The 56,621-nt window shown below is 66.6% G+C and carries 49 protein-coding genes, 4 tRNA genes and 1 pseudogene (1 of these 54 running past the window's edge); 37 read left to right on the top strand and 17 right to left on the bottom strand.

The genetic code is table 11. The features are described 5' to 3' along the window. From ACVK00_RS32230 to ACVK00_RS32190, 9 genes are all read left to right on the top strand, one after another. Positions 1-600: the 3' portion of a 3',5'-nucleoside bisphosphate phosphatase gene (locus tag ACVK00_RS32230; RefSeq protein ID WP_284898560.1), read on the top strand. It extends 231 nt beyond the left edge of the window; the window shows 600 of its 831 coding nt (coding positions 232-831); its start codon lies beyond the left edge, outside the window; it ends in the stop codon at positions 598-600. Positions 601-672: 72 nt separating this feature from the next. Continuing rightward, complete coding sequence (locus ACVK00_RS32225; protein WP_212071590.1) at positions 673-1,305, top strand: L-threonylcarbamoyladenylate synthase; 633 nt, start codon at positions 673-675, stop codon at positions 1,303-1,305. Positions 1,306-1,354: 49 nt separating this feature from the next. Further along, positions 1,355-2,017, top strand: coding sequence for a site-2 protease family protein (locus ACVK00_RS32220; RefSeq protein WP_011657356.1), 663 nt, complete (start codon positions 1,355-1,357; stop codon positions 2,015-2,017). A gap of 8 nt (positions 2,018-2,025) precedes the next feature. After that, on the top strand, positions 2,026-3,228 hold the full coding sequence (locus ACVK00_RS32215; RefSeq protein ID WP_011657355.1) for a tryptophan--tRNA ligase: 1,203 nt from the start codon (positions 2,026-2,028) through the stop codon (positions 3,226-3,228). A gap of 9 nt (positions 3,229-3,237) precedes the next feature. Then, positions 3,238-3,840, top strand: coding sequence for a class I SAM-dependent methyltransferase (locus tag ACVK00_RS32210; RefSeq protein ID WP_228904777.1), 603 nt, complete (start codon positions 3,238-3,240; stop codon positions 3,838-3,840). A 47-nt stretch (positions 3,841-3,887) separates the two neighbouring features. After that, complete coding sequence (gene dapA / locus ACVK00_RS32205; protein WP_006751602.1) at positions 3,888-4,793, top strand: 4-hydroxy-tetrahydrodipicolinate synthase; 906 nt, start codon at positions 3,888-3,890, stop codon at positions 4,791-4,793. A gap of 108 nt (positions 4,794-4,901) precedes the next feature. Next, positions 4,902-6,044 (top strand): outer membrane protein assembly factor BamC, encoded by a 1,143-nt coding sequence (bamC, locus tag ACVK00_RS32200; RefSeq protein ID WP_006751603.1) that lies wholly within the window; start codon positions 4,902-4,904, stop codon positions 6,042-6,044. Between the two features lie 4 nt (positions 6,045-6,048). After that, a complete protein-coding gene (locus tag ACVK00_RS32195) occupies positions 6,049-6,825 on the top strand; it encodes an MBL fold metallo-hydrolase (RefSeq protein ID WP_105787627.1) in 777 nt (258 codons plus the stop codon). A 112-nt stretch (positions 6,826-6,937) separates the two neighbouring features. Then, positions 6,938-7,120 carry a hypothetical protein gene (locus ACVK00_RS32190; protein ID WP_011657351.1) on the top strand — a complete coding sequence of 61 codons (183 nt, stop codon included), beginning with the start codon at positions 6,938-6,940 and terminating at the stop codon, positions 7,118-7,120. A 20-nt stretch (positions 7,121-7,140) separates the two neighbouring features. Here the strand turns inward: ACVK00_RS32190 and ACVK00_RS32185 are convergent, their stop codons facing one another. Then, entirely contained in the window at positions 7,141-7,386 is a 246-nt protein-coding gene (locus tag ACVK00_RS32185) for a hypothetical protein (protein ID WP_011657350.1), read from the bottom strand. Positions 7,387-7,440: 54 nt separating this feature from the next. After that, positions 7,441-8,661 carry a cupin domain-containing protein gene (locus ACVK00_RS32180; RefSeq protein ID WP_284898550.1) on the bottom strand — a complete coding sequence of 407 codons (1,221 nt, stop codon included), beginning with the start codon at positions 8,659-8,661 and terminating at the stop codon, positions 7,441-7,443. A gap of 32 nt (positions 8,662-8,693) precedes the next feature. Here ACVK00_RS32180 and ACVK00_RS32175 point away from each other — a divergent pair, with 32 nt between their 5' ends. Beyond that, complete coding sequence (locus tag ACVK00_RS32175; protein WP_166722624.1) at positions 8,694-9,242, top strand: FKBP-type peptidyl-prolyl cis-trans isomerase; 549 nt, start codon at positions 8,694-8,696, stop codon at positions 9,240-9,242. On the opposite strand, the gene ACVK00_RS32170 is transcribed toward ACVK00_RS32175, so the two are convergent. Together ACVK00_RS32170 and mutS are read right to left on the bottom strand one after the other, a co-directional pair. After that, positions 9,222-10,481, bottom strand: coding sequence for a hypothetical protein (locus tag ACVK00_RS32170; protein WP_284898547.1), 1,260 nt, complete (start codon positions 10,479-10,481; stop codon positions 9,222-9,224). The genes ACVK00_RS32175 and ACVK00_RS32170 overlap by 21 nt on opposite strands. Then, positions 10,462-13,119 (bottom strand): DNA mismatch repair protein MutS, encoded by a 2,658-nt coding sequence (gene mutS, locus ACVK00_RS32165; protein WP_228904769.1) that lies wholly within the window; start codon positions 13,117-13,119, stop codon positions 10,462-10,464. Before mutS ends, ACVK00_RS32170 begins: the two co-directional genes overlap by 20 nt. Before the next feature lie 677 nt (positions 13,120-13,796). On the opposite strand from mutS, the gene ACVK00_RS32160 reads away from it, so the two are divergent. Further along, entirely contained in the window at positions 13,797-14,918 is a 1,122-nt protein-coding gene (locus tag ACVK00_RS32160) for a sensor histidine kinase (RefSeq protein WP_284898545.1), read from the top strand. Between the two features lie 351 nt (positions 14,919-15,269). On the opposite strand, the gene ACVK00_RS32155 is transcribed toward ACVK00_RS32160, so the two are convergent. Beyond that, positions 15,270-16,892, bottom strand: a complete 1,623-nt coding sequence (locus ACVK00_RS32155) for an NAD(P)/FAD-dependent oxidoreductase (RefSeq protein WP_284898544.1) — start codon at positions 16,890-16,892, stop codon at positions 15,270-15,272. A gap of 309 nt (positions 16,893-17,201) precedes the next feature. Beyond that, positions 17,202-18,005, bottom strand: a complete 804-nt coding sequence (locus tag ACVK00_RS32150) for an inositol monophosphatase family protein (RefSeq protein WP_006751612.1) — start codon at positions 18,003-18,005, stop codon at positions 17,202-17,204. A gap of 279 nt (positions 18,006-18,284) precedes the next feature. Between ACVK00_RS32150 and ACVK00_RS32145 the strand changes: the two genes are divergently transcribed. Both ACVK00_RS32145 and cysE read left to right on the top strand, forming a co-directional pair. Then, a complete protein-coding gene (locus ACVK00_RS32145; protein WP_228904763.1) occupies positions 18,285-19,106 on the top strand; it encodes an RNA methyltransferase in 822 nt (273 codons plus the stop codon). A 288-nt stretch (positions 19,107-19,394) separates the two neighbouring features. Then, a complete protein-coding gene (gene cysE, locus ACVK00_RS32140) occupies positions 19,395-20,168 on the top strand; it encodes a serine O-acetyltransferase (protein ID WP_006751614.1) in 774 nt (257 codons plus the stop codon). A gap of 57 nt (positions 20,169-20,225) precedes the next feature. Here cysE and ACVK00_RS32135 read toward each other — a convergent pair whose 3' ends face one another. From ACVK00_RS32135 to ACVK00_RS32120, 4 genes are all read right to left on the bottom strand, one after another. Continuing rightward, positions 20,226-21,026, bottom strand: a complete 801-nt coding sequence (locus tag ACVK00_RS32135) for a UDP-2,3-diacylglucosamine diphosphatase (protein ID WP_284898537.1) — start codon at positions 21,024-21,026, stop codon at positions 20,226-20,228. A gap of 26 nt (positions 21,027-21,052) precedes the next feature. After that, the gene (locus tag ACVK00_RS32130) at positions 21,053-21,544 is read right to left on the bottom strand and encodes a peptidylprolyl isomerase (protein WP_006751616.1); all 492 of its coding nucleotides are present in this window, start codon (positions 21,542-21,544) and stop codon (positions 21,053-21,055) included. An 88-nt stretch (positions 21,545-21,632) separates the two neighbouring features. Further along, positions 21,633-22,208, bottom strand: a complete 576-nt coding sequence (locus ACVK00_RS32125; RefSeq protein ID WP_284898532.1) for a peptidylprolyl isomerase — start codon at positions 22,206-22,208, stop codon at positions 21,633-21,635. A 39-nt stretch (positions 22,209-22,247) separates the two neighbouring features. Next, positions 22,248-22,970, bottom strand: a complete 723-nt coding sequence (locus tag ACVK00_RS32120) for a tetratricopeptide repeat protein (protein WP_284898530.1) — start codon at positions 22,968-22,970, stop codon at positions 22,248-22,250. A 234-nt stretch (positions 22,971-23,204) separates the two neighbouring features. Between ACVK00_RS32120 and cysS the strand changes: the two genes are divergently transcribed. The 4 genes from cysS (at position 23,205) to tilS (ending at position 28,045) form a co-directional block, all read left to right on the top strand. Beyond that, positions 23,205-24,602 (top strand): cysteine--tRNA ligase, encoded by a 1,398-nt coding sequence (gene cysS, locus ACVK00_RS32115; protein WP_284898528.1) that lies wholly within the window; start codon positions 23,205-23,207, stop codon positions 24,600-24,602. Between the two features lie 43 nt (positions 24,603-24,645). Next, positions 24,646-25,509 (top strand): DNA-3-methyladenine glycosylase family protein, encoded by an 864-nt coding sequence (locus tag ACVK00_RS32110; RefSeq protein WP_228904758.1) that lies wholly within the window; start codon positions 24,646-24,648, stop codon positions 25,507-25,509. A gap of 99 nt (positions 25,510-25,608) precedes the next feature. Then, positions 25,609-26,580 (top strand): acetyl-CoA carboxylase carboxyltransferase subunit alpha, encoded by a 972-nt coding sequence (locus ACVK00_RS32105; protein WP_006478433.1) that lies wholly within the window; start codon positions 25,609-25,611, stop codon positions 26,578-26,580. Positions 26,581-26,623: 43 nt separating this feature from the next. Further along, positions 26,624-28,045 carry a tRNA lysidine(34) synthetase TilS gene (gene tilS / locus ACVK00_RS32100; RefSeq protein ID WP_284898372.1) on the top strand — a complete coding sequence of 474 codons (1,422 nt, stop codon included), beginning with the start codon at positions 26,624-26,626 and terminating at the stop codon, positions 28,043-28,045. 122 nt (positions 28,046-28,167) lie between these two features. Here tilS and ACVK00_RS32095 read toward each other — a convergent pair. Continuing rightward, positions 28,168-28,405: pseudogene (locus tag ACVK00_RS32095) on the bottom strand (hypothetical protein); the annotation flags it as partial. Here ACVK00_RS32095 and ACVK00_RS32090 point away from each other — a divergent pair. The 7 genes from ACVK00_RS32090 to cyoD all read left to right on the top strand — a co-directional run bounded on the left by ACVK00_RS32090 (position 28,388) and on the right by cyoD (position 36,083). Further along, positions 28,388-29,641 carry an aspartate kinase gene (locus ACVK00_RS32090; RefSeq protein WP_011657335.1) on the top strand — a complete coding sequence of 418 codons (1,254 nt, stop codon included), beginning with the start codon at positions 28,388-28,390 and terminating at the stop codon, positions 29,639-29,641. The pseudogene ACVK00_RS32095 and the gene ACVK00_RS32090 sit on opposite strands and share 18 nt — an antisense overlap. Positions 29,642-29,752: 111 nt before the next feature. Continuing rightward, positions 29,753-29,846: transfer RNA gene (locus ACVK00_RS32085), tRNA-Ser, on the top strand. Between the two features lie 581 nt (positions 29,847-30,427). After that, entirely contained in the window at positions 30,428-31,957 is a 1,530-nt protein-coding gene (locus ACVK00_RS32080) for a complex I subunit 4 family protein (protein ID WP_212062922.1), read from the top strand. A gap of 287 nt (positions 31,958-32,244) precedes the next feature. Continuing rightward, positions 32,245-33,132, top strand: coding sequence for a ubiquinol oxidase subunit II (gene cyoA / locus ACVK00_RS32075; protein ID WP_041489828.1), 888 nt, complete (start codon positions 32,245-32,247; stop codon positions 33,130-33,132). 3 nt (positions 33,133-33,135) lie between these two features. Next, complete coding sequence (gene cyoB / locus ACVK00_RS32070; RefSeq protein WP_284898363.1) at positions 33,136-35,142, top strand: cytochrome o ubiquinol oxidase subunit I; 2,007 nt, start codon at positions 33,136-33,138, stop codon at positions 35,140-35,142. Continuing rightward, positions 35,142-35,750 carry a cytochrome o ubiquinol oxidase subunit III gene (cyoC, locus tag ACVK00_RS32065; RefSeq protein ID WP_006753712.1) on the top strand — a complete coding sequence of 203 codons (609 nt, stop codon included), beginning with the start codon at positions 35,142-35,144 and terminating at the stop codon, positions 35,748-35,750. The genes cyoB and cyoC overlap by 1 nt, the downstream gene beginning before the upstream one ends. Next, positions 35,751-36,083, top strand: a complete 333-nt coding sequence (gene cyoD / locus ACVK00_RS32060; protein WP_006759069.1) for a cytochrome o ubiquinol oxidase subunit IV — start codon at positions 35,751-35,753, stop codon at positions 36,081-36,083. Positions 36,084-36,182: 99 nt separating this feature from the next. Here cyoD and ACVK00_RS32055 read toward each other — a convergent pair whose 3' ends face one another. After that, on the bottom strand, positions 36,183-36,485 hold the full coding sequence (locus tag ACVK00_RS32055; RefSeq protein WP_228904753.1) for a DUF4148 domain-containing protein: 303 nt from the start codon (positions 36,483-36,485) through the stop codon (positions 36,183-36,185). 216 nt (positions 36,486-36,701) lie between these two features. Here ACVK00_RS32055 and ACVK00_RS32050 point away from each other — a divergent pair, with 216 nt between their 5' ends. Genes ACVK00_RS32050 through ACVK00_RS32040 form a run of 3 tightly spaced genes read left to right on the top strand, consistent with a single transcriptional unit; the run spans position 36,702 to position 39,464 of the window. Next, the gene (locus tag ACVK00_RS32050; protein ID WP_059679325.1) at positions 36,702-37,376 is read left to right on the top strand and encodes a response regulator transcription factor; all 675 of its coding nucleotides are present in this window, start codon (positions 36,702-36,704) and stop codon (positions 37,374-37,376) included. An 11-nt stretch (positions 37,377-37,387) separates the two neighbouring features. Beyond that, positions 37,388-38,779 (top strand): sensor histidine kinase, encoded by a 1,392-nt coding sequence (locus ACVK00_RS32045; protein ID WP_354122989.1) that lies wholly within the window; start codon positions 37,388-37,390, stop codon positions 38,777-38,779. 19 nt (positions 38,780-38,798) lie between these two features. Next, positions 38,799-39,464 carry a response regulator transcription factor gene (locus ACVK00_RS32040; RefSeq protein ID WP_228904749.1) on the top strand — a complete coding sequence of 222 codons (666 nt, stop codon included), beginning with the start codon at positions 38,799-38,801 and terminating at the stop codon, positions 39,462-39,464. 85 nt (positions 39,465-39,549) lie between these two features. Here the strand turns inward: ACVK00_RS32040 and ACVK00_RS32035 are convergent, their stop codons facing one another. The 4 genes from ACVK00_RS32035 to ACVK00_RS32020 form a co-directional block, all read right to left on the bottom strand. Continuing rightward, a complete protein-coding gene (locus tag ACVK00_RS32035; RefSeq protein ID WP_284898348.1) occupies positions 39,550-39,807 on the bottom strand; it encodes a DUF4148 domain-containing protein in 258 nt (85 codons plus the stop codon). A gap of 110 nt (positions 39,808-39,917) precedes the next feature. Beyond that, positions 39,918-41,333, bottom strand: a complete 1,416-nt coding sequence (locus ACVK00_RS32030) for an efflux transporter outer membrane subunit (RefSeq protein ID WP_284898345.1) — start codon at positions 41,331-41,333, stop codon at positions 39,918-39,920. Next, complete coding sequence (locus tag ACVK00_RS32025; RefSeq protein WP_284898342.1) at positions 41,326-42,501, bottom strand: efflux RND transporter periplasmic adaptor subunit; 1,176 nt, start codon at positions 42,499-42,501, stop codon at positions 41,326-41,328. The genes ACVK00_RS32030 and ACVK00_RS32025 overlap by 8 nt, the downstream gene beginning before the upstream one ends. Then, positions 42,491-45,709 (bottom strand): efflux RND transporter permease subunit, encoded by a 3,219-nt coding sequence (locus ACVK00_RS32020; RefSeq protein ID WP_456826978.1) that lies wholly within the window; start codon positions 45,707-45,709, stop codon positions 42,491-42,493. The genes ACVK00_RS32025 and ACVK00_RS32020 overlap by 11 nt, the downstream gene beginning before the upstream one ends. Positions 45,710-46,033: 324 nt before the next feature. Between ACVK00_RS32020 and ACVK00_RS32015 the strand changes: the two genes are divergently transcribed. The 6 genes from ACVK00_RS32015 to ACVK00_RS31990 all read left to right on the top strand — a co-directional run bounded on the left by ACVK00_RS32015 (position 46,034) and on the right by ACVK00_RS31990 (position 53,166). Continuing rightward, positions 46,034-46,396 carry a hypothetical protein gene (locus ACVK00_RS32015; RefSeq protein WP_284898338.1) on the top strand — a complete coding sequence of 121 codons (363 nt, stop codon included), beginning with the start codon at positions 46,034-46,036 and terminating at the stop codon, positions 46,394-46,396. A 222-nt stretch (positions 46,397-46,618) separates the two neighbouring features. Next, on the top strand, positions 46,619-48,502 hold the full coding sequence (locus tag ACVK00_RS32010) for an extracellular solute-binding protein (protein WP_284898335.1): 1,884 nt from the start codon (positions 46,619-46,621) through the stop codon (positions 48,500-48,502). A gap of 52 nt (positions 48,503-48,554) precedes the next feature. Further along, the gene (locus ACVK00_RS32005) at positions 48,555-49,598 is read left to right on the top strand and encodes a microcin C ABC transporter permease YejB (RefSeq protein WP_284898332.1); all 1,044 of its coding nucleotides are present in this window, start codon (positions 48,555-48,557) and stop codon (positions 49,596-49,598) included. 48 nt (positions 49,599-49,646) lie between these two features. Continuing rightward, positions 49,647-50,744: an ABC transporter permease gene (locus ACVK00_RS32000; protein WP_006754533.1), complete on the top strand. Its 1,098-nt coding sequence runs from the start codon at positions 49,647-49,649 to the stop codon at positions 50,742-50,744. Further along, positions 50,741-52,363: an ABC transporter ATP-binding protein gene (locus ACVK00_RS31995; RefSeq protein WP_284898328.1), complete on the top strand. Its 1,623-nt coding sequence runs from the start codon at positions 50,741-50,743 to the stop codon at positions 52,361-52,363. Before ACVK00_RS32000 ends, ACVK00_RS31995 begins: the two co-directional genes overlap by 4 nt. 128 nt (positions 52,364-52,491) lie before the next feature. Then, entirely contained in the window at positions 52,492-53,166 is a 675-nt protein-coding gene (locus tag ACVK00_RS31990) for a C40 family peptidase (protein WP_228904731.1), read from the top strand. A gap of 139 nt (positions 53,167-53,305) precedes the next feature. Here the strand turns inward: ACVK00_RS31990 and ACVK00_RS31985 are convergent, their stop codons facing one another. Continuing rightward, complete coding sequence (locus ACVK00_RS31985; RefSeq protein WP_284898324.1) at positions 53,306-54,232, bottom strand: patatin-like phospholipase family protein; 927 nt, start codon at positions 54,230-54,232, stop codon at positions 53,306-53,308. Between the two features lie 280 nt (positions 54,233-54,512). Here ACVK00_RS31985 and gltX point away from each other — a divergent pair, with 280 nt between their 5' ends. The 4 genes from gltX (at position 54,513) to ACVK00_RS31965 (ending at position 56,497) form a co-directional block, all read left to right on the top strand. Continuing rightward, the gene (gene gltX / locus ACVK00_RS31980) at positions 54,513-55,922 is read left to right on the top strand and encodes a glutamate--tRNA ligase (protein ID WP_284898323.1); all 1,410 of its coding nucleotides are present in this window, start codon (positions 54,513-54,515) and stop codon (positions 55,920-55,922) included. Between the two features lie 128 nt (positions 55,923-56,050). Beyond that, positions 56,051-56,126: transfer RNA gene (locus ACVK00_RS31975), tRNA-Ala, on the top strand. Between the two features lie 139 nt (positions 56,127-56,265). Beyond that, positions 56,266-56,341, top strand: a tRNA-Glu gene (locus ACVK00_RS31970). Between the two features lie 79 nt (positions 56,342-56,420). After that, a tRNA-Asp gene (locus ACVK00_RS31965) sits at positions 56,421-56,497 on the top strand. Positions 56,498-56,621 lie beyond the last annotated feature (124 nt).

Genomic DNA, 56,621 nt, shown 5'->3' with positions numbered 1-56,621 from the left:
CTGCACATCGATCCGTCGAACCCGACGCTCGTCGACGGCCTCTATCGCACGCGCCACGGCCGTGCCGCCCGCGCGCAGGCGATCGCCGCGCAGCTCGAGACGCTCGGCATCCCCGGCGCGTATGAAGGCGCGCTGAAGTACGTATCGAATCCCGACCTGATCTCCCGTACCCACTTTGCGCGCTTTCTCGTCGAGCACGGCCACGCCGAATCCACATCCGACGTGTTCGACCGCCTGCTCGGCGACGGCAAGCCCGGATTCGTCCCGCACCGCTGGGCGACATTGTCCGATGCGGTCGCGTGGATTCGTGCGGCGGGCGGCGAGGCCGTGGTCGCTCACCCGGGCCGCTACCGCTATACGCCGGTCGAATTCGACGCGTTCTTCGGCGAATTCATCGATCTCGGCGGCCGCGCGATCGAGGTCATCACGGGCAGCCACACGCCCGACCAGTACCGCGAATACGCGGACGTCGCCCGCCGCTTCGGCTTCGAAGTGTCGCGCGGTTCGGATTTCCACGCGCCGGGCGAGGGCCGCATCGAGCTCGGCGGCCTGCCGCCGTTGCCGCCCGACCTGAAACCGGTCTGGGAACGCTGGCTCTGACGCGCAGCGGCCGCTTGCCGCACGCGGTGCCCGTCGCGCCCGCATCCGACTTTTCCCCCTTTACGTGCCCCCATGTCCCAGTTCTTCAGGATTCATCCCGATAATCCGCAACCGCGCCTGATCAAGCAGGCCGCGGACATCGTCAGCAAGGGCGGCGTGATCGCGATGCCGACCGATTCGAGCTACGCGCTCGCGTGCCACCTCGACGACAAGGACGCGGTCGAGCGCGTGCGCCGCATCCGCGGCCTCGACGAGAAGCAGCACCTGTCGCTGCTCGTGCGCGACCTGTCGGAGCTGGCCAACTTCGCGATGGTGGACAACCGCCAGTATCGACAGATCAAGTCGGTGACGCCGGGTCCGTACGTGTTCATCCTGCAGGCGACGAAGGAAGTGCCGCGCCGGCTGTCGCACCCGTCGCGCAAGACGATCGGGCTGCGCGTGCCCGATCACGCGATCACGCTCGCGCTGCTCGAATCGCTGGGGCAGCCGCTGCTCGGCACGACGCTGATCCTGCCGCCGGACGACGAGCCGCTCAACGATCCGGAGGATATCCGCGCGCGGCTCGAGAAGCAGGTCGATCTCGTGATCGACGGCGGTGCGTGTCCGCGCGAGCCGTCGACGGTGATCGACCTCACGGGCGACGAGCCGCAGCTCGTGCGTGCGGGGCGCGGCGCGCTCGAACCGTTCGGGCTCGTGGCCGCGTAAGCGCACGCCGTTCATTTTTGCGCGAATGCGCTTGTTACAATAACGCGATATGGATGCTTCCCTGATACAGACCATCGCTGTCTACGCGCTGCCCGTGATCTTCGCGATCACGCTGCACGAGGCCGCGCACGGCTATGCCGCGCGCCTGCTCGGCGACAACACCGCCTACATGATGGGGCGCGTGTCCTTCAATCCGATGCGCCACATCGATCCGCTCGGCACGATCGCGATCCCGCTCGCGATGTATTTCCTGACCGGCGGCGCGTTCCTGTTCGGCTATGCGAAGCCGGTGCCGGTCTCGTTCGGCAACCTGCGCAATCCGCGCTGGGGCAGCCTGTGGGTCGCGCTCGCGGGCCCGGCCTGCAACTTCGTGCAGGCGTTGATCTGGGGCGTGCTGACCATCGTGCTGCCCGCGGCCGGCGTCGACGAGCCGTTCTTCACGCGGATGGCCTATGCGGGCGTCAGCGCGAACCTGGTGCTTGGCGTGCTGAACCTGTTTCCGCTGCCGCCGCTCGACGGCGGCCGTATCCTGGCGGCGCTGCTGCCGCCGAAGCAATCGATCGCGCTGTCGCGCATCGAGCCGTACGGTTTCATCATCGTCCTCGCGCTGGTCGCGACGGGCGTGCTGACGAATTTCTGGCTGCGTCCGCTCGTGAACGCCGCGGCCGGCGTGCTGAGCGCCATCCTGTCTCCCTTCGCCTCGCTTTTCTAACGACAATCATGTTCCCAGATCGTATTTTCTCCGGCATGCGACCCACCGGGTCGCTGCACCTCGGCCACTACCACGGCGTGCTGAAAAACTGGGTGAAGCTGCAGTCCGAGTACCCGTGTTTCTTCTGCGTGGTCGACTGGCATGCGCTGACGACGCACTACGAGACGCCCGAGGTCATCGAGAAGAACGTGTGGGACGTGCTGATCGACTGGCTCGCGTCCGGCATCGATCCGGCGCAGGCGACGCTGTTCATCCAGAGCAAGGTGCCCGAGCATGCGGAACTCGCGCTGCTGCTGGGCATGAGCACGCCGCTCGGCTGGCTTGAGCGCGTGCCGACCTACAAGGAGCAGATGGAGAAGCTGAAGGACAAGGATCTGTCGACCTACGGCTTTCTCGGCTACCCGGTGCTGATGGCCGCCGACATCCTGCTGTATCGCGGCTCGCTCGTGCCGGTCGGTGAAGACCAGGTGCCGCACGTCGAGATGACGCGCGAGATCGCGCGCCGCTTCAACTACCTGTACGGCCGCGAGCCGGGCTTCGAGGAGAAGGCGCTCGAAGCCGCGAAGAAGCTCGGCGGCAAGCGCGCGAAGCTCTATCACGAGCTGCGCAATGCATACCAGCAGGAGGGCGACGACGAGGCGCTCGAACAGGCGCGCGCGATGCTGCAGGAATCGCAGAGCCTGTCGATGAGCGACCGCGAGCGCCTGTTCGGCTATCTCGAAGGCGCGCGCAAGATCATCCTGGTCGAGCCGCAGGCGCTCCTGACCGAAGCGTCCCGGATGCCGGGCCTCGACGGCCAGAAGATGTCGAAGTCGTACGGCAATACGATCGGCCTGCGCGAAGACGCGGAGACGATCACGAAGAAGGTCCGCACGATGCCGACCGATCCGGCGCGCGTGCGCCGCACCGATCCGGGCGATCCCGACAAATGCCCGGTGTGGCAGCTGCACCAGGTCTACACGGACGCCACGACGCACGAGTGGGTGCAGCACGGCTGCCGTTCGGCGGGCATCGGCTGCCTCGACTGCAAGCAGCCGGTCGTCGAAGGGATCCTGCGCGAACAGCAGCCGATGCTCGAGCGCGCGCAGAAGTACATGGACGATCCGTCGCTGCTGCGCGCGATCGTCGCGGACGGCTGCGACAAGGCGCGCAAGCACGCGGTCGAGACGATGCGCGACGTGCGTGAGGCGATGGGCCTGTCGTACACCTGAGGTGACGGCATGCGCGAATCCGTCATTGTCGCCGCGGGCGGCCACGTCGCCCAGACCGAGCCGTCGCGCTGGGTCGCCCGGTGGTCGCGGCTCGTCCCGGCGGGCGGTGCGGTGCTCGACGTCGCCGCGGGCGGCGGCCGCCATGCGCGCTGGTTTGCGTCGCACGGGCATCCGGTCGTCGCGCTCGACCGTGATCCGGCCGCGCTGGCCGCATTGCGGGCGATCGCAGGTGTCGATGTGCGCGACGCCGATCTCGAGGGCGCACCCTGGCCGCTGCAGGCCGGCGCGTCGTTCGCGGCGGTGATCGTCACCCATTATCTGCATCGTCCGCTCTGGCCCCATCTGCTCGATGCGGTGGCGCCGGGCGGTGTGCTCATCTACGAAACCTTCGCGCAAGGAAACGAAACGGTCGGCAAACCGTCCAATCCCGCATTCCTGCTCGCTCCGGGCGAGTTGCTGGACGCGGTGCGCGGCCGCCTGCGGGTGGTCGCTTACGAGGACGGATTCGTCGCCGGGCCGCGCGAGGCGTTCGTGCAGCGCATCTGCGCGGTACGTGAGGGCGCGACCCCGACGGCGGGGGCGGGAATTCCACGTTACGAACTGCCCGGCTAATCCGCTACAATCTCAACGTTTACCGGTACATCAATCAATCGCGTTTCATGGCTAACGGCACCCAAGACGGCATTCAAATCCGCGGCAGCATCCCCGCGATCGTCACTCCGATGCTCGAAGACGGCAGTCTCGATCTGCCGGCGTTTCGCAAACTGATCGACTGGCACATCGCGGAAGGCACCGACGCAATCGTCGTGGTCGGCACGAGTGGCGAGTCGGCAACGCTCAACGTCGAAGAGCACATCCTGATGATCCGCACGGCGGTCGAGCATGCGGCGAAGCGCATCCCGATCATCGCGGGCGCGGGCGGCAATTCGACCGCGGAGGCGATCGAACTGACGAAGCACGCGAAGGCCGTCGGCGCCGACGCGACGCTGCAGGTCGTGCCGTACTACAACAAGCCCACGCAGGAAGGGATGTACCGGCACTTCAAGTCGATCGCCGAAGCGGTCGACCTGCCGGTGATCCTGTACAACGTGCCGGGCCGCACGGTCGCGGACATGGCGCACGAGACGACGCTGCGCCTCGCGCAGGTGCCGGGCATCATCGGCGTGAAGGAAGCGACGGGCAACATCGATCGCGCCGCGCACCTGATCAAGGCCGCGCCGAAGCATTTCGCGATCTACAGCGGCGACGATCCGACCGCGATCGCGCTGATGCTGCTCGGCGGCCACGGCAACATTTCGGTGACGGCGAACGTCGCACCGCGCGCGATGAGCGACCTGTGCCGCGCGGCGCTGGCCGGCGACGTCGCCACGGCGCGCGCGCTGCACATGAAGCTGCTGTCGCTGCACAAGAACCTGTTCATCGAGGCGAACCCGATTCCGGTGAAGTGGGCGCTGCAGGCGATGGGCAAGATGCAGGGCGGCATCCGCCTGCCGCTTACGCCGCTCGACGAGCGCTGTCACGATGTCGTGCGTTCGGCCCTGGTCGAGGCCGGCGTCCTCGCCTGATGCACAGGCGGCCGCGTCCTGCGGCCGCCGGCACCCCTCATCAACCCGCACCGGCCGGCTCCGTCCGGCGCCGCTCCTGACGAGCGCTCTAGCAAGACGAAGGATTTCATGAAACGTTTCGCCTTTTCATCTCGCGCCATCCAGGTTTCGGTGGTGGCGCTGGCGCTGGGCGCGCTCGCCGGCTGCGATACGCTGAACGACTATCTGGCTCCTGACCGGGTCAACTACAAGAACACGGGTTCGGCGCCGCCGCTCGCGGTGCCGAGCGACCTGAAGCCGGTGCCGACGACCCAGCAGTTCGTCGCGCCGCCGAGCAACGCAGGTCTCGGCACGCTGCCGCCGCGGGCGACGACGGCCGCCGGCAACGCGACCGACGGCGTCCCGAGCGCGCAGGATCCGCTCGGCATGCATATCGAGCGCGACGGCGACCGCCGCTGGCTCGTCGTGGACGGGCGCACGCCCGAGCAGCTGTGGCCGATCCTGAAGGAATTCTGGCAGGAGAACGGCTTCTCGCTGAAGACCGACGCACCGTCGACCGGCATCATGGCCACCGACTGGGCCGAGAACCGCGCGAACATTCCCGACGACTGGTTCCGCCGCACGATCGGCAAGGTCATCGACTTCGCATACTCGTCCGGCACGCGCGACCGTTTCCGTACGCTCGTGAACCGCACGTCGAACGGCAACACCGACATCTCGATCACGCACAGCGCGATGGAGGAAATGATGGTCGGTCCGCAGGGCGGTACGTCGTCGCGCTGGGAAGAGCGTCCGCGCAACCCGGTGCTCGAAGCCGTGTTCCTGTCGAAGCTGATGCAGAAGTTCGGCCTGAGCGACGCGCAGGCGAAGCAGCTGCTGACGGACGCGCGTCCGGCGACGGCGCCGGCGCAGGTTGGCGACGCGAGCAGCGGCGCCGCGACGCTGCAACTGGCTGAATCGTTCGACCGCGCATGGCTGCGGGTCGGTCTTGCGCTCGACCGCACCAATTTCGCGGTCGACAATCGCGACCGCGAGAAGGGCCTGTACACGGTCCGCTACGCGAACACGATGGAAGAGCTCAAGCGCGACGGACTGTTCGGCAAGCTGTTCTACGGCGGCCCGGCGGCGGCCAAGCCCGGCAAGGAATACCTGGTCAACGTGCGCGCCCAAGGCAGCGGCACGCAGGTCGCGGTGGTCGACGCCAGCGGCAAGGTCGACAACTCGTCGGACGCGCAGCGGATCATTTCGCTGCTGCACGCCGAACTGAACTGAACGCGTGCGCTTCGCCAGCCTCGGTAGCGGCAGCGAAGGCAACGCACTGGTCGTCGAGGTCGCGAGCGGCACGACGACCACCCGCGTGCTGCTCGACTGCGGTTTTTCAGCGAAGGAGGTCGAGCGCCGCCTCGGCCGCCTGAATCTCGGCATCGACGATCTCGATGCGATCCTCATCACCCACGAACACAGCGACCACGTCGGCAGCGCGTTGACGCTCGCGCGGCGCGGGTCGCTGCCGCTCTACATGAGCTGGGGCACGGCGCGTGCGGTCGGCGCGGACGAGGCCGACGTCGATCTCCACGTGTTGTGGGGCGACGAGACGGCCGCGATACGTGATCTGGCCGTGATGCCCTATACGGTGCCCCACGACGCGCGGGAACCGCTCCAGTTCGTCTTTATGGACGGTTGCCGCCGGCTCGGCGTGCTGACCGACGTCGGGATGGCCACGCCGCACATCACGACTGTCCTGAGCGGCTGTGACGCGCTGGTGCTCGAATCCAACCACGATACCGCGATGCTGGCCGGGAGCCGCTATCCGCAGTCGCTGAAGGCGCGGATCGGCGGCAATCACGGCCACCTGAGCAACGATGCCGCCGCCGACATCCTCGCGTCGCTCGAACGCAGCCGCCTCCAGCATCTGGTCGCGGCGCACCTGAGCCAGCAGAACAATCGGCCCGAGCTGGCGCGCCAGGCGTTGGCCGGCGTGCTGGGAACGGACGGGGAGGAGGTGGTCGTGGCCACGCAGGACGCGGGCTTCGACTGGCTGACGCTCGGCTGAGCGGGCGCAAGAGGGGCGGGGCGGCGTCTTGGCCGTCCTGGCTGCCGGGCGCGAGATGCGGAACCGACAGACATAAAAAAACCGGCCCAGAGGGCCGGTTTTTTTTCAGCTGATGCTGAGGCTTACTGGCTTGCGCCCGAAGCCGGAGCAGCCGTCGCTGCCGAAGCAGCCGACGCCACAGCAGCAGCTGCATCGCTCGCAGCAGCCGAAGCCGACGAAGCAGCAGCCGAAGCGTCGCTCGCAGCACCAGCAACTGCCGAAGCAGCCGACGAAGCAGCAGCCGATGCGTCGCTAGCAGCCGACGAAGCAGCTTGATCAGCGCTCTTGTTGCAAGCAGCCAGTGCAACAGCAGCCAACAGGGAAGCTACGAGGAGGGATTTCTTCATGATCACGTCCTTTTATGGTTAAAGGTAAGCAACAGCGCGAAACAATACCGGTAATGTGCTCCAACACCGACCTGGGCCGCTGGTGGAGACGCACTTCTAGAGCGTGAATCTTCCCTACGGCTTGGGCGGAAATTATATGCACTTTCCTATCGACCGTCGACAAATGCGGGGTCAATACGTTGTCTTTCCCATACAGAATTTGATCTGCATGGGCATACGGGGCAACTCACTAAATCCGGTTTCCGACCCGTATCCAGCCCGCACAATACCACTCGTGCAGCAAGGCTGTCATGGAGGGAGCCCGGGAGAGTGTTACAAACCGTTTCGCCTCCATATGGCGCAGATTGGCCAGTTCGGGCAGCCATTCGCCGGCTTGCTCGAGCGGTTCTTCTTCACCATTAATGAAGTACGATCGCGCGTTATACATCAATGCGGCCCTTCTGTCGAGATACACGCCTCGGCGTGACGCCTGCGTAACGAACGCGGCCTCGGACAGCGGGCGTGCCGGCGGCTCGAATACGACGCTCGGTTTCGGCTCGCTCAGGTAGCAGCCGAGGAATTCGGCGACGTCGCGCTTGCGCCAGCGGATCGCATCGACGATCTCGGCCACGCGCTCGACCATCGCCGGCGGCAGTTGCGCCGGCGTGTCGACCGCCGGCTGCTTCGGGTCGCGGTAGAGTGTGTCGCCGCGCTCGTCACGCAGGCCGCCGCGTTCCGCGAGGTAGTACAGGAATTGCGCGCCCAGCTCGCCGGCGGACGGTGCCCGAAAGCCGATCGAGCAGGTCATGCATTCGCCTTCTGCCACGCCGTCGTGCGCGATGTGCGGCGGCAGGTACAGCATGTCGCCCGGCTCCAGCACCCACTCGTCGCTCGGCTCGAAATGCTCGAGGATCTTCAGCGGCACGTCCGGCTGCAGCGACAGATCCTTCTGCGCGCCGATGCGCCAACGGCGCCGGCCCTCGACCTGCAGCAGGAACACGTCGTACGAGTCGAAGTGCGGGCCGACGCCGCCACCGTCCGTCGCGTACGAAATCATCAGGTCGTCGAGGCGTGCGTCCGGGATGAAGCGGAAGCGGTCGAGCAGCGCGCGTGCCGCGTCGACGTGCAGGTCGAGCCCCTGCACGAGCAGGGACCAGGCCTTGCGCGACACGGCGGGCAGCGCGCCCGGCTCGAATGGGCCGTGCGCGAGTTGCCACTTGTTACGAAAATGGGTGATCAGTCGCGACTCGGCGTCATAGTCGGCCGCCAGTTCGAAAAGCGCGTCGCGCGTGACCGGCGGCTTCACGCCGGGGATCGCCTGGCGGATCAGCAGCGGCTTCTTCTGCCAGTAGCGGCGCATGAATTGCGCGGGCGAGAGACCGCCGAGCAGCGGTGTGGGAAGATCGGAAGGCGGCGCGCCGAACGGGGCGGCAGCGGCATCCCGCGGTTCGGCTTGAGACCGGTTGCGCATCGTATAATGAGACTTGTATTTGGGAGAATTGGATGAAAATCGCAAAAAACACCGTCGTGTCTGTCACTTACAAGCTGTCGGATGCACAAGGCAATCTGATCGAGGAAAGCGACGAGCCGATGGTCTATCTGCACGGCGGCTATGATGGCACGTTCCCCAAGATCGAGGAACAGCTCGACGGCCACGAGCCCGGTTACCAGGCGCAGATTCAGCTCGAGCCGCAGGACGCGTTCGGCGACTACGATCCCGAACTCGTGAAGATCGAGCCGCGCGATCGTTTTCCCGAGCCGCTCGAAGTGGGCATGCAGTTCGAAGGCACGCCGGAAGACGGCGACGAGGAAGTGGATTCGCTGATCTACACGGTCACCGACGTCGCCGAAGACAAGGTCGTGCTCGACGGCAACCACCCGCTCGCGGGCATGGCGCTGCGTTTCGCGCTCACGGTCAAGGACGTTCGCGAAGCGACCGAGGACGAGATCGAGCATGAGCACGCGCACGGCGCGGAAGGCCTCGAAATCGTCGACGAGGACGAAGACGAGGACGGTGACGGCGACACGCCGTCAGGGCGGACTCTGCACTGAACTAGCGGGCAGGCCGGGCGCCGGCCCTGAAGCAGGGGGCGGCGCACCCGGCGTCGTGCCGTCGCCTTGCAGCGGCGGCGCGACCGACGATGAGTCGGGCAGTGCCGGCAACGCCGGAATTTCCGGCATCTGCGGCAGCGGCACATCGTCGCGCGGCACGGCTGGCAGTGCGGGCGGGATCGGCAGGTTCTTCGGCACGTCCTGCAGGCTCACGTTGAAGATCGTCTGTCGTGCCGGCGACACGCTCACCTTCACCCACTGATTCGCCGGATGACGCGGTCCGATCGCGACGCGCGTCACATTTCCCACCAGCACACCGTCGTCCGCATGCAGCGGGCGATCGATCAGGAAGCCGTTCGCAAGCGGCTCGCTGCTCGCGTGCATCACCAGGATCGGGCCGCGGAAAGTCGCCGCCGCCTTCACCAGCGTTCGTTTCAGCTCGCGGAAGCCATCGCGGATGCGCGGCCGGTTGAAGCGCAACCACGCAAAGCGTTCGGCTCGCTCATAGCGATCGAACTGCGGATCGCCTTCAAAAATCACCACCATCGCGCGCGCTTCGCGCCGCTTCGCATATTCGGCCGCATGGTCGATCCAGAAGCCGTTCGCGATGATGCGGTCCTCGAATTCACCGTTGCGGCCGCCCGCCGTCAGGTAATGGTTGTTCGGTGCCGGTGCGTTCAGCGCGACGTAGACGACGTCGTCATGCATCCAGCGCGCGTTTTCGCGATATGGCCGGAACCGGGCGACTTCGCTTTCGCGGGTGATCTGAAGTGCGCCGGCGTCGGGTAGCGCCGCGTCGGCAAGCAGCGTCTGCCGCAGGAAGTCCAGACGTTCGACCGGATCGTAGCCGCCGCCGGCCGCGGTGTTGCACGTCACCCAGTCGTCGTGGCCGGGAATGAACACGAGCGGCACGCGCGACGCGTCCAGGATCGCGCCGCGCTGCGTATACAGCGCGTCGCGGCACGCTTCCTTCGTGCCCTTGATGTCGCCCGCATAGACGACGAAAGCCAGATTGCGCTCGCGCGCGATCGATTCGAACAGTCGCTGCGCGGCCGGTTCGTCGGCCGGCGCGGTGATCACGCCCGACACGATCGCGAACGAGTAGGGTGCGGAGGCACGCTTGGGCGGCGCGGCCAGCGCGCCGGCCTGCGCCAGCGCGAGCACCGCCGCGATTAGCGCGGCGGCGGCGGTGCGGGCCGACCGGCCCTGCGGGAGGCGTTTATGCGTGCCCGTCGGCATCGTGCGAGCGGACGAGCGTGCGCAGTTCGTACAGCAGGTCGAGCGCGTCGCGCGGCTTGAGGTCGTCCGGATCGATGTCGCGCAGCTTTTCGAGCGCCGGATGCGGGATGGCGGACACCGCCGGCGCATCCGCGCATTCGAGTTCGTCGGCCGCGGCGGGCGGCGCGCTGAAGAGGTCGAGCTGCGGCGTGTGCTGCGTGGCCGACTGCTGCTCGAGATACGCGAGATGCTTGCGTGCGGCACGGATCACCGGCGCCGGTACACCCGCGAGCTGCGCAACCTGCAGCCCGTAGCTCTGGTTCGCCGGACCTTCGTTGACTGCGTGCAGGAACACGATGCCGTGGCCGTGCTCGACGGCCGACAGGTGGACGTTCGCCGCTTGCGGGAATTCGGCCGGCAGTTGCGTCAACTCGAAGTAGTGCGTCGCGAACAGCGTGTAGCAGCCGTTTTGCGCCAGCAGGTGACGCGCGATGGCCCACGCAAGCGCGAGGCCGTCGAACGTCGACGTGCCGCGGCCGATTTCGTCCATCAGCACGAGGCTTTGCGGCGTCGCGTCGTTGAGGATCGCGGCGGCTTCGGTCATCTCGACCATGAAGGTCGAGCGGCCGCCGGCGAGGTCGTCGGCCGCGCCGATCCGCGTGAAGATGCGGTCGATCGGGCCGAAGCAGGCCGACTTCGCGGGCACGTAGCTGCCGATATACGCCATCAGCGCGATCAGCGCCGTCTGGCGCATGAACGTCGACTTACCGCCCATGTTCGGGCCGGTGATCAGCAGCAGCTTGCGCTCGACGCCGAACCGGCAGTCGTTCGCGATGAACTGCTCGACCTGCGCTTCGACGACCGGGTGGCGACCCTGTTCGATTTCGATGCCGATTTCGTCGGTGAAGGCCGGTGCGACCCAGTCGAGCGTGCGGGCACGCTCGGCGAACGCGGCGAGCACGTCGAGCTCCGCGAGCGCTGACGCGACGCGCTGGCATTCGGGAATGAACGGCAGCAGCGCCTGCAGCACGCCGTCGTACAGCGCGCGCTCGCGGGCCAGTGCGCGCTCCTGCGCGGACAACGCCTTGTCCTCGAAGGTCTTCAGTTCGGGCGTGATGTAGCGCTCGGCATTCTTCAGCGTCTGGCGGCGGCGATAATCGTCGGGCACCTTGTCGGTCTGGCCGCGCGTGACCTCGATGTAGAAGCCGTGCACCTTGTTGTATTCGACGCGCAGGTTCGCGATGCCCGTGCGGGTGCGCTCGCGCGCTTCGAGATCGATCAGGAACTGGCCGCAGTTCTCGGAGATGTCGCGCAGCTCGTCGAGCTCCGCGTCGTAGCCGCGCGCGATCACGCCGCCGTCGCGCACCATCGCGGCCGGCTCGGGGGCGATCGCGCTCGTCAGCAGGTCGAGGCATTCGGCGGGCGGTGCGAGCGCCGCGTCGACGCGCGTGAGCGCATCCGCGTTCGCGACGATCGCGCTGATGCGCTCACGCAGTGCCGGCAGCGCGGCGAACGTATCGCGCAGGCTCGACAGGTCGCGCGGCCGCGCGGACAGCAGCGCGAGACGCCCGGTGATCCGTTCGACGTCGGCGATCTGACGCAGCGCGCTGCGCAGTGCGTCGAGGCTCGCGTCCGCGGGCGCATCGAGCAGTGCGCCGATCGCTTGCTGGCGCGATTGCGCGGCGACCGACGCGCGCGGCGGGTGATGCAGCCAGTGACGCAGCAGGCGGCTGCCCATCGTCGTGCAGCACGTGTCGAGCAGCGAGTACAGCGTCGGCGATTCGGTGCCGCGCAGCGTTTCGGTCAGCTCGAGGTTGCGGCGTGTCGCCGGATCGAGCCCGATGTATTCCGTTTCGTTCTCGACCTTCAGGCTGCGCACGTGACGCAGTTGCTGGCCCTGCGTGGCCGCCGCGTACAGCAGCAGCGCGCCCGCGGCGCCGCACGCGCTCGTCAGCGAATGCGCGCCGAAACCGTCGAGGCCCGCGACGTCCAGCTGGTCGCACAGGCGCTGTGTGCCCGATGCGATGTCGAAGTGCCATGCCGGCACGCGCTTGATCGCGCCGGCGCCTGCGGGCACCGCGTCGGTTGCGCCGTCCGCCGTCAGGATCTCGGCCGGCCGGATGCGTTCGAGCGCGGCGCCGAGCTGGTCGGGTTCGATTTCGGCGAGCCGCAGTGCGCCGCTCGCGAGGTTCAGCCACGCGAGGCCGATGTTGACCGCGACGCCACGCTTGTTGTGGCCCGTGCACATTGCAAGCAGGTAGACGTCGTTCTTGTCGGACAGCAGGGCGGCATCGGTCAGCGTGCCGGGCGTGACGACGCGCACGACCTTGCGCTCGACCGGCCCCTTCGACGTGGCCGGGTCGCCGATCTGCTCGCAGATCGCGACCGATTCGCCCATCTTCACGAGCTTCGCCAGATACTGTTCGACCGCGTGGTGCGGGACGCCGGCCATCTTGATCGGCGTGCCGGCCGATGCGCCGCGTTGCGTGAGGGTCAGGTCGAGCAGGCGCGCGGCTTTCTCCGCGTCTTCGAAGAACAACTCGTAGAAGTCGCCCATCCGGTAGAAGACGAGCGTGTCGGGGTGATCGGCCTTGATGCGCAGGTACTGCTGCATCATCGGGGTGTGGCCAGCAAAGGCCTCGGGCGACAGCGTGGTCATAGATCCGGCGTAAAGTTGTTGCTTGAGTTGCCCGAGTTTACCAGTGGGCCGGACGGGCACGCGCGAAGTTCGCCGTTTGGCCAGTTGCAGGGGTTGGGGAATCGGCAGCGACAGGGGGCTGTCCTAGCTCGTGGGCGTAGCGCTGCAGGCACAACACGCAACGTAGTGCTAATCCCGACATGCCATTTGCGGTCGACAGTCTAGATTCTGACTGTATGGGTTCATTGATCGAACTTCGGACGTTCTGTCCATTTCCTCCATGTGTCGATCGGAGACCGCTACGTGAACGAATCGACCTACCGCGTCATTTTCGGCTTTTTCGTGATCGCATACTGCACCGCGATATCCGCGATCATGGCGTTTCGTCCAGAGCGGATATTGGCCTTCTATAGCAGATCAACGGTCTGGCGATGGTGGTACAAGCTCTGGTTCAACATGTCTGCAGAAGACATTACGTCTGCCAAAATGGTTCGACGAACCAGATTCCAAGGGGGATGGCCCCGGCGTTCTTTACCGCCATTATTTTTGCCGCCTTGTTCCAGCTCGATTCTCACGGGTAGCGGGCATTCGACGGCCGGATTATGCCTCGCTTTCGATGTAATTGCGCCGGTCCCCGGTATTCACTTAATATCGCGCAAGTACGAGCACCCGTCGGTCATTCTGTTATGAGGGGCGACATGCGGCTAGCTGATTTCATTGTTAGGAACATAGAGCCGATCCTGGTGCAGTGGGAAGCGTTTGCCGCCACGCTGCTACCAGCCGCCAGGAGCATGGATTCGCTCGCGTTGCGCGACCACGCGCGCCAGATCCTGGAGGCCGTAGCCAAGGACATAACGACCCCGCAAACAACGGAAGAGCAACGTGAAAAATCGTTGGGGCGCGCGCCCCAGCCGGTGAAGGCCACGGAGACGGCCGCGCAGACGCATGCCGTTCTGCGGGCCCGACGGGGCTTTAACATCAACCAGTTGGCGGCCGAGTATCGAGCGCTGCGTGCCAGTGTGCTGCGCTTATGGATCGACGAGTGCGAGCCGAGTCCGCCTGATCTGGACGACATGATTCGGTTCAATGAAGCGATAGATCAAGCGCTGGCGGAATCGCTTGCTTTCTTTACCGAACAGGTCGAGCAGTCTCGCAACTTGTTGCTCGGTATGCTGGGTCACGACATGCGTACGCCGCTGCAGACCATTCACGTAACAGCGTCCTATCTTGCCGCGCTCAATGCGGGGGAGGCGGTGTCGGAGGCCGCGGCCCGGCTGATCAGAAGCGGTGGCCGGATGCAGGGCCTCCTTGACGATCTCTGCGACTTCAATCGGACCCAGCTCGGGGTAGGCATCAATGTCGTTCCCCGCAATATTGATCTCGCCCATGTGCTCGCCAATGTGGTTGAGGAATTGCAGGTGGCTCATCCCGATCGCGAAATCAATCTCGATGTAAGCGGCGACCTCCGAGGTGACTGGGATGATCAGCGAATGCAGCGGTTGCTGAGCAATCTCGTGAGCAACGCCGTTAAGTACGGAACACCCGAGACACCGGTATGGGTCGCGGCAGCATCGGCTGATGCGGAAGTGCTCATCGAGATTAGGAATAGTGGGCCGGCCATGGATCGGCGCACGCTGGACCGCATCTTCGACCCGCTTCAGCGCGGAGCGCATCAAGCAGACGTAGCGGGTGACGATGTTGGCTTGGGGCTCGGCTTGTTCATCGCGAGCGAAATCGCAAAGGCACACCATGGCCGTATTGACGCGCGGTCCGATCAGACGGAAACAATATTCGCGGTGCGCCTGCCAAAAGGCGTGTGAGGGCAGAGTGCTGCTAACCGAAGGCAATTGCCGGGCGTAGGTCGTGGCGTAGCTTTCTGATCGAGACTTTGTCAGATAAGGCGCAGGTACTGCTGCACCATCGGAGTGTGGCCAGCAAAGGCCTCGGGCGACAGCGTGGTCACAGATCCGGCGCCAAGTGGTCGCTTGAGCTACCCGAGCTTACGAGTGGCTTCAGCGCACAAGCGCGAAGTTCACCGTTCAGCCAGTAGCAGAAAATCGCGGTGGAAGCCGTCGGCCCGATACGGCGATTCGATCTCATTCCCGGGCAGGGATTGAAAAGCCGGCTTCACCCGGCGCACCGACCTGCGTGCGCCGAGTCTCGCCAACCAATCAGGACGCGTGCGCCGACATCAGATCGAGCGCCACCGCCTGCGCGACTTCGATCCCGTCGATCGCCGCCGAGTAGATGCCACCCGCATATCCGGCGCCTTCGCCGGCCGGATACAGCCCTTCGACGTTCACGCTCTGGTAATCGTCCTTGCGACGGATCCGGATCGGTGACGACGTGCGCGTCTCCACGCCCGTGAGCACCGCATCGTGCATCGCGAAGCCGGCGATCTTCTTGTCGATCTGCGGCAGCGCTTCACGAATGGCTTCGATCACGTAGTCGGGCAGCGCCGTGCTGAGATCGGTCGGGCGCACGCCAGGCTTGTACGACGGCACCACGGAGCCCAGCGACGTCGACGGCCGGCCAGCGATGAAGTCGCCGACCAGCTGGCCCGGCGCGCTGTAATCGCCGCCGCCGAGTTCGAACGCGCGCTCTTCCCACTTGCGCTGGAACGCGATGCCTGCGAGCGGGCCGCCCGGATAGTCTTCCGGCGTGATGCCGACGACGATGCCCGCGTTCGCGTTGCGCTCGGCGCGCGAATACTGGCTCATGCCGTTGGTGACCACGCGGCCCGGCTCGGAAGTCGCCGCGACCACCGTGCCGCCCGGGCACATGCAGAAGCTGTAGACCGCGCGTCCGTTGCTGCAGTGGTGGACCACCTTGTAGTCGGCCGCGCCGAGCTGCTTGTGGCCCGCGAACTTGCCGAAGCGGCTGCGATCGATCAGCCCCTGCGGATGTTCGATCCGGAAGCCCAGCGAGAACGGCTTCGCTTCGACGTAGACGCCGCGATCGTGCAGCATCTGGAACGTGTCGCGCGCGCTGTGGCCCACGGCCAGCACGACGTGGTCGCAGCGCAGCGTTTCGCCGTTCGACAGCGTCAGCGAGCGCACCTTGCCCTGATCGATCTCGATGTCCTCGACCCGGCTTTCGAAGCGCACTTCGCCGCCCAGTTCGTGGATGGTCGCGCGCATCTTTTCCACCATGCTGACGAGGCGGAACGTGCCGATGTGCGGCCGGCTCAGATACAGGATGTCCTCCGGTGCGCCGGCCTTGACGAATTCGTCGAGCACCTTGCGGCCGTAGTGGTGCGGATCCTTGATCTGGCTGTACAGCTTGCCGTCGGAAAACGTCCCGGCCCCGCCTTCGCCGAACTGCACGTTGGACTCGGGATTGAGGACGCTCTTGCGCCACAGGCCGAAGGTGTCCTTGGTGCGCTCGCGCACGGCCTTGCCGCGTTCGAGGATGATCGGACGGAACCCCATCTGCGCGAGGATCAGGCCCGCAAACAGGCCGCACGGCCCCATGCCGATGACGACCGGGCGCAGGAAGTTGCCGTGCTCGGGCGCCTTCGCGACGAAGTGGTACGCCATGTCGGGCGTCACGGCGCAATGCGGCGTGACGGCGAGTCGCGGAAGCACGGATGCCTCGTCCTTGACCTCGACATCGACGATATACGTGAGCTTGATGTCGGAGCGCTTGCGCGCATCGTGCGCACGGCGGAACACCGTGTAACGGAGGAGCCCGTCAGCCGCCACGCCAAGCTCCTCGAGGCGCGCGCGAATCGCGGCTTCGAGGGCGCTCTCGGGGTGATCGAGCGGGAGTTTCAGTTCGCTTAGCCGTAACATGAGTATTCGGATACGGTCGCCACGCAGTCGTGGCGGTGTTGAGACAGGCGGGGGCCGGCGTACCGGCGGCGGCGTGCGCTGCCGGGGCATCCCCGAAGCCGATCATCCGGCATCGGAAAGCGCGGCACGCGCGGCGGTACACCGGTCAGGCCGGGCCACTCGGGCAATGTCAGGACGGGCGCCCGAAGCGAGCGCTCCGTGGAGAAGATTACTTCGCTCCCCGGATAACGGAAAGGCAACGAGCGCTCCATCATGACGGTGCCAGCGAGTGGTTGTGCGCAAGCCGTGCCGCGCGGGCGCGGCCCGGGCTTACTCCGCTGCCGGATGCACGCGGCTGTAGCGGTTCAGGATCGGGATCATCTGTGCATAGATCTTCGGGTTCGCCGCGACGATCTCATGGCGATGCAGGAAGTCGGCGTCGCCCGTGTAGTTGCCGACGAGGCCGCCAGCTTCGGTGATCAGCAGGCTGCCTGCCGCCATGTCCCACACGTTGATGCCTTGCTCGAAGAATGCGTCGAGACGGCCGGCCGCGACGTTCGCGAGATCGAGGGCGGCCGCGCCCGGACGACGCAGGCCCGTGCAGGCCTGCGTCATTTCGGTGAACAGGCGCGCGTACGCATCGAGGCCGTCCTTTTCGCGGAACGGGAAGCCCGTGCCGACCAGCGCGTCCGCCAGGCGGTCGCGACGGCCGACGCGGATGCGGCGGTCGTTCAGGTACGCGCCGCGGCCGCGGGTAGCCGTGAACAGGTCGTTCTTGTTCGGATCGTAGACGACGGCCTGCGTGACGACGCCCTTGTGCTCGAGCGCGATCGACACGCAGTAGTACGGGAAGCCGTGGATGAAGTTGGTCGTGCCGTCGAGCGGATCGATGATCCACTTGAATTCGGATTCGTTCTCGGATTCGCCCGATTCTTCCGCGAGGATCGCGTGGTCGGGGTAGGCAGTCTTCAGCGTCTCGATGATCGCCTCTTCGGCGGCCTTGTCCACTTCGGTGACGAAGTCGTTCTGCTGCTTCTTGCGGATCTCGATCAGGTCGAGGTCGAGGGACGCGCGGTTGATGATCTGTCCGGCGCGGCGCGCAGCCTTGACAGCAATGTTGAGCATGGGATGCATGAGCCTGGATCCTGTAGCCGGCGGCACGAGCCGCCACGAAGTGGAACACACCGCCTGGAACGGCGCAAACGTGCCGGGCGAAATGAGACGCGAATTGACAAAGAGCGGGGTACGACCCGCGTCGCACGAGATGCGACGCGTAAACACATGATTTTACCCGATTTTCGAGAGTTTCAGGTGACCGGGATGCGGGGAAACCCCACTGGCCGTCCGGACGAGTGGGTTTGCCGGGGCGATGGCGCTACCATACTGCCATTCCGATGAACCGAGTCGTATGTAGTGGAAACTCCGCTGAACCCCGCCGCGCCGTCCGAATCCGGCGCGGCCTCGTCCCCGCCACCGTCTGGCGGCTTCACGTCCACCCGTTTCGTGCTCGTCGAGCCGAGCCATCCCGGCAATGTCGGGGCGGCCGCCCGCGCGCTGAAGACGATGGGTTTCTCCCGGCTCGTGCTGGTCGCGCCGCGCGTGCCGCACGTGAAGGATGACCCTGAGGCGATCGCAATGGCGAGCGGCGCCGATGACGTCCTGGCGTCCGCGCATGTCGTGCCCACGCTCGGCGACGCGCTGTCAGGCGTCCACTGGTCGATCGCGCTGACCGCCCGCACGCGCGAATACGGGCCGCCGCGGCTGGCGCCGCGCGCGGCCGCCGAGCAGGCGTGCATGCAGGTCGGCGCCGGCGACATCGCGCTCGTGTTCGGCAACGAGCGCACGGGCCTCGCGAACGAGCACGTCGAGCAATGCAGCGCGCTCGCGCACATCCCGGCGAATCCGGCCTACAGCTCGCTAAATCTCGCGCAGGCCATACAGGTGCTCGCGTACGAGCTGCGCGTCGCGTTCCTGGAGCGGGGGAGCGAGCTGCACCACGCGCAGGCCGAGGTCGGCACGCTCGCGCAGAGCGACGAGATCGAGCGGATGTACGCGCACCTCGAGAACGCGCTGGTCGCACTCGATTTCCTCGACCCGCGCAACCCGAAGAAGCTGATGCCGCGGCTGCGGCGCCTGTTCGCGCGCACGGGCCTCGAGCGCGAGGAAGTCAACATCCTGCGCGGCATCGCGAAGCACATCCTGCTGAAGTCCGGTACGCCTGCCGGCGACGCGTAAGCGGCCGCTACGCCGGCGGCTGGGCGCTCAGGCGTTCGGCGGCTGCGTTTCGCCTGCTGCGGCCGCACTGCGTCGGCCGCCCGATGACTGCGTCCCGGCCCGCGCGAATCCGCCGGCTGGTCGTGTCGCTCGGCGACAACAGGCGCCCCGCGTGAATACCCGTGCCGCCGGCGGGGTGAACGCGCGACGGTGTGCGGCCTCGCCCCAGTGGCCCTACAATCGCCGGACATCATAAGCAAATTACCCGGCGCGATAACGGCCGGCCTTTTCCCCAGCCCAGACCAGATCATGTTCACTAGACTGCGCGAAGACGTTGCGACGATTCGCGAGCGGGATCCCGCCGCTCGCAGTGCCTGGGAAGTGCTGACCTGTTATCCGGGGCTGCACGCGCTCGTGCTGCATCGTTTCGCCCATGCGTGCTGGCGCGCGAAACGCTACTGGCTCGCACGCTTCGCGTCGCAGGCCGGGCGCTTCCTGACGGGGATCGAGATTCACCCGGGCGCGACGATCGGCCGGCGCGTGTTCATCGATCACGGGATGGGTGTCGTGATCGGCGAAACCGCGATCATCGGCGACGACTGCACGATCTATCAGGGCGTGACGCTCGGCGGCACGTCGCTCACGCGCGGCGCGAAGCGCCATCCGACGCTCGAGGCCGGCGTGATCGTCGGCGCGGGCGCGAAGGTGCTCGGCGGTTTCACGGTCGGCGCGGGTGCGAAGATCGGTTCGAACGCGGTCGTCGTGAAGCCGGTGCCGGCAGGCGGCACCGCGGTCGGCAATCCGGCGCGCATCGTGATGCCGGCGCAACCGAAGCCGCAGCCCGAGCGCGCCGCGTTCTGCGCATACGGGATCACGCCGAACGCGGACGACCCGATGTCGCTCGCGATTCATGGGCTGATCGATCACGCGGCGAAGGAAAGCCGGCGCGTCGACGAGATCGTCGCGGCGCTCGAGCAACTCGGCACGCATCTGGAAACGCTGCAGGGCGCGGACGCGGCGCGTCTCGATTTGCGCAGGCTGTCGGCGGTGCTGGAAGGCAAGGCGGTCGAGCGCCAGTCGTAACGCGGCGCCTGCCGGCGGCTGCCGGCAGCGGCAGTCGCGCCGATCGTACCAATCGCGTCAGTCGAGCGGCATCGCGTGGATGCCCTCGGCATCGACGCGCAGATAGCCGCCGCGCCGCGTGCCGTGGTCGAGATCCCAGTCGGGCAGTACCCAGCGAGTCCCGCCCGGTTCGAGGTGGCGCGCGGGGCGATGCGTGTGGCCGTGAATGATCACGCTCGCACGACTCTTCTTGAACAGCGCGGCCACGCCTTCGCGCGTGACATCGTAGATCGCCGAAACGGGGCGCATCCGGCCCGCTTCGCTGTTCGAGCGCATCCGCTGGGCGAGCGCGCGACGCCAGCGGAACGGCCATACGAGAAACAGCGCCTGCGCAACGCGATTGCGCGCGAACCGCCGGAACACCTGATAGCCACGATCGGCCGTGCATTGCGCGTCGCCGTGCGCAAGCACGATGCGCTGACCAAACGCCATGATCAGCGCCGGGTCGGGCAGCAGCATCGCGCCGGCCGCCTTCATGAAGCGCCGGCCGAGCAGGAAATCGCGATTGCCGTGCATCACGTAGAGCGCGATGCCGCGCTCCGAGAACGTATGCATCAGCGCGGCCATGCGTGCCGCGAACGGATCGTCGTCGAGCACGTCGTCGCCGATCCAGTATTCGAACAGGTCGCCGAGGATGAACACCGAGTCGGCGCTGTCGGCCGTGTATTTCACGAAATGCTCGAACGCGGCGACCGTCTTCGGAATCGCCTCGCTCAGGTGCAGATCGGACAGAAACAGGAACGGGCGTGCGGCTTGCGCGTATTCGCGCTCGCCCGGCACGCCCGCGGAGACGCTTCGCGGCGGACTCTCCTGCAACATCGAAGTGCCTCCGTAACAACCGTGCGTCAGACCACCACGGCCTTTTCGATCACGACGTCGTCGGCCGGCACGTCCTGGTGGAAGCCCGCGTTGCCCGTCTTGACGCCCTTGATCTTGTCGACCACGTCCTGGCCTTCGACGACCTTGCCGAACACCGCGTAGCCCCAGCCCTGCGGCGTCGGCGACGAGTGGTTCAGGAAGTCGTTGTCGTTCACGTTGATGAAGAATTGTGCGGTCGCCGAGTGCGGATCGTTCGTGCGCGCCATCGCGATCGTGTAGTTGTCGTTCTTCAGGCCGTTGTTCGCTTCGTTGTCGATCGGCGCGTCGGTCGGCTTCTGCTTCAGGCCCGGCTCGAAGCCGCCGCCTTGAATCATGAAGCCGTTGATCACGCGGTGGAACACCGTGCCGTCATAATGGCCCTTCTTCACGTAGTTGAGGAAGTTCTCGACCGTCTTCGGTGCCTTCGCGGCGTCCAGTTCGAGCTTGATCACGCCGTGGTTCGTGTGCAGTTCAACCATGATGAATTCCTTCGGTAAGGCGGTTTAAATGGCACGCGGCCGGTCGTGCGACGCGGCCGCGTGTGGCGCCGGACGTGCCGGCAAGTGCTTATTTCGAGACGATGCTGGCCGATTCGATCAAGACCGGCTGGGCCGGCACGTCCTGCATCGGGCCGCGCGAGGTCGTCGCCACGCCTTCGATCTTCTTCACGACGTCGAGGCCCGACACGACCTTGCCGAACACCGCATAGCCGTTGCCGTCCGGGTTCGGGTAGTCGAGGCCGCCGTTGTCGACCGTGTTGATGAAGAACTGCGCGGTGGCCGAGTTCGGATCGCTGGTACGCGCCATCGCGATCGTGCCCGTCAGGTTCTTCAGACCATTGCGGCTTTCCAGCGGGATCGGCGTGCGGGTCGGCTTCTCCTCGAAGTTGGTCTTGTAGCCGCCGCCCTGGATCATGAAGCCCTTGATCACGCGATGGAAGATCGTGCCGTTGTACTGGCCGGCCTTCACGTAATCGAGGAAGTTGGCGACCGTCTTCGGCGCCTTCTCCGGGTAGAGCTCGACGCGGATGTCGCCCTGCGAGGTCTTCAGCTGCACGACGGGGTGCGCGGTAGCCGATTGCGCGAAAGCAGGCGCGGTCGCGAGAAGGGCGGCGCCGCCAAGCGCCAGCAACAGACGTTTCATTGCGATCCTCAGGTTGGGAGGGAAAGAAGGCCGCGCCGCTTATTGCGACGGCGCGACGTACGGCGCCGCCAGCGCGCCCGACGGACCGCTGAACTGGAACGTCGGCGACATCGGCAGCGTGGTGGTGCTCACGTTCGCGGCGGCGCGATCGGTGTACTCGCGCGTGGCCGGCTTCGCCGCGTGGGCGTTCGGCGCGGCCTTCGGCGGTGACACGATCTTCTGCAGATCGGCGAGGCGCTGCGCGGTCGCGCCGCTCGTGCGGCCGAGCGATTGCGCACGCTTGTACGATTCGGCCGCGAGGCGCAGGTAGAGATCGCCGAGGTTCTCGTACGCGAGCGAGTAGCTCGGGTTCGATTGCGTCGCGGTGACGAGCGCGCTGCGCGCTTCGTCATAGCGGCCGTGCTTCGCGTAGAGCGCCGCGAGGTTGTTGTACGGCTCGGGCAGTTCGGGGTAGGCCTGCGTGATCGCGACGAACTGCTGGATCGCGTCGTCGTCGCGGTTCATGCGGGCGAGCACGGTGCCGCGCTTGAACTGCGCCTGCACGTCGTGCGGATTCGCCGCGATGCGCGCGTCGAGTTGCGCGAGCGCCTGCTTCCACTGCTTGCCGGTGATCGACGCGTCGATTTCGGGCGTGCCGTCGGCGGTGGCCGGGGCCTTTTGCGCATGTGCCGCGGGGGCCGCGAAAAGCGTCAGTGCGACGCCCATGACGGCGGTCGCAACGAGGGTCGCAGCGCTCGGCGCGCGGCCGCGATGAGGTTTCATAGGCGTAAATCGGAATGTTATACTCCGAGCCATTCTAACAAAACGTCTGCGCGTTCCGGCGAGCCGTAGACAGTCTTTCTTTGCCTCTCGTGGCCGTCACCGCTGTGCTTGCAGCCTGACCGCCCCATGTGATACCGAGGACGCCCGGCGTCGTGCCGCAGCAAGTGGTCCTTCCGTTTCGCATGCTGGGCGAGCTTCGCCAGGGCGGTTTCCTTCGGCTCACGGTTCATCTCTATGGAATCACTGCGCATCTACAACACGCTCGCGCGTGACAAGCAAGTCTTCGTGCCGCGCCAGTCCGGCGAAGTGCGGATGTACGTATGCGGGATCACCGTCTACGACTATTGTCACGTGGGCCACGCGCGCATGCTGGTCGTGTTCGACCTCGTCCAGCGCTGGCTGCGTGCGATCGGCTATCGGGTCACGTACGTGCGCAACATCACCGATATCGACGACAAGATCATCCGCCGCGCGCTCGAAAACGGCGAGACGATCAAGTCGCTGACCGACCGGTTCATCGGCGCGATGCACGAGGATGAAGCCGCGCTCGGCATCCAGCGGCCCGACATCGAGCCGCGCGCGACGCAGTTCATTCCGCAGATGCTCGGCATGATCGAGAAGCTCGAGACGAACGGCTACGCGTACCAGGCGGCCGACGGCGACGTCAATTATTCGGTGCGCAAGTTCGCGAACTACGGGAAGCTCTCGGGCAAGTCGCTCGACGACCTGCGCGCGGGCGAGCGCGTCGCCGCGAACGACGCGAAGGAAGATCCGCTCGATTTCGTGTTGTGGAAGCGCGCGAAGGCGGACGACCCGCAAGGCGCGTCGTGGGCATCGAAGTACGGGATGGGCCGGCCGGGCTGGCACATCGAGTGCTCCGCGATGGGCTGCACGCTGCTCGGCGAGCATTTCGACATCCACGGCGGCGGGCAGGACCTGCAATTCCCGCACCACGAGAACGAAATCGCGCAGAGCGAAGGCGCGACCGGCCAGACGTTCGTCAATTACTGGATGCACAACGGCTTCGTGCAGGTCGACAACGAGAAGATGTCGAAATCGCTCGGCAACTTCTTCACGATCCGCGAAGTGCTCGAGCGGTACGACGCCGAGGTCATGCGCTTCTTCATCGTGCGCACGCACTATCGGTCGCCGCTCAATTACAGCGACGTGCATCTCGACGATGCGCGCGCGTCGCTCACGCGCCTGTACACGGCGCTGAAGGATGTCGAGCCCGACGCGCTCGCGCTCGACTGGAACGAGCCGCACGCGCAGCGTTTCGCGGCGGCGATGAACGACGACATCAACACGCCGGTCGCGGTGGCGACGCTGTTCGAACTGGCGGGCGAGGTCAACCGCACGCGCGATGTGTCGCTCGCGCGGCAGCTGAAACACCTGGCGGGCCTGCTGGGCCTGCTTGGCCGCGAACCGCGCGCGTTCCTGCAGCAGGGCACCGGTGCCGCGCAGGCAGGCGGGCTCGCAGCCGACGAGATCGAAGCGAAGATCGCCGCGCGTGTCGCGGCGAAGCAAGCGAAGGACTATGCCGAAGCGGACCGGATTCGGGCGGAACTGCTCGACGCCGGCATCGCTCTTGAAGACAAACCGGGCGGATCGACCGAATGGCGTCGCGTATGAGCGCGGCGCGTTCCACTGACCGATCCGTCAGGTAGGAGGCAAGATGGCAACGGCAAGAAAAGCGCCGGTCAGGCGCGCGACCCCGGTCGCCGCGCGTCCGGCAGCCAGGCGCGCGCCGGCGGCGAAGACGGACGCGACGCGCGCCGTGCCGAACGGCGCGCTCAACGGTCATGCGAGGCCCGCGCGCGCGAAGGGCGCGGACGCGGCGCAGCCGGAGGCCGCGATGGCGGCCGCCGACGCGGTGCGCAAGGTGCGTGCATCCGATGCGGCAGCCGACGGCGCCGATGGTGTCGTGCGTCCCGCTTACTGGGACAAAGCATGCGCCGATCTCGTCAAGCGCGACCGCATCCTGAAGAAACTGATCCCGAAGTTCGGTCCCGCGCATCTTGTGAAGCGCGGCGACCCGTTCGTCACGCTCGCGCGTTCGGTTGTCGGCCAGCAGATCTCGGTGCCGTCCGCGCAGGCGCTGTGGGCGCGCATCGAGGATGCGTGTCCGAAACTCGCACCGCAACCGGTCATCCGGCTCGGCGCGGACAAGCTGATCGCATGCGGGCTGTCGAAGCGCAAGACGGAATACATTCTCGATCTCGCGCAACACTTCGTGTCCGGCGCGCTGCACGTCGACAAATGGACGTCGATGGACGACGAGGACGTGATCGCGGAACTCACGCAGATCCGCGGCATCAGTCGCTGGACGGCCGAGATGTTCCTGATCTTCAACCTGTCGCGGCCGGACGTGCTGCCGCTCGACGATCCGGGCCTGATCCGGGCGATCAGCGTCAATTACTTCAGCGGGGAGCCCGTCACGCGCAGCGAGGCGCGCGAGGTGGCAGCCAACTGGGAGCCGTGGCGTACCGTCGCGACCTGGTACATGTGGCGCAGCCTCGACGCGCCCGACGCCGATTGATGGCTATCGGGTTTTAAACATCAATAGTTGAGAGCCGGTTTTGCACATCGCCCGCGCGGGTAGAATACGCGCTGCCGCAAGACCCAAGGATTCGAACACATGAAGACCACGTTTCTGGATTTCGAACAGCCGATCGCCGAACTCGAGGCCAAGATCGAAGAGTTGCGATTCGTGCAGGACGACTCGGCTGTCGATATTTCGGAAGAAATCGAGCGGCTGTCGAAGAAGAGCCAGCAACTGACGAAGGACCTCTACGCGAACCTGTCGCCGTGGCAGGTCTCGCAGATCGCGCGTCATCCGCAGCGTCCGTACACGCTCGATTACGTTGCGGAACTGTTTACCGATTTTCACGAACTGCATGGCGACCGCGCATTCGCGGACGACCTGTCGATCGTCGGCGGTCTCGCGCGCTTCGGCGGCCATCCGTGCATGGTGATCGGCCATCAGAAGGGCCGCGACACGAAGGAACGCGCGGCGCGCAACTTCGGGATGCCGCGTCCGGAAGGCTATCGCAAGGCCGAGCGCCTGATGCGTCTCGCCGAGAAGTTCGGGCTGCCGATCTTCACGTTCGTCGATACGCCGGGCGCCTATCCGGGCATCGGCGCGGAAGAGCGCGGCCAGTCGGAAGCGATCGGCCGCAATCTGTACGTGATGGCCGAACTGAAGACGCCGATCATCACGACCGTGATCGGCGAGGGCGGTTCGGGCGGCGCGCTCGCGATCGCCGTGGCCGACACCGTGATGATGCTGCAGTTCTCGACCTACTCGGTGATCTCGCCGGAAGGCTGCGCGTCGATCCTGTGGAAGAGTGCCGCGAAGGCGCCCGAAGCCGCGGAAGCACTGGGCCTGACCGCCCATCGCCTGAAGGCGCTCGGCCTGATCGACAAGATCATCAACGAGCCGCTCGGCGGTGCGCACCGCGATCCGAAGGGCATGGCCGCGCTGCTGCGCCGCGCGCTTGCCGATTCGCTGCGCCAGTTCCAGGGCATGAGCATCGATGCGCTGCGCGAGCGCCGCTTCGAGCGCCTGATGGCCTACGGCAAGTTCAAGGAAACCACGCCCGGCGCATGACCGGCGTGTTCACATCGCGCGCCGTCCGGCGCGCGTCCCTCTCGTGATCCCCCCGACCGAACTTTTCGCCGACCGCGTCGTACTCGACGCGGTCGGCGTTGCGCTTGCCGATCTGCCGGCCGATGCGCGCATCGCGATCGCGTACAGCGGCGGCCTCGACTCGACGGTGCTGCTCGATGCGGCCGTGCGCATGGCCGGCGCGTCGCGCTGCGTCGCGCTGCACGTGCATCACGGCCTGAGTGCGAACGCCGACGCCTGGGTGGCGCATGCGCAAGCGACGGCCGAGCGCCTTGGTGTCACGTTCGAATCGGAGCGTGTCGACGTGCCGCGCGACAGCGGCCTCGGCATCGAGGCGACCGCCCGCGAGCGTCGCTATGCGGCGCTCGATGCGATGTGCGAGCGTCACGGCGTGGCGGCGCTCTGGGTCGCGCAGCATGCGGACGACCAGGCCGAGACCGTGCTGCTGCAACTGTTGCGCGGCGCGGGGATCGCAGGCCTGGCCGCGATGGCGCCGCGCTATCGCCCCGACGGCGCGAGCGTCGAGCGCGTGCGGCCGTTCCTGCGATTGTTGCGTGCCCAACTGGAGCGTTACGCGGCGCAGCGTGAGCTCGCGTGGATCGACGACGAATCGAACGGCGACACGCGCTACGCGCGCAATGCGTTGCGCATCGACGTGCTGCCGACGCTCGCCATGCACTTCCCGGGCTTTCGCGATGCGCTGGGCCGTGCGGCCCAGCATGCGGCCGCCGCGCAACGGCTGCTCGACGACCTGGCCGAACTGGATTTCGCCGGCGCCGCGCGCGACGACGGCCGCGCGCTGTCGCGCGATGCGCTGGTCGCGTTCGACGACACGCGCGGCGCGAACCTGCTGCGTTTCTGGATGCGCCGGCTCGGCTTGCCCAGTGCGTCGGCAGGCCGGCTCGCGAACATGATGCGGCAACTGCGCGATGCGCACGACGCGCATGCGCTGCGGGTCGATCACGCGGGGCAGTGTCTGCGACTCTATCGTGATGTCGTGTACTGGGAGGCGGGCGACAGTGCCGACCCGGCCGACGACGGCACCGGGATGTCGCGTCCCGAGTCCTCGCTCGCCTGGGACGGACAGGAAGTCTGGCACGTGCCGGCGTGGCGCGGCACGTTCGTGTTCGCGCCGGCCGAGGCCGGCAGCGACGGGGCGGTGCCGGAGGCGCTGCTGCGCGGTGCGACACTCGTCGTGCGCGCCCGAGCGGGCGGCGAGCGGCTGCGCACGTCGCCCGGTGGCCCGGGGCGCACGCTGAAGAACCTGTTCCAGGAGCGCGGCGTGCCGGCGTGGCAGCGCGACGTGCCGCTGCTGTTCGCGGGCGACCGGCTCGTCTACGTGCCGCGGCTCGGCGTGAATCATGGCGACGGGCTTTCCGGCGACGGGCTCTCGGGCGACGGTGGATGGCGCCGGATCGAGTGGCGTCCCGACCTGCTGATCGCGTAGCGGCGGCATGCTTGCGGCCGCGTGATCGCGCGCCGGTTTTCACCATTTGGTAAACAGCGCCGGAACGCCTGCCAAACCGGCGAGCGGCTTGTCAAGCGGGCCTCTATCGGGTACGCTCGGACGTTTGCTCGGCTCGATTTTTGAGCGTTTTGTGCAGGTTTTCCGCGTGACGTACCCGGTTTGCGCGGCCTGATCGGCCTTCCGGGCAAAATCCGTCACGCTTGCGTGTTGCGTCCCAGCCGTCCCTCTCGTCGTCCGTCCACAGCCACAAGCCGCGTGACCGAACGGCAACGCGGCCTGCCCAGCGCGCCCGTGCGGTTTCTCCTCCAGTTCAGAACGACAATGGCACTCATCGTACACAAATACGGCGGCACTTCGATGGGCTCGGTCGAGCGCATCAAGAACGTCGCGAAACGCGTCGCAAAATGGCATCAGGCCGGGCACCAGATGGTGGTCGTGCCGTCCGCGATGTCCGGCGAAACCAACCGTCTGCTCGGTCTCGCGAAAGAGATTTCGAGCCAGCCGAGCCCGCGTGAGCTCGACATGATCGCGTCGACCGGCGAGCAGGTCAGCGTCGGCCTGCTGTCGATCGCGCTGCAGGAAATCGGCGTCGAAGCCGTGAGCTATGCCGGCTGGCAAGTGCCGATCAAGACGGACAACGCGTACACGAAGGCGCGTATCCACTCGATCGACGACGAGCGGGTGAAGGCCGATCTGAACGCCGGCAAGGTCGTGATCATCACGGGTTTCCAGGGCGTCGATCCGGACGGCCACATCACGACGCTGGGCCGCGGCGGCTCGGACACGTCGGCGGTGGCGGTCGCGGCCGCGCTGGATGCCGCAGAGTGCCTGATCTACACGGACGTCGACGGCGTCTACACGACCGACCCGCGCGTGGTCGAAGAGGCGCGACGCCTCGACCGCGTGACGTTCGAGGAAATGCTGGAAATGGCCAGCCTCGGCTCGAAGGTCCTGCAGATCCGCTCGGTCGAATTCGCCGGCAAATACCAGGTGAAGACGCGTGTGCTGTCGAGCCTGACCGATCCGCTGATTGCGCTCGACGAAGAAATGCGCTCGGGCACCCTGATTACTTTTGAAGAAGACGAGACCATGGAAAAGGCAGTCATTTCCGGCATCGCGTTCCAGCGCGACGAAGCACGCATTGCGGTGATGGGCGTGCCCGACAAGCCGGGCATCGCGTATCAGATCCTCGGCCCGGTCGCCGACGCGAACGTCGACGTCGACATGATCATCCAGAACCAGAGCGTCGAAGGCAAGACCGACTTCACGTTCACGGTCGGTCGCGGCGACTACCAGAAGGCAATGGACATCCTCACCAACCAGGTGAAGGGCCATGTGAGCGCCGAGCGCGTGCAGGGCGACCCGAAGGTGTCGAAGGTGTCGGTCGTCGGTGTCGGCATGCGTTCGCACGTGGGCGTCGCGAGCAAGATGTTCCGCACGCTGTCGGAAGAGGGCATCAACATCCAGATGATCTCGACGTCCGAAATCAAGATTTCGGTGCTGATCGACGAGAAGTACATGGAGCTGGCCGTCCGCGCGCTGCACAAGGCATTCGAACTCGAGCAGGCAGCGTGAATTTATGTGTGATGCATTGAAGAAAATGCATCACGGAAATTGACGAGCGGTTCGAAACCCTATATTATTTCGTTCTCGTCGCACTGCCTCCCTGGTGCGAGCGAAAGTTTGGGAGACGTGGCCGAGAGGTCGAAGGCACTCCCCTGCTAAGGGAGCATCTGGGCCAAAACCTGGATCGAGGGTTCGAATCCCTCCGTCTCCGCCAAAAGCGGTGACAAAGCCCCGCAAGTTCTCGGACTTGCGGGGCTTTTTCTTTTCCCGCTTCCTTTCCGGCTACGCCGCTCGGGCATTCCGTCCTGACCATCATCCTTTCGCATCGACCTGTCGACGGATTCGCCGACATACGCGGCGGCGTCCGATGTTGCGAATCGCGGCGATCGGCGCTCATTGAAATAAAAATGAAAGCATCCGTGTAAGGATCGAGTCGCTCTCATTCATCGCTCCCCACATTCCGTTCTTGCGCACCGACGCGCCGCGTTTCCGAAAAAAATGCGGCATCGCACCGATCCGTGCGATCGATGCCGCTCCGCACTACAAAAAATTACTCATAAAAATCAGAAGCCTATCTGCGGGACATAAAACGAAGCTCTGCTGCGCTGCAAAAAATAATCAACCGCTTTATGCTGGTAAACCCGATTGCGTTTGAGCGGCATCAAGCTTTGCCCTGATCCCGCTTTACATTTTGCCAACATTGGCGATCCACGAAATCTAGCTGTCGATTTGATTTCGTTCCCATCGTCACGTCTGTTCCCACTACAGCGCGCGACCCTCTCAAGGCCTGTTGACATGCATGATTTCCCCTTTCTGAGCCTGGCGATCTGGGTTCCGATCCTGTTCGGCGCGTGCCTGCTGCGCGCCGGTTCCGACCGTCATCCGCATCGCACGAGACTGATCGCGCTCGTCGGCGCACTCGCGGGGCTGGCCGCCGTCGTGCCGCTCGTCACCGGTTTCGATTCGCACTCGGCCGCGATGCAGTTCGCCGAAACCCGCGACTGGCTGGCGGCCTTCAACGCCGGCTGGCGCGTCGGGATCGACGGCGCGTCGCTGTGGCTCGTCGTGCTGACCGCCTTCACGACGCTCGTCGTCGTGATCGCGTCGTGGGAATCGGTCACGGTGCGGGTCGCGCAGTACTACGCGTCGTTCCTGATCCTGTCGGGGCTGATGGTCGGCGTGTTCGTCGCGCAGGACGGGCTGCTGTTCTTCATCTTCTTCGAGGCGACGCTGATTCCGCTGTACCTGCTGATCGGCACGTGGGGCAGGGAGCATCGCGTCTACGCGGCCGTGAAATTCTTCTTCATCTCGTTCGCGGGTTCGCTGCTGCTGTTGATGGCGATGCTGTACCTGTTCGCGAAGTCGCACACGTTCGACATGAACGCATGGCGCACACTGCAGCTCGGCTTCGCGCCGCAATTGCTGGTGTTTCTCGGCTTCTTCGCCGCGTTCGCGGTCAAGGTGCCGATGTGGCCGGTGCATACGTGGCTGCGCGACGTTTACACGGACGGCCCGACGGGCGCCGCGCTGATGCTCGCGATGCTCAAGCTCGGCGGTTACGGCTTCCTGCGCTTCGCGCTGCCGATCACGCCGGACGCGAGCCACTTCTTCGCGCCGGCCGTGATCGCGCTGTCGCTGTTCGCGATCGTCTACGCGAGCCTGATCGCGCTCGCGCAGACCGACCTTGGCAAGCTGCTCGCGTATTCGACGGTCGCGCACATGGGGATCGTCACGCTCGGCCTGTTCCTGTTCAACCAGATCGGCGTCGAAGGCGCGATCGTGCAGCTCGTGTCGTACGGCTTCGTCGCGGGCGCGATGCTGCTCTGCGTGAGCGTGCTGGTCGATCGCACGAAGCAGCGCGAGATCGGCGCATACGGCGGCGTGGCGGGCGTGATGCCGCGCTTCGCGACGTTCGCGCTGCTGTTCGCGATGGCCAACGTCGGCCTGCCGGGCACGTCGGGTTTCGTCGGCGAGTTCATGGTCATCATGGGCGCGATCCGCGTCAACTTCTGGATCGGCGCAATCGCCGCGCTCACGCTGATTCTCAGCGCGTCGTACACGCTTTGGATGGTCAAGCGCGTCGTGTTCGGCAAGGTCGCCAGCCCGCGCATCGCGAAGCTCGCGGACCTCAGCCGCCGCGAGATCGTGATGTTCGCGTCGCTCGCGCTGATCGTGCTGATGGTCGGCGTCGATCCGAAGCCGTTCACCGACGCGATCGATCCGACCGTCGCACGGCTGATCGACGACGCCAGCCGTTCGAAGCTGCCGGCCGGGGACGGCGTTGCACCGGCGCAGCCGGCGTTCATGGCATCGGCGCACGGCTGAATCGCGTGACCTCGCGCACGACGGCTGCATCGCGCGGCGATGCGGTCGTTGTGCGCACATCCATCTTGGCGGGCGCGAACGCGCGAACGTTGTCGCCCGGTCTTCGGCCGGCTTCCGGCTGCGTGAAATTGCCCCGCGACAATCTGTCTCACAGCAGATTCTGCAATGATGATTTGCCGCATCCACCGGTTTTTCATCGCACCCGCGCGACGTATGATTCGGCCACTTTCGTGGATCGAATGCGCATCGGGCATACGCAACGGATTCAATGACCCTCGGGCGGTGTGATGAAAAGAAGAGCTTCAAAAGGCTGGATTGCGCTGATGTCGATCGGCGCGGCGCTAAGCCTGTCAGGTTGTAAGTTAGATGTACTAAATCCGAAAGGAAGCGTCGGCGCCGCCGAAAAGGCGCTGATCGCCACCTCGACATGGGCGATGCTGGTCGTCGTCGTGCCGGTGATCCTGCTCACGCTGTGGTTCGCGTGGCGTTACCGCGCATCGAACCGCAACGCCACCTACGCGCCGAACTGGTCGCACTCGACCGCGATCGAGGTCGTGATCTGGACGGTGCCGACGCTGATCATCCTGTTCCTCGGCGTGCTCACGTGGAAAACCACGCACGAGCTCGATCCGTACAAGCCGCTCGAGTCGTCGGTGAAGCCGATCGACGTCGAGGTCGTCGCGCTCGACTGGAAGTGGCTGTTCATCTATCCGGAACTCGGCATCGCGTCGGTGAACCAGCTCGCGATTCCGGTCGGCACGCCGGTGAATTTCCGCATCACGTCGGATTCGGTGATGAACTCGTTCTTCATTCCGCAGCTCGGCGGCCAGGTCTACGCGATGGCCGGCATGCAGACGCGCCTGCACCTGATCGCTGACGAAGCCGGCGACTACGCGGGCACGTCCGCCAACTTCAGCGGCCGCGGTTTCTCCGACATGAAGTTCCGCACGCTCGCCGAGCCGCGCGAGCAGTTCGACGCATGGGTGCAGAAGGTGAAGGCCTCGCCCGAGCGGCTCGACGCGACCGTGTACGGCACCGTCGCGCAGCCGAGCGAGAAGGCGCCGGTGCGCTACTTCTCGTCGGTGGATCCGCGGCTCTTCCACAACATCATCGCGAAATACAACGACGGCCACGTTCTCGACCTGAAGGACGCCGCCTGCGGCACGAAGGGGTAACGCATGTTCGGAAAACTCACACTATCGGCGATCCCGTTCGATCAGCCCATCATCATGGTGGCCGGCGCCTTCATGGGGCTGGTCGTGCTGGGCATCCTCGCCGCGCTGACGATCACCGGCCGCTGGAAGTGGCTGTGGACGGAATGGCTGACGACGGTCGACCACAAGAGACTCGGCGTGATGTACATCATCGTCGCGCTGATCATGCTGCTGCGCGGCTTCGCCGACGCGATCATGATGCGCATGCAGCTCGCGCTCGCGTACAACGCGCCCGGCTACCTGCCACCGCACCACTATGACCAGATCTTCACGGCACACGGCGTGATCATGATCTTCTTCATGGCGATGGTGTTCATGGTCGGCCTGATGAACCTGGTCGTGCCGCTGCAGATCGGCGCGCGCGACGTCGCGTTCCCGTTCATCAACTCGCTGTCCTTCTGGATGACGGCAGTCAGCGCGATCCTGATCAACGTGTCGCTCGTGATCGGCGAGTTCGCGCAGACGGGCTGGCTCGCGTATCCGCCGCTGTCGGAGCTGCAGTACAGCCCGGGGGTAGGGGTCGACTACTACCTGTGGGCGCTGCAGATTTCGGGCGTCGGCACGCTGCTGACCGGCGTGAACTTCTTCGTGACGATCATCAAGATGCGCGCGCCCGGCATGACGCTGATGAAGATGCCGGTGTTCACGTGGACGGCCCTCTGCACGAACGTGCTGATCATGGCGTCGTTCCCGATCCTGACCGCGACGCTCGCGCTGCTCGGCCTGGACCGTTACCTCGGCATGCACTTCTTCACGAACGAAGCCGGCGGCAACGCGATGCTGTACCTGAACCTGATCTGGGCGTGGGGCCATCCGGAGGTGTACATCCTGATCCTGCCGGCGTTCGGCATCTTCTCGGAAGTCATCGCGACGTTCTCGAAGAAGCCGCTGTTCGGCTACAAGACGATGGTGTACGCGACCTGCGCGATCATGGTGCTGTCGTTCCTCGTGTGGCTGCATCACTTCTTCACGATGGGGTCCGGTGCGAACGTGAACGCGTTCTTCGGCATCATGACGATGATCATCGCGATCCCGACCGGCGTGAAGGTATTCAACTGGCTGTTCACGATGTATCGCGGCCGGATCGAATTCACGACGCCCGTGCTGTGGACGATCGGCTTCATGGTCACGTTCACGCTCGGCGGCATGACCGGCGTGATGATGGCGATCCCGGGCGCGGACTTCGTGCTGCACAACAGCCTGTTCCTGATCGCGCACTTCCACAACGTGATCATCGGCGGCGTGCTGTTCGGTTATCTCGCGGGCTTCAACTACTGGTTCCCGAAGGCGTTCGGCTTCAAGCTGAACGAGAAGCTCGGCAAGGCCGCGTTCTGGTTCTGGCAGATCGGCTTCTACGTCGCGTTCGTGCCGCTCTACGTGCTCGGCTTCATGGGCATGACGCGTCGTCTGAACCACTACGACAACCCGGCGTGGCATCCGTGGCTGCTGGTCGCCGCGTTCGGCGCCGTGCTGATCGCGATCGGCATCGCATGCCAGCTGCTGCAACTGGTCGTCAGCATCCGCAACCGCAACCTGCCGGCGTATCGCGACACCACGGGCGATCCGTGGGGCGGCCGCACGCTGGAATGGGCGACCTCGTCGCCGCCGGCCGACTACAACTTCGCGGTGCTTCCGCAAGTGCGCACGCTGGACGCGTACGCCGACATGAAGGCACGCGGCGACGGCCGGCCGAACCCGGCGACGATCCGCGACATCCACATGCCGTCGAACACGTGTGCGGGTCTCGTCATCGCGGTCTTCAGCCTGGTGCTCGGCTTCGCGCTGGTATGGCACATCTGGTGGATGGCGATCGGCGGACTGGTCGGCATCATCGCGACGCTCGTGGTCTACAGCTCGCGTGACAACGACGGCTACTACATCCCGGCGTCGAAAGTGCGCAAGATCGAAGAGAAGCAACCGGCGGCGCGCGTGGCCACGCGTGTCGACGACGTGGAACTGGAGGCCAACTGATGCTGCAGAAAACCTTGAGCGCAACCCTGCTCGAGCACGACGACCATCCGCCGTCGCACTCGGTGTTCGGCTTCTGGCTGTACCTGATGACCGACTGCGTGATCTTCGCGGCGCTGTTCGCGACGTTCGCGGTGCTCGGCAACCAGCACGCGGGCGGTCCGACCGCGAAGGACCTGTTCGACATTCCGGGCGTCGCGGTCGAAACCGCCGCGCTGCTGCTGTCGAGCATCACCTACGGCTTCGCGATGCTGGCCGCGTACAAGCAGCGGCGCGGCGCGCTGCTCGCGTGGCTCGCGGTGACGTTCGTGCTCGGCGCGGCGTTCCTCGCGATGGAACTGCGCGAGTTCTCGCACCTGATCGCGGATGGCGCGGGCCCGCAGCGCAGCGCGTTCCTGTCCGCGTTCTTCACGCTGGTCGGCACGCACGGGCTGCACGTGACGGCCGGCCTGCTGTGGATGATCGTGCTCGCGGGGCAGATCGTATTGCGCGGCGGTGACCTGACCGACCGCGACCTGCGGCGTCTGACGTGCCTGAGCCTCTTCTGGCACTTCCTCGACATCGTGTGGATCTGCGTGTTTTCCTTTGTCTATCTCGCGAGCGTGATCTAAATGGCCCATTCGCATTCGTCTCAACTCGAAGAAGGGCACGGCAGCGTCGGCGGCTATGTCGCCGGGTTCATCCTGTCGGTGCTGCTCACGGCCGCGTCGTTCGGTCTCGTGATGGGCGGCGTGCTGTCGCCGCACGCATCGCTGATCGCGCTGGCCGCGCTCGCATTCGTTCAGATCGTCGTGCACCTCGTGTACTTCCTGCACATGAACGGCTCGTCCGGCCAGCGCTGGAACGTGATGGCGTTCAGCTACACCGTGCTGACCGCGGCGATCCTGATCGTCGGCACGCTGTGGGTGATGCACAACGTCAGCATGAACATGATGTCGCGCTGAGCGGCATCGCGGCGCAGCGGACGATCTCCATGCGCATTCATGCAAAAAGGCGGCACGCGAGTGTCGCCTTTTTCTATTTCGGCGCGCCTCGCACGCCGGTCAGTGCGTGTCCGTGCGCGCGTCCGCCGTCAGTGCATGCGTGCAGTCCGCGCGATATTCGGCGGCGAGCCGCTGCTGCGCGCCGTCGAGATCGTCGGGATAGTAGGGGCTGTTGTGCGACGGGTCGTAGCCGACCTGTTCGAGTTCGGTCAGCTCGCGCACGAGATCCGCGTGCGTGACTTCATGCCGCGTGTGAACGAACGGGTAGGCGTTGCATTCCTGCGGCGTCAGGTGAGGCGCCGCGAACGCGGCGGTGCAGGCGCATGCGCTTAGCATGCAGGCGACGGTAATCGACAGTTTCATCCGGTGGCTCCTGAATTCGCGGCCCGATGCCGCATGACGTCAGCGTAGGCAGCGCGCGGAGCCAGGTGGGCGACGCACGGATGAAACATGTTTCACCCGCATTCGCCCGATGCCGAATGAAGCTATTTTCATCTAACGCCGGACGGCGATCGACACGGCTACGATAGTTGCGCGCGCATCGGTGCGCGCGTCGTGATATCCATTGCGAGGACGGGCATGCGAGTACTGACGGTCGAAGACGATGCGGTGACCGCGAACGAGATCGTTGGCGAACTGACCGCGCGCGGATTCGAGGTCGACTGGATCGACAACGGCCGCGAAGGAATGATGCGCGCGATGAGCGCATCCTACGATGCGATCACGCTCGACCGGATGCTGCCCGGCGCTGACGGCCTCGCGATCCTGACCGCGATGCGCACGGTCGGTATCGATACGCCGGTGCTGATGCTGAGCGCGCTCGGTGACGTCGACGAACGCATCCGCGGGCTGCGCGCGGGCGGCGACGACTACCTGACCAAGCCGTTCGATTCCGGCGAGCTGAGCGCGCGTATCGAAGTGCTGCTGCGCCGCCGGCAGGCCTCGGGCGTGCCGCAGCAGACGCTGTTGACGGTCGGCGCACTCGAACTCGACCTCATTTCGCGTTGCGCGCGCCGCGGCGTCGACGAGATTCCGTTGCTGCCCACCGAGTTTCGCGTCCTCGAATTCATGATGCGCAACGCGGGGCAGACGATCACGCGCACGATGCTGTTCGAGGCCGTGTGGGGCTATCACTTCGATCCGGGCACCAACCTGATCGATGTCCACATGGGGCGGCTGCGCAAGAAGATCGACCCGCCGGGCGCCGTGCCGATGATCCAGACCGTGCGCGGCTCGGGCTACATGCTCCGATGACGGAGGCACGGATGGATGCGGACCGTGCGGCGAACTTCACGCGTCGCTGGCATACGACGACGTTTCGCTGGTTGTGCGCGTACGCGGCGATCTTCTCGGTTTCGCTGCTGCTGCTCGCGGGCGTGATCAACGTCGCCGCGACGCACACGATGGCGCGCGACACCGACGAGGTGCTCGCGTGGCAACTGATCTACTTCGATTCGATCCCCGACGCCGAGCTGCCGCTTGCGATTCACCGGCGGCTCGAGCACGAGCACATGCATACGAATTTCTACGGACTGTTCGACGCGAGCGGGCGCCGCGTGGCCGGCGACATCGCGACGCCGCCGGCGCTGCGCACGGATCGCCGTGGACGCACGCTCGACCGTACGCTCGTGCCGCTCGACGGCCAGCCCGCGCCGATCACGCGCGCGATGGCCGTGCACCGCGACGACGGGATGACGCTGGTGGTCGCGCGCGACCTGTCGCATTTCATCCAGATTCGCGAAGTCGCGATCCGCGGACTCGTGATCGGCGGCGTGCTGATCCTGATCGCGGGCATCGCGGGCGGCAGCATGCTCGGCATGCGGCAGATCCGCCGCGTCGCCGCGATCCGGCGCGTCACGCGACAGATCGCCGAGGGCGATCTCGGCAAGCGGTTGCCGGTGGGCCGCTACGACGAGCTCGACCTGCTCGCGCATCTCGTGAACCACATGCTCGACGAAGTCGAGCGGCTGATGGGCGAGGTGCGTCACACCTGCGACGGCATCGCGCACGATCTGCGCACGCCGCTCGCGCGCGTGCATACGATGCTGGCGCGGCTCGCCGAACAGCCGCATTGCGCGCACGATCCGGCGTCGGCGCAACTGCTGGCGTCGGCGCGCGATGAAACCGACCGGCTGCTCGAGCGCTTTCGCGCGATGCTGCGCATCTCCGAGATCGGGACGCTGAGCCGGCGCGGCGGGTTCGCCGCGGTGGACGTCGCGACATTGCTGCGCGACGTGTGCGAGCTGTACGAGCCGCTCGCCGAAGCGGGCGGCGTCGCATTCGGGCTCGACGCGATGCCGGTCGACGGTATTCATGGCGACCGAGCGTTGCTGTTCGAGGCATTCAGCAATCTCGCGGACAACGCGATCAAGTTCACGCCGCCCGGCGGTCGCGTGCGCGTCGCGCTCCACGCGACGCCGAACGGCCCGCTCGTGCGGTTCGAGGACACCGGGCCCGGGATCGCACCGGGCGAGCGCGACGCGGTGCTCGAGCGCTTCTATCGCGGCGCGCGCACGCGTCACGTGAACGGTTCGGGGCTCGGATTGAGCATCGTGTCGGCGGTGATGCGCGTGCACGGCTTCGCGCTGCGGATCGGCGATGCGCAGCCGGCCGGTGCGGCGATCACCGTCGAATGCTGGCCGCGCTCGCTCGGATGAGCGCACGGGAAAACGATCGATGCGCATCCTGCTGATTTCCCCCCCGACGCCGGAGGCGGCGCGGCTCAACAAGGCGTTCCGCGAAAGCACGCACGGTGTGGAGCGCGTCGACGAGTGGCGCGACGGCTGCTTCGCGGCGACGCAGGACCGCTTCGACGCGATCGTGCTTGTCGAACCCGATGCGGCTGCCGGGACCGTGCTGCTCGACATGTTGCCGCGGCTTGCCGCCTCGGCTGGCGGCGCGACGATCGCCGCGCTCGTCGTCGGTGCGACGCCCGCACGGCGTGCGCGAATGCTGCAGGCCGGCTGCGACGTGTGTCTTGCCCAGCCGTGTTCGTTCGTGGAACTGCACGAACGCTTGCGCGCGCTGTGGCGTCGCGCGGGCGTCATCGCGTTGCGCGAGTCGGTGCGGCTCGACGCGGCCACGCGCGCGCTCGAGGAGCGCGGCCGCAGGCTCGCACTCAGCGCACGCGAATTCCGTGTCGTCGAATGCCTGCTGCGCGAAGCCGGGCGGCCGGTCGGGCGCGATGCCGTGCTGCGTTACGCATGGGGCGAAGCCGACATCGAACCGGAAACCGTCAATGCGCTGGTCGTGCGGCTGCGGCGCAAGCTCGTCGCGCACGCGTTTTCCGCGCGCATCGAGACGGTTGCGCGATTCGGATTCAGGTTCGATGCCGGCGGTTGACGACGCGGTATCGCTCGGGCTTGAGAACGGCGAATGGCGAACGGACGCCGGCGGTATGGCGCGCGGCGTCGCCGTTGCGGCGCAATCAGTGCGAATAAAGCTCGCGGTTGAGTTGCGCGAGCTGGCCGTCGCGTTGGGCGCGAACGAGTTCGCGATAGACCTGGGCACGCGTGAGCGGCGTCACCGGCGGCGCATGCCACGCATTGCGCGATGACGCCCGCGCGGGGGCAGTCGATGCAAGCGTCTGCGGCGCGCTCGCCGCGGCGGATTGCGATGCGGCGGCACGGCCGGGCGGCGCGACACAGAGGGCGCAGAGCAGGGTGGCGAACAGCAGTGTCTTCATGACGTGATCCTTTGCGAAGGGCGGAGACCGGCGCCGCGAATGCGAAGCCGGCAGGTCACACGTTATCGGGCGCGCTCCGTCGGGCACCGGGCGCGCCGATGAAGAAACGTTCATGAACGCGCGTCGCGCCAGCCGCCGCCGAGCGCGCGTACGAGCGCGACGGACGCTTGCAGGCGTCGGGCATCGACGTCGAGCGACGCGATCTGCGTATCGAGCTCGGTCGTCTGCGCGGTGACCACGTCGAGATAGCTGACGGCGCCGTCGCGATAGCGCGACATCGCAAGCGCAAGCGACTGCTGCGCCGCGACGAGCGCGGCGTCGTCCTGGGCTGATTCGTCTCCGAGCCGGTGCAGCAGCGCGAGATCGTCCTCGACTTCGCGGAACGCCGCCAGTACGACGCTTCGGTAACGTGCGCCCTGTTCGGCGAACTGCGCGCGCGCGTGGCGTACGCCCGCCGCACGCAGGCCGCCGTCGAACAGTGTCGTCGCGAGGCGCGGCCCGATCGACCAGATTTCGTTCGGTGCGGCGAGCCACGGCGAGAACGTGTCGCTCTGGAAGCCCGCGTCGAGGCCGAGCGACAGGTCCGGGAAGTACGCGGCGCGCGCGACGCCGATCCGTGCGTTCGCGGCCGCGACGCGGCGTTCCGCGGCGGCAATGTCCGGGCGGCGTTCGAGCAGCGTCGACGCGAGCCCGGTCGGAATCGACGGAACGGCGGGCAGCGCGGCGGCGGCCGGCAGCGAGAACGTCGACGCGGATACGCCGACGAGCACGGCGATCGCATGCTCGTCGAGCGCACGGCGCGCGGCGATGTCGGATGCGCGAGCCTGCGCGAGCGCGAGCTGCGTCTGCGCGCGCGATACATCGAGCCCCGATGCGAGGCCGCCGCGATGGCGGCTGACCGTCAGTTGCCACGCACGGCGGTACGCATCGATCGTCTGCGCGAGCGAGCCCGCTTCACGATCGAGTCCCGCGAGATCGAAGTAGGTGCTGGCGACGCGGGCCTGCAGGCTGAGCCGGACGGATGCGAGATCATCGGCCGCGGCTTGCGCGTGATCGCGGCCGGCGGCGACCGTGTTGCGGACCTTGCCCCACAGATCGATGTCGTAGCCGAGCCCGGCGTCGAGCGTGTTCGATTCGTAGACGTCGGGCTGCCCGCTGCCGCGCAGCGGCCGGCGCGCGGACTGCCGGTCGCGGTCGGTCTCCGCGCCGATGCCGATGGTCGGCAGCAACGCGGCATGCGCCTCGTCGAACAATGCAGCCGCTTCGTCGTGCCGTGCGACGGCGGCGGCGAGGTCCGGATTCGCGCGTGCGACGAGCGGCTCGAGCCGGTCGAGTGTCGCGTCCCCGTATACGCGCCACCAGCCGTCGCGCGGCAGGCGATCGGCCGGAGCGGCATCGACCCACGGGCCGGTTTCGCGAAACGCGGCCGGCACCGGCACGGCCGGCGCGTGATACGTCGGCGCGAACGAACAGCCGGCGAGCAGCGCGGCGCTGCCGAGCCAAGCAGCGAGCGTACGGTCAGCCATGCGCAGGCTCCTTCGTCGCGGTGCCGGCGATGCGCACCGGGTCGCCGTCCGCGAGCGAATCGGGTGGATTGTCGATCACGCGGTCGCTCGCCGCGAGCCCCGACGCGATCTCGACGCGCGTGCCGAGATCGGTCGCGATCGACACGTGGCGCAAGCGCGCATGCCCGGTCGTGTCGAGCACGGCGACCTGCAACCCGTCGTGGCGGAAGATCAGCGTGCTCGCCGGAATCGTCAGCGCGTGCGCGGCGTTGGCCACCGCGATCCGCACCTGCGCGTATTCGCCCGGGAACAGCGTGCCTGCCGGGTTCGCGATCGAGAACTGCGCAAGCAGCGTGCCGGAAGCCGGATCGATCGCCTGGGCGGAATCGGCGAGCGTCGCATCGAACGTCGTGCCGGGACGCTCGGGGACGGTCAGCGCGACATGCATGCCCGCACGGATCGCGCCCGCGTCGTCCTGCGGAATATGGACGTAGAGCCGCAGCCGCCGTGCATCCGAGACGGTGAAGAGCTCGGCGCCGTTGCCGCTGCCCGCGTCGATCAGCGCGCCGACATCGGTCTTGCGCGCGGTCACGACGCCATCGAACGGCGCGGTGAGGCGCTTGAACGATTCGAGCGCCTCGAGCCGCCGCACGTTCGCGGTGCTGGCGGCCACGGCCGCGCGTTTCGCATCGAGATCGCTGCGCTTCTCGTCGGCTTCCTGGCGCGACACCGAATCCTGCGCGAGCATCTCGGACCAGCGCGCGGCGGTGACGGCCGCGAGCCGTTCGTTCGCATTCGCGCTTTGCAGGTCGGCGCGCGCCTGCTGCAGCTGCTGGTCGAGGTCGGGCGTGTCGATCGACGCGAGCAACTGGCCGGCCTTCACGTGCGTGCCGATGTCGACGTACCACGCGTGCAGGTAGCCGGGCACGCGCGCGTAGATCGGCGCATCGACGTAGGCGTCGAGGCGGCCTGGCAGCACCAGCGCATCGGCGGTGGCCGGCTGCGGCGCGACCGTCGCGACGGTCGGGATCGCCTGGCTGGCGGTCCACGCGGCGACTTCACGCGCATCGTGCGCGCGCTCGACGGCGCCGGCCGCGGCGGCGGCAAGTGCCGCGATCACGCCGGCGATCGCGAGCGGTTTCAGGTAACGCGGCGTGGCGGGGGGACGGACGTCGAATTCAGTGGACATGCTGTTCTCCCGGAGTGAGGGACGGGGATTCGGAGTGGGGCGCACGATCGCGCCGATGGACGAGACTGAACACGACGGGCACGAACACGAGCGTCGCGACGGTCGCGCAGAGCAGGCCGCCGATCACCGCGCGGCCGAGCGGCGCGTTCTGTTCGCCGCCGTCGCCGAGGCCGAGCGCCATCGGCGCCATGCCGATGATCATCGCGAGCGCGGTCATCATCACGGGCCTGAAGCGCGTGAAGCCGGCCTCGAGCGCGGCGACGGTCGCGTCGGCCGTATGCGCGAGCCGCTCGCGCGCGAACGTGACGACCAGGATGCTGTTCGCGGTCGCGACGCCCATGCACAGGATCGCGCCCGTCAGCGCCGGCACCGACAGCGGCGTGCGCGTGACGAACAGCATCCACACGATGCCGGCGAGCGCCGCGGGCAGCGCGCTCACGATCACGAACGCGTCGCGCCACGAATGGAAGTTCACGACGATCAGCAGATAGATCAGCAGCACTGCGCCGGCAAGGCCCGCGAGCAGCCCGCCGAACGCGCTGCTCATCGTCTGCACCTGGCCGCGCAGGGTCACGCGCGACCCCTTCGGCAAGTCGGCCGCGCTTGCGTGGAGCACGCGCTCGATGTCGGCGCTGACCGCGCCGAGATCGCGGTCCTGGGTCGTCGCGAAGATGTCGTTCAGCGGCGCGATGTCGTAGTGCGACACGACCGCATCGGTCTGGCCGCGTACGATCGTCGCGAGGCCGCCGAGCAATTGCGGCGTGCCCGAGCGGCCCGTGACGGGCAGCGCGCGCAGGTCCGACAGCGACGTCATCCGGTACTGGGGTGTCTGCGCGACGATCGGGTAGGACACGCCGTTGTGCGGATCGAGCCAGTAGGTCGGCGAGACCTGGCTCGTGCCGGACAGGCTCGCGACGACGGCATTGGTGACGTCCTGCTCGGTGATGCCGAGCTGCGCGGCGAGCGCGCGGTCGACCGACACCGTGAACTGCGGATAGGTCGACGCCTGCTGCACGCGCGCGTCGGCGACGCCCGGCACCGTGCGGATGCGCCGCAGCAGCTCGGTCGCATACGCACGGTTCGCCGCCAGATCGGGGCCCGTCACCTGGACGTCGATCGGCGCGGGGGCGCCGAAGTTGAGGATCTGGCTGACGATGTCGGCAGGCAGGAACGAGAACGTGACGCCCGGGAACGCGCGCGGCAGCACGGCGCGCAGCTTCTTCACGTAGTCGGCGGTCGGCGCGTGCTCGCCGGTGAGCGACACGAGGATGTCGCCGTCCTGCGGGCCGATCGAGCCGCTGTTGCTGTAGGTGAGGTTGATCCCGCTGTTCGGCAGCCCCATGTTGTCGACGATGCTCGCGAGCGCGCGCGGCGGCACGACGCCGCGCACCGTGCGCTCGACGCGATCGAACAGCGCGGCCGTCTCCTCGATGCGCGTACCGATCGGCGCGCGCACGTGCAGCGCGATTTCGCCCGCGTCGACCGACGGGAAGAAGTTGCGGCCGAGCCCCGGCACCAGGACGAACGACAGCGCGACCGCCGTGAGGAACAGCACGACGAAGCGCGCGCGGTGCGCGAGCGCGAGGCCGAGCACGGCACGGTAGCCGGTGCGCAAGGCCGCGAAGCGGCGCTCGAAGCCCTGCTGGAACGAGACGAGCGGATTGCGCGCTCGCGGCGTCGGGAATGGCGCGCCGTGCGGCGCGAGCACAGCCGCCGGATGGGCGGCGTGCGGGCGCAGCAGGTAGCGCGCCATCATCGGCACGAACGTGCGCGACAGCACGAACGACGCGATCATCGCGAAGATCACGGCTTCGGCCATCGGCACGAACAGGAAGCGCGCGACGCCGTCGAGCAGCAGCATCGGCACGAACACGATGCAGATGCACAGCAGCGACACGAACGCGGGCGCGACGATCTGCGACGCGCCGTCGAGGATCGCGCTGCGGACGTCCTTGCCCTGTTCGAGATGCCAGTTCACGTTCTCGATCGTGACGGTCGCATCGTCGACGAGAATGCCGACCGCGAGCGCAAGCCCGCCGAGCGTCATCACGTTGAGCGTCTCGCCCGCGGCGGCGAGCGCGGCGATCGCCGCCAGCACCGCGAGCGGAATTGACGCGGCGATGATCAGCGTCGAGCGCCAGCTGCCGAGGAACAGCAGGATCATCGCGGACGTGAGCGCGGCGGCGATCAGCCCTTCGCGCGCGACGCCGCTCACCGCGCCCTTGACGAACACCGACTGGTCGCCCATCACGACGAGCCTGAGCGACGGCGGCAGCGTCGCCTCGATGCGCGGCAACTGCGCCTTCACGCCGGCGATGATGTCGAGCGTCGACGCCGAGCCGCTTTTCAGTATGCTCATCAGCACCGCGCGGCGGCCGTCGACGCGCACGATGTTGCCTTGCGGCGGAAAGCCGTCGCGCACGTGCGCGACGTCGCGCATGAAGATCACCGCGCCGTTGACGGTCCGGATCGGCAGCGCGTTGAGCTGGTCGACGCTCAGCGGGCTGTCGTTGAGGCGGATGTTGTACTCGAAGCGGCCGATCTTCTGCGTGCCGGCCGGGATGATCTGGTTCTGCTGCGCGAGCGCGGTCGCGACGTCCTGCGCGGACAGCCCCTTCGCCTGCAGCGCTTGCGGATCGAGGTCGATCTGCACCTGGCGCACCTTGCCGCCATACGGCGACGGAACCGCGACGCCGGCGACCGACAGCAGCTGCGGCCGGATCACGTTGGTCGCGTAGTCGCCGAGCTGCTGCTCGTTGAGCGTGTCGCTCGTCAGCGCCAGCTGCAGCACGGGCACGGTCGACGCGTTGTAGTTGAGGATCTGCGGCGGCGTGGTGCCGGGCGGCATCTGCTTGAGCACCGTCTGCGAGATCGACGTGACCTGCGCGGTCGCGGTGCGGATGTCGACGCTCGGCTGGAAGAAGATCTTGACGATCCCGAAGCTGCGGAACGACTGCGACTCGATGTGCGCGACGTCGTTGACCGTCGTGCCGAGCGTGCGCTCGTAGTACGTGACGATGCGCCCGGCCATGTCGGCCGGCTGCAGGCCCGCGTAATTCCACACGACGCTGATGACCGGAATCCGGATGTCGGGGAAAATGTCGGTCGGCGTGCGCAGTGCCGCGAGCGGTCCCGCGATCAGGATCAGCAGCGCAAGGACGATGAACGTATAGGGGCGCGCGAGCGCGAGTCGGACGAGTTTCAGCATCGGCGAGGTCTCCGCCGGCGCGGGGCGCCGGCCTGTCAGCGAGGTGCCGAAGCGCGGCGTGAGCCCGCATCGGCTCGCGCAGTGTGCGTGGCGCCGCTTAACGCCGGGCGCGGGCCAGGATGAAAGATGTTTTAGGAAAGGGCGGACAGGACGGGCGGGCGGTGCGGCAAGGCGGGGCACGGCGGCCGGGCGTCAATTGTTACAAGACGTTAGCCGCGCTTCCGGTTGCCATCCCGCGCATCAGTTCTTACAAACTTGAAATATGCGGGCACGGCGCTTGCCGTTATAGTCGAATCACACATGAAACAACTCGAAGAGGAATCCATGAAGACTTTGCGTGTTGCCTCGCTCTTGACCGGTATGACGGCCTTGCTCGTGTCGGGCGCAGCAATGGCGGGAGTCAATGTCGGGATCAACGTCGGCGTACCGGCTCCGGTCTACGTCGCGCCTGCGCCCGTGTATGCGCCGCCGCCTCCGCCGGTCGTCTACCAGCCGGCGCCCGTGTATGCACCGGCACCTGTCTATGCGCCGGCACCGGCGATCGTGATCGGCTGGCACGGCGATCGCTACTGGGACGGCCGCCGCTACTGGGGGCGCGACGAGTGGTATCGCCATCACGGCCGCGGCTGGGGCGACGAGCGTCGTCACGGTCACTGGGATAACGGCCGCCACAACGGCTGGCGCTGATCGACCGATGGCGCACAGGGTGCACATCGCGCAAGCGTGACGCGTGCGCCGCATCAGCAGAAAACCGCCCGCGTGGCGGTTTTCTTTTGCCCGCGCCGACCGCGCGCGGAGGTCGCGGCGCGGTGAAGTCACGCACGACCGCGCCGCAAGCTGGCTCGGCGTCGAATTGAATGGGTAGAATCGACCTACGTTCCATCCCCTCAATCGACCGACAGGGCCTCTATGACGAAAGGTTCGTCCCGGACCGCCGCCGCGCGCATCCGTTTCGGCGCCGCGCATGCGGTACGGGCCGCCGGCCGCACGGCGGCAGTATGGGCAATACAGGCGGTACTGGCCGCGACGGCCGCGCATGCGGCGTATGCGATCGCGCAGTACGGCGAGCCGAAATATCCGCCGGGCTTCAAGCATTTCGACTACGTGAACCCGGATGCGCCGAAGGGCGGCACGCTCGTGCTCGCGAATCCGAGCCGGCTGACGTCGTTCGACAAGTTCAATCCGTTCACGATGCGCGGCAACCCCGCGCCGGGCATCGACATGCTGTTCGAGAGCCTCACGACCGGCAGCTCGGACGAACCGGCGTCCGCCTACGGGTTGCTCGCCGACGACATCGAGATCGCGCCGGACCGCCGCTCGGTCACGTTCCACTTGAACCCGCGCGCGCGCTTCTCGAACGGCGACCCGGTCACGGCCGACGACGTCAGGTTTTCGTTCGACACGCTGAAGAGCAAGCAGGCCGCGCCGCAGTTCGGCGCGTATTTCGCTGAAATCGCGAAGGCCGTCGTGATCGACCGCGCGACCGTGCGGTTCGAATTCCGCAGCGCGAACCGCGAGCTGCCGCTGATCGCCGGCGGCGTGCCGGTGTTCTCGCGCAAGTGGGGGCTGCGCACGGACGGTTCGCGGATTCCGTTCGACCAGCTCGCGTTCGAGCAGCCGATCGGCAGCGGCGCGTATCTGATCGAGCGCCACGACAACGGCCGCACCATTACGTATCGGCGCAATCCCGCGTACTGGGGCGCCGACTTGCCGGTGCGGGTCGGCACCCACAACTTCGAGCGGATCGTCTACAAGCTGTACGGCGACGGCGTCGCGCGGCTCGAGGCGTTCAAGGCCGGCGAGTACGACGTGCTGGTCGAATACATCGCGCGCAACTGGACGCGGCGCGACGTCGGCAAGCGCTTCGACAGCGGCGAGCTCGTCAAGCGCGAATTCCGCCAGCACAACGGCGCGGGCATGCAGGGTTTCTTCATGAACCAGCGCCGGCCGCTGTTTCGCGACGTGCGCGTGCGCCAGGCGCTCGATCTCGCGTTCGACTTCGAATGGCTGAACCGCCAGTTGTTCTATGGCGCGTACACGCGCCTCGACAGCTATTTCGCCGACACCGACCTGCAGGCGACCGGCACGCCGGGCCCCGGCGAGCTGAAGCTGCTGGAGCCGCTGCGCGCGCAGCTCGACCCGGCCGTATTCGGCCCGATGGTCTCGCAACCGAGCACGAACCCGCCGGGCTCGTTGCGCGCGAACCTGCTGAAGGCGCGCGCGCTGCTCGCGCAGGCCGGCTGGACCTACCGCGACGGCGCGCTGCGCAACGCGCAGGGCGAGCCGTTCGAGTTCGAGATCCTCGACGATTCGGGCGCGGCGATGGAAGGCATCGTGACGGCCTATCGGCGCAATCTCGCGAAGCTCGGCATCGACGCGCGCTTTCGCACGGCCGATTACGCGCTGCTGCAAAAGCGGCTCGACGCGTTCGACTACGACATGACGACGGTCCGCCTGCCGGGCGTGCAGGTGCCGGGTGCGGAGCAGTTCTCGCGCTACGCCAGCAAGTTCGCCGACGAGCCGGGCTCCGACAACCTCATCGGCCTGAAGTCGCCGGCCGTCGACGCGCTGCTGCATGCACTCGGCACCGCGCAGACGCGCGACGACCTGCTCGACGCGACGCATGCGCTCGACCGCGTGCTGATGCACGGTTATTACGCGGTTCCTCAGTGGTACAGCACGACGCACCGGATCGCCTACAAGCGCACGCTCGGCTATCCGCAAACGCTGCCGCTGTACTATTCGGCCGAGGGCTGGGTCGTGTCGACCTGGTGGGCCAAGCCCGGCCACTGACGCACGCCGGCCCTTCGTTCAACCCAGCCTATCGATCGCGAGTCGCCCCCCTATGTGGAGCTACATCCTCAAACGCCTGCTGCTGATGATCCCGACGCTCGTCGGCGTGCTCACGCTCACGTTCGCCGTGATCCAGTTCGTGCCGGGCGGCCCGGTCGAACAGGCCGTGCAGGAACTGCGCAAGGGCGCGACGGAGCAGGGCGCGACGCCGTTCGGGATGCGTGCGCATACCGGCGTCGATGCGCAGCAGCTCGCGCAGCTCAAGGCGCTGTACGGCTTCGACAAGCCGCCGCTCGAGCGCTACTGGCTGATGCTCAAGCGCTTCGCGCGCTTCGATCTCGGCGACAGCTACTTCCGCCACCAGAGCGTGTGGTCGCTGATCGTGCAGAAGCTGCCGGTGTCGATCAGCATCGGGTTGTGGACGTTCTTCGTCACCTACCTGATCTCCGTGCCGCTCGGCATCGCGAAGGCCGTGCGCAACGGCTCGCCGTTCGACGTCGCGACGAGCCTCGTCGTGCTGGTCGGCTATGCGATCCCGGGCTTCGTGCTCGGCGTGCTGCTGCTCGTGCTGTTCGGCGGCGGCTCGTTCTGGCAGCTGTTCCCGCTGCGCGGGCTCACGTCGGACAACTTCGCGCAGCTGTCGCTCCCCGGCAAGGTGCTCGACTATCTGTGGCACATCGCGCTGCCGATCACGGCGTCGGTCGTCGGCAGCTTCGCGGTCATCACGATGCTCACGAAGAACGCGTTCCTCGACGAGATCCGCAAGCAGTACGTGCTGACCGCGCGCGCGAAAGGGCTCGCCGAGCGCACCGTGCTGTGGAAGCACGTGTTCCGCAACGCGATGCTGCCGCTGATCGTCGGCTTTCCGGCCGCATTCATCGGCGCGTTCTTCACGGGCAGCCTGCTGATCGAGACGCTGTTCTCGCTCGACGGCCTCGGGCTGCTGTCGTACGAGTCGGTCGTGCGGCGCGACTACCCGGTCGTGCTCGGCACGCTGTACCTGTTCACGCTGATCGGGCTCGCGACCAAGCTGGTCTCCGACCTCTGCTACGTGTGGGTCGACCCGCGCATTCAATTCGACAACCTGGAGCGCTGACATGAAACGATCCATCCGCATGCCTGGCGCGATCGGGCGAGGATTGCGATGAACCGGGCCGTCGTGTCGTCCCGCCTCGACGCCGCGCGTGCGCGCGTGTCGCCGTCGCCCGCGCGCCGCGTCTGGCAGCGCTTTCGCCAGCAGCGCCTCGGCTACTGGAGCTTCGTGATTTTCTTCGTCGCGTTCGCCGCGAGCCTCGCGGCGCCGCTGTGGTCGAACGACAAGCCGCTCGTCGTGCGCTACGACGATCACTACTATTTCCCGATGTTCCACGCGTACCCGGAGACGACCTTCGGCGGCGACTTCCCGGCGCAGGCCGACTATCTCGATCCGTACGTGCGCAAGCGGCTCGAGGCGCCGGGCAACTTCGTCGTCTATCCGCCGAACCGCTATTACTACGACACGCTGAACTACTTCTCGAGCGTGCCGAACCCGGCGCCGCCGTCGCGCGAGAACTGGCTCGGCACCGATGCGCAGGGGCGCGACCTGCTCGCGCGGCTCGTGTACGGGTTCCGCGTGTCGGTCGAGTTCGGGCTGATCCTGACCGTGATCGGCACGCTGCTCGGGATCGCCGCGGGCGCGGTGCAGGGTTTCTTCGGCGGGCGCATCGACATCGTCGGACAGCGGTTGATCGAGATCTGGAGTTCGCTGCCGGAGCTGTACCTGCTGATCATCTTCGCGTCGATCTTCGAGCCGAGCTTCCTGCTGCTGATCGTGCTGCTGTCGCTGTTCGGCTGGATCGGCCTGGCCGACTACGTGCGCGCCGAATTCCTGCGCAACCGTACCCAGGACTACGTGCGCGCGGCTCGCGCGATGGGGCTCACGAACTGGCAGATCATCTGGCGCCACGTGCTGCCGAACAGCCTGACACCCGTGATCACGTTCCTGCCGTTCCGGATGAGCGGCGCGATCCTCGCGCTCACGAGCCTCGACTTCCTCGGGCTCGGCGTGCCGCCGCCGACGCCGAGCCTCGGCGAACTGCTCGCGCAGGGCAAGGGCAACCTCGACGCGTGGTGGATCTCGCTGTCGACGTTCGGCGTGCTGGTCGCGACGCTGCTGCTGCTGACCTTCATGGGCGACGCGCTGCGCAACGCGCTCGACACGCGGATCGCCGACTCGGTGCGCGCGGCGGGAGGCCAGCGATGAGCGACACGGTCGTAGCGAAATCGGGCGAACCGCTGCTGTCGCTCGAGCATCTGCATGTGCGCTTCGGCGACACGGTGGCCGTCGACGACGTGACGCTCACGATCGGTCGCGGCGAGCGCGTCGCGCTCGTCGGCGAGTCGGGCTCGGGCAAGAGCGTGACCGCGCTGGCGATCCTGCGGCTGCTGCGCGATGCCGAGGTGAGCGGCACGATCCGCCTGGCCGGACAAGACCTCGCCGGCAAGAGCGAGCGCGAGATGCGCGGGCTGCGCGGCTCGGACATCGCGATGATCTTCCAGGAGCCGATGACGGCGCTCAACCCGCTGTATACGATCGGCGCGCAGATCGGCGAGACGATCGTGCTGCACGACGGCGTGACGGCGGCCGTGGCGCGCAAGCGCGCGATCGCGCTGCTGGCGCGCACGGGCATCGCGGAGCCGGAGAAGCGCGTCGACAGCTACCCGCACCAGTTGTCAGGCGGCCAGCGGCAGCGCGCGATGATTGCGATGGCGCTCGCGTGCCGGCCGCGCCTGCTGCTCGCGGACGAGCCGACCACCGCGCTCGACGTGACGATCCGCGCGCAGATCGTCGACCTGCTGCTCGAACTGCAGCGCGAGGAGGCGGAAAAGCGCGGGATGGCGATCCTGCTGATCACGCACGATTTGAACCTCGTGCGGCATTTCGCCGATCGGGTCGCGGTAATGGAGCGCGGCAAGCTGGTCGAAAGCGGGCCGGTCGAGCGGATCTTCGCGGAGCCGGAACATCCGTATACGCAGCGGCTGCTGAACAGCCGCCCGCAGCGCACGGTCGTGCCGGTGATGCCAATTGCGCCCGTCGTGCTCGACGCGCGCCACGTCAGCGTGCAGTTCGCGCGCAAGCGGCCGGGCTTCGCGGGCTGGTTCGGCACGGTGCCCGTGACGGCGGTCGCGGACGTGTCCGTGTCGGTGCGGCAGGGCGAGACGCTCGGCATCGTCGGCGAATCGGGGTCCGGCAAGTCGACGCTCGCGATGGCGCTGCTCGGGCTGCAGAAGACGGCGCACGGCGAAATCGAATTCCAGGGGCGCGCGCTGTCGACCTATCGCGGCCGGGAACAGACCGCGCTGCGCTCGAACATGCAGGTCGTCTTTCAGGATCCCTTCAGTTCACTTTCCCCGCGTCACACGATCGAGCGGATCGTCGGCGAGGGGCTCGAACTGCATCGTCCGGAACTGACGCCGGACGCGCGCCGCGCGAAGTCGCTGGCCGTGCTGCGGGAAGTGGGGCTCGACCGCACGGTGCTGCATCGTTATCCGCATGAATTCTCGGGCGGCCAGCGCCAGCGGATCGCAATCGCGCGCGCGCTCGTGCTGGAGCCGCGCATCCTGATCCTCGACGAACCGACGTCCGCGCTCGACGTGTCGATCCAGCAGCAGGTGCTGAAACTGCTCGCGAATTTGCAACAGAAATACAACCTCGGCTATGTGTTCATCAGCCACGATCTGGAGGTGATCGGCGCGATGGCACACCGCGTCGCGGTAATGCAGGACGGCGTCGTCGTGGAGTCGGGAGAGGTCGCCGAGATCTTCGCCAGACCGTCACATCCTTACACACAAAAGCTGTTGAAAGCGGTCTGGAAAGCGTGATAGGCCGCCAATGGTCTGACCATCTCGATTGTATTTATTAATTTGTTTTGACAAACGATTACGCGCTGGCTAGTATCGACCGAAATTTTCCGCCAATCAGCTGATTTTTAAGCAAATTCCATCGCCCAATGCAGCATCGATCCTTGACCCAGGCATGCGCGCGCACCATCGCCGGGCTCTTCATCGGCGCCCTGTTCGCAGCAGCTCCCGGCGCGTTCGCCGACGAAGTCAGCAGTTTTAACCAGAATGCCAGCAATTCGACTCAGATCGGGTCGGGTTCTTCCCTCCAGCAGACCAGCGCGCAGCCGTCCAGCGGCGGTGCGAAGTCGTTCCTCGCCGGCATGGCAGGCAAGGCAGGCGACGTGGTCGTCGGCGCGCTGAACATGATCGGCGTGCGCTATCGCTGGGGCGGCAACTCGCCGGATTCGGGCCTCGACTGCAGCGGCTTCGTGCGTTACGTGTTCCAGGACACGCTCGGCATGTCGCTGCCGCGCCGTGCGGAAGAAATGAGCCGCGTCGGCGAGAAGGTCAGCATGAGCAACCTTAAGCCGGGCGACCTCGTGTTCTTCAACACGATGCGCCGTACGTTCTCGCACGTCGGCATCTACATCGGCGACAACAAGTTCGTGCATTCGCCGTCGACGGGCAGCACCATTCGCGTCGACGATCTCGACAACGGCTACTGGGAAAAGCGGTTCACCGGCGCGCGCCGACTCGAATCGGAGTTTCCGATGAAGGCCGACGACCTGCGCCAGCGCGTGCGCGCGACGATCGGCGACGACGCGGCGAACGGCAGCAACTGACGCTCGCCGGCGCTCCGCCGAATCAAAAAAACCCTGTCACCGAAAGGCGGCAGGGTTTTTTGTTTTGAGGCGCGCGGAACCGGCGGGCGGCCGTGTCACCGTGGGCGGCGCGCGCCGTCACGCGTCGCGCTGAGTCCGATTACGCCGCCGCGACGCCGCGGGCCGCCGCGAGCTTGCGCTGCAGCTCGGGCATGATGCGCGCGACGGCTTCCTCGCCCGCGAGGATGGCCGCGTTGCGCTGGTTGAAGTCGCTGCCGCCCATCGCCGCGAGGTTCGGGCGGATTACCACGTCCGCGTACTTGTCGAGCTCGTAGGACTTGATCGTCTGGCCCATGATCGTGAAGGTCTGCAGCAGCATCTCGATCGGGTTGTTGGTCGCCGCGCCATCCGGTCGCGCCGAGATGTCGACCGCGATCACGAAGCTCGCGCCCATCTTGCGCGCGAACGACGCGGGCACCGGGCTCACGAGGCCGCCGTCGACGTACTCGCGGTTGCCGATCCTCACCGGTTCGAACACCGACGGCACGCTGCACGACGCGCGCACCGCGAGCCCCGTATTGCCCTGCTGGAACAGGATCGGCTGGCCGCTCTGCAGATCCGTCGCGACGATGCCGAGCGGCTTCGCCATCTTCTCGATCGGCCGGTTGTTGAGCGTCTTGTTCAGGAAGTTCTGCAGCGCGACGCCCTGCAGCAATCCGCGTGAGCGGAACGGCAGCGCCCAGTCGCTGATCGACGCCTGATCCATGTCGAGCGCGATCTTGTTGATCTGCAGCGCGCTCATCCCGGACGCGTAGAGCGCGCCGACCACCGAGCCCGCGCTCGTGCCCGCGACGATCTCGACCGGGATGCCGCGTGCCTCGAGCGCCTTCAGCACGCCGATGTGCGAGAAGCCGCGGGCGGCGCCGCCGCCGAGCGCGATGCCGATCTTCACGGGCTTTTCGTGCGACTGCGCGGAATTCGCGGCGTTGTCGGGACGGGACTTGTCGCCGAACGACGTACAGGCGGCGAGGCTGGCGGACGCGCACGCGATCGTGAAGTGACGGCGCGACAGGCGAGGGGACGACATCGATTGATTCTCCGGCGGCTTGGCGGCGGGCCGTGCGGCCCGCGGCGGCGATAGGTTCCGAGCGGCCGTGCGGCGGAATCCGGGCGGCCGGCGCGGCGCCGACTGGCGGCCGCGGCGCGCACATCATAAAGCAAGCGGCGCGCTTGGCGCGAAGACCGGCGCGAGTATAATTCCGGCTTCTTTCCCGTTCCGGGCGCGGCCGGCCCCATTGCTGTCCGGGCTGCCGCCGTCGATCCCGCGTCGAATCATTCATGCGCCCCAGGCGTTCGAGTTACCGTTTATGACCCGTCCTGTCCGTACCCGCTTCGCGCCGAGTCCCACCGGCTTCATCCACCTCGGCAACATCCGCTCCGCGCTCTATCCGTGGGCGTTCGCCCGCAAGATGAAGGGCACGTTCGTGCTGCGTATCGAGGATACCGACGTCGAGCGTTCGTCGCAGGAAGCCGTGGATGCGATCCTCGAAGGGATGCAGTGGCTCGGCCTCGATTTCGACGAAGGCCCGATCTACCAGATGCAGCGGATGGACCGCTATCGCGAGGTGCTCGCGCAGATGCTGGAGAAGGGCCTCGCGTACCCGTGCTACATGTCGGCCGAGGAGCTCGACGCGCTGCGCGAACGCCAGCGCGAGGCCGGCCTGAAGCCGCGCTACGACGGCACGTGGCGTCCGGAGCCGGGCAAGGTGCTGCCCGAGCCGCCGGCCGGCGTGAAGCCGGTGCTGCGTTTCCGCAACCCGCTGACCGGCACGGTCGTGTGGGACGACGCGGTGAAGGGCCGTGTCGAGATCTCGAACGAGGAACTCGACGACCTCGTGATCGCGCGCCCGGACGGCACGCCGATCTACAACTTCTGCGTGGTCGTGGACGACATGGACATGAACATCACGCACGTGATCCGTGGCGACGACCACGTGAACAACACGCCGCGCCAGATCAACATCCTGCGCGCGCTCGGCGGCGAGCCGCCCGTCTATGCGCACCTGCCGACCGTGCTGAACGAGCAGGGCGAGAAGATGAGCAAGCGGCATGGCGCGATGAGCGTGACGGCTTATCGTGACGCCGGCTTCCTGCCGGAGGCCGTCGTCAACTATCTCGCGCGTCTCGGCTGGTCGCACGGCGACGCTGAAATCTTCTCGCGCGAACAGTTCGTCGAATGGTTCGACCTCGAGCATCTCGGCAAGTCGCCCGCGCAGTACGACCACAGCAAGCTGAGCTGGCTGAACGCGCACTACATCAAGGAAGCCGACAACGCGCGCCTCGCCGCGCTGGCGAAGCCGTTCCTCGACGCGCTCGGCATCGAGGACGCGGCGATCGCGACGGGCCCCGCGCTCGACGCGGTGGTCGGCCTGATGAAGGATCGCGCGACGACGGTCAAGGAGATCGCCGAAGGCGCCGCGATGTTCTACCGTGTGCCGGCGCCGGACGCCGACGCACTCGCGCAGCACGTGACCGATGCGGTGCGTCCGGCGCTCGCCGACCTCGCCGCCGCACTGAAGGCGGCCGACTGGACGAAGGAAGCCGTGTCCGCGGCGCTGAAGGCGACGCTCGGCACGCACAAGATGAAGATGCCGCAGCTCGCGATGCCGGTGCGCCTGCTGGTGGCGGGCACGACGCATACGCCGTCGATCGACGCGGTGCTCGTGCTGTTCGGTCGCGACGTCGTGGTGTCGCGTATCGAGGCCGCGCTGGCCTGAGGTTGGGGCGGGAGCGAGGCCGTCCGCGCGTGAGAGCGGTGCGGCTTCGCAAAAAATTTCGCTCGAATCGCAAAAAGGGTATTTACAAGTTCAAAATCGGTCCATATAATCTCATTTCTGTTCTGCAAGGGGGTATAGCTCAGCTGGGAGAGCGCTTGCATGGCATGCAAGAGGTCAGCGGTTCGATCCCGCTTACCTCCACCATCAGAGCAGAATGGATTGAGTTGTGAAGCAGTGGCAGTAGTAATAAATGCTTCACAAAATGATTTAAAGCAGTTAGAATTTCGGCCTTCGCTGTTGCGGTGATTGAATAGCGAAAGTCAGACAGATCTGAAAAGATTATGTCCCCTTCGTCTAGAGGCCTAGGACATCACCCTTTCACGGTGAGTACAGGGGTTCGAATCCCCTAGGGGACGCCAGATTCAGCGGCGTTTCGTAGAAGTGTCGCGAGGCTTGCAGAACGTAACCGACGTCCTGCAGGTAACGGTGCAGAAAGTTGGAGCGGTAGTTCAGTCGGTTAGAATACCGGCCTGTCACGCCGGGGGTCGCGGGTTCGAGTCCCGTCCGCTCCGCCAGAACGAAGCCCGTTCAAGACGTTTTTGAGCGGGCTTTTGTATTAAAGATGTAAGCAGTACGTTGTCCCCTTCGTCTAGAGGCCTAGGACATCACCCTTTCACGGTGAGTACAGGGGTTCGAATC

It is taken from the genome of Burkholderia sp. PvR073, from assembly GCF_054055695.1.
The sequence above is the reverse complement of the archived record's forward strand: the minus strand, read 5'-3'. Positions and strand labels throughout refer to the sequence as shown.

What these genes read in the sequence shown, in the direction of transcription:
- ACVK00_RS32225 (WP_212071590.1), top strand. Translation starts at nt 673, where the DNA reads ATGTCCCAGTTCTTCAGGATTCATCCCGATAATCCGCAACCGCGCCTG.
- ACVK00_RS32220 (WP_011657356.1), top strand. Translation starts at nt 1,355, where the DNA reads ATGGATGCTTCCCTGATACAGACCATCGCTGTCTACGCGCTGCCCGTG.
- ACVK00_RS32215 (WP_011657355.1), top strand. Translation starts at nt 2,026, where the DNA reads ATGTTCCCAGATCGTATTTTCTCCGGCATGCGACCCACCGGGTCGCTG.
- ACVK00_RS32210 (WP_228904777.1), top strand. Translation starts at nt 3,238, where the DNA reads ATGCGCGAATCCGTCATTGTCGCCGCGGGCGGCCACGTCGCCCAGACC.
- dapA (WP_006751602.1), top strand. Translation starts at nt 3,888, where the DNA reads ATGGCTAACGGCACCCAAGACGGCATTCAAATCCGCGGCAGCATCCCC.
- bamC (WP_006751603.1), top strand. Translation starts at nt 4,902, where the DNA reads ATGAAACGTTTCGCCTTTTCATCTCGCGCCATCCAGGTTTCGGTGGTG.
- ACVK00_RS32190 (WP_011657351.1), top strand. Translation starts at nt 6,938, where the DNA reads ATGCTGAGGCTTACTGGCTTGCGCCCGAAGCCGGAGCAGCCGTCGCTG.
- ACVK00_RS32180 (WP_284898550.1), bottom strand. Translation starts at nt 8,661, where the DNA reads ATGCGCAACCGGTCTCAAGCCGAACCGCGGGATGCCGCTGCCGCCCCG.
- ACVK00_RS32175 (WP_166722624.1), top strand. Translation starts at nt 8,694, where the DNA reads ATGAAAATCGCAAAAAACACCGTCGTGTCTGTCACTTACAAGCTGTCG.
- ACVK00_RS32170 (WP_284898547.1), bottom strand. Translation starts at nt 10,481, where the DNA reads ATGCCGACGGGCACGCATAAACGCCTCCCGCAGGGCCGGTCGGCCCGC.
- mutS (WP_228904769.1), bottom strand. Translation starts at nt 13,119, where the DNA reads ATGACCACGCTGTCGCCCGAGGCCTTTGCTGGCCACACCCCGATGATG.
- ACVK00_RS32160 (WP_284898545.1), top strand. Translation starts at nt 13,797, where the DNA reads ATGCGGCTAGCTGATTTCATTGTTAGGAACATAGAGCCGATCCTGGTG.
- ACVK00_RS32155 (WP_284898544.1), bottom strand. Translation starts at nt 16,892, where the DNA reads ATGTTACGGCTAAGCGAACTGAAACTCCCGCTCGATCACCCCGAGAGC.
- ACVK00_RS32150 (WP_006751612.1), bottom strand. Translation starts at nt 18,005, where the DNA reads ATGCATCCCATGCTCAACATTGCTGTCAAGGCTGCGCGCCGCGCCGGA.
- cysE (WP_006751614.1), top strand. Translation starts at nt 19,395, where the DNA reads ATGTTCACTAGACTGCGCGAAGACGTTGCGACGATTCGCGAGCGGGAT.
- ACVK00_RS32135 (WP_284898537.1), bottom strand. Translation starts at nt 21,026, where the DNA reads ATGTTGCAGGAGAGTCCGCCGCGAAGCGTCTCCGCGGGCGTGCCGGGC.
- ACVK00_RS32130 (WP_006751616.1), bottom strand. Translation starts at nt 21,544, where the DNA reads ATGGTTGAACTGCACACGAACCACGGCGTGATCAAGCTCGAACTGGAC.
- ACVK00_RS32125 (WP_284898532.1), bottom strand. Translation starts at nt 22,208, where the DNA reads ATGAAACGTCTGTTGCTGGCGCTTGGCGGCGCCGCCCTTCTCGCGACC.
- ACVK00_RS32120 (WP_284898530.1), bottom strand. Translation starts at nt 22,970, where the DNA reads ATGAAACCTCATCGCGGCCGCGCGCCGAGCGCTGCGACCCTCGTTGCG.
- cysS (WP_284898528.1), top strand. Translation starts at nt 23,205, where the DNA reads ATGGAATCACTGCGCATCTACAACACGCTCGCGCGTGACAAGCAAGTC.
- ACVK00_RS32110 (WP_228904758.1), top strand. Translation starts at nt 24,646, where the DNA reads ATGGCAACGGCAAGAAAAGCGCCGGTCAGGCGCGCGACCCCGGTCGCC.
- ACVK00_RS32105 (WP_006478433.1), top strand. Translation starts at nt 25,609, where the DNA reads ATGAAGACCACGTTTCTGGATTTCGAACAGCCGATCGCCGAACTCGAG.
- ACVK00_RS32090 (WP_011657335.1), top strand. Translation starts at nt 28,388, where the DNA reads ATGGCACTCATCGTACACAAATACGGCGGCACTTCGATGGGCTCGGTC.
- ACVK00_RS32080 (WP_212062922.1), top strand. Translation starts at nt 30,428, where the DNA reads ATGCATGATTTCCCCTTTCTGAGCCTGGCGATCTGGGTTCCGATCCTG.
- cyoA (WP_041489828.1), top strand. Translation starts at nt 32,245, where the DNA reads ATGAAAAGAAGAGCTTCAAAAGGCTGGATTGCGCTGATGTCGATCGGC.
- cyoB (WP_284898363.1), top strand. Translation starts at nt 33,136, where the DNA reads ATGTTCGGAAAACTCACACTATCGGCGATCCCGTTCGATCAGCCCATC.
- cyoC (WP_006753712.1), top strand. Translation starts at nt 35,142, where the DNA reads ATGCTGCAGAAAACCTTGAGCGCAACCCTGCTCGAGCACGACGACCAT.
- cyoD (WP_006759069.1), top strand. Translation starts at nt 35,751, where the DNA reads ATGGCCCATTCGCATTCGTCTCAACTCGAAGAAGGGCACGGCAGCGTC.
- ACVK00_RS32055 (WP_228904753.1), bottom strand. Translation starts at nt 36,485, where the DNA reads ATGAAACTGTCGATTACCGTCGCCTGCATGCTAAGCGCATGCGCCTGC.
- ACVK00_RS32050 (WP_059679325.1), top strand. Translation starts at nt 36,702, where the DNA reads ATGCGAGTACTGACGGTCGAAGACGATGCGGTGACCGCGAACGAGATC.
- ACVK00_RS32045 (WP_354122989.1), top strand. Translation starts at nt 37,388, where the DNA reads ATGGATGCGGACCGTGCGGCGAACTTCACGCGTCGCTGGCATACGACG.
- ACVK00_RS32040 (WP_228904749.1), top strand. Translation starts at nt 38,799, where the DNA reads ATGCGCATCCTGCTGATTTCCCCCCCGACGCCGGAGGCGGCGCGGCTC.
- ACVK00_RS32035 (WP_284898348.1), bottom strand. Translation starts at nt 39,807, where the DNA reads ATGAAGACACTGCTGTTCGCCACCCTGCTCTGCGCCCTCTGTGTCGCG.
- ACVK00_RS32030 (WP_284898345.1), bottom strand. Translation starts at nt 41,333, where the DNA reads ATGGCTGACCGTACGCTCGCTGCTTGGCTCGGCAGCGCCGCGCTGCTC.
- ACVK00_RS32025 (WP_284898342.1), bottom strand. Translation starts at nt 42,501, where the DNA reads ATGTCCACTGAATTCGACGTCCGTCCCCCCGCCACGCCGCGTTACCTG.
- ACVK00_RS32020 (WP_456826978.1), bottom strand. Translation starts at nt 45,709, where the DNA reads ATGCTGAAACTCGTCCGACTCGCGCTCGCGCGCCCCTATACGTTCATC.
- ACVK00_RS32015 (WP_284898338.1), top strand. Translation starts at nt 46,034, where the DNA reads ATGAAGACTTTGCGTGTTGCCTCGCTCTTGACCGGTATGACGGCCTTG.
- ACVK00_RS32010 (WP_284898335.1), top strand. Translation starts at nt 46,619, where the DNA reads ATGACGAAAGGTTCGTCCCGGACCGCCGCCGCGCGCATCCGTTTCGGC.
- ACVK00_RS32005 (WP_284898332.1), top strand. Translation starts at nt 48,555, where the DNA reads ATGTGGAGCTACATCCTCAAACGCCTGCTGCTGATGATCCCGACGCTC.
- ACVK00_RS32000 (WP_006754533.1), top strand. Translation starts at nt 49,647, where the DNA reads ATGAACCGGGCCGTCGTGTCGTCCCGCCTCGACGCCGCGCGTGCGCGC.
- ACVK00_RS31995 (WP_284898328.1), top strand. Translation starts at nt 50,741, where the DNA reads ATGAGCGACACGGTCGTAGCGAAATCGGGCGAACCGCTGCTGTCGCTC.
- ACVK00_RS31990 (WP_228904731.1), top strand. Translation starts at nt 52,492, where the DNA reads ATGCAGCATCGATCCTTGACCCAGGCATGCGCGCGCACCATCGCCGGG.
- ACVK00_RS31985 (WP_284898324.1), bottom strand. Translation starts at nt 54,232, where the DNA reads ATGTCGTCCCCTCGCCTGTCGCGCCGTCACTTCACGATCGCGTGCGCG.
- gltX (WP_284898323.1), top strand. Translation starts at nt 54,513, where the DNA reads ATGACCCGTCCTGTCCGTACCCGCTTCGCGCCGAGTCCCACCGGCTTC.